We start from the raw sequence: 57,671 nt of genomic DNA on the forward strand, positions 1-57,671 counted from the left end.
AGACTTTCTCCGATCGTTAAAACGGAAAAAATTAAAGTTTTCGTAAAAGACGAAGATGAGGAAGTAAAAGAACTCCTCCAAGAAGGTTACGAAGAAATCGTAGGAGAAACTCCAAGTTTCAAAAAAGCGAAAGAAGCTTGGGAAAAAGCGGATAAAAAAGCGAAAGGACAGTCCTGGGGAGCGAAAGCAAATCTAGCTACTTACTACTTTTCTATCGGCGATTTCGAAAAATCGATTAAGCTCTACGAAGAAGCTATGAAACTCAAAGATGCCGATAAAAGTTATCTGAGAGAACTTAGAAAAAGAGTAGAGGCTACGTTCGCAGTTGATGAGAGTAACGCGAAGTAATCCGATTCCTTTGAAATTGCAGAATTGTATGGAAAGCGGGCGAAAGTCCGCTTTTCTTATTTCTATTTTCACTTTTTCGATCGTATTTCTTATCGATTGCAGAAAAACCCCGAACGAAGAGGAATGTGTGGAAAATCAGATGCACAATGTAAAGTTGATCGCACAAGCCTCCGAAGACGAAATCCCGCCCACAATGCAACAGATTATGCTCAAACAGATTCTTCAACCGGATATGTCTCGGGCAATCGTACTCCGTTGCATGTCCGAAAAAACTTTAAAACAGGTCCAATGCGAACTGGAAAAGGAAAAGTTTAAGGATTTAAAAGAATGTAAGAAATTCGGGAAAGAAGAATCGAAATAAGTCCGATTTCGTCGATATTTCAACGATACTTTTCGAAACCGCTAAATAGAAATTGAATCAACGAATAAAAAAGTATATTCTAATCTTCTAAATTTTCTGCTTTGGAACAATTTATCCAATATGCCAAGCGGAATCCGTAAACATTCTAGTTTCCTTTTACTCTGACTAAGCTTGTCCCAAAATCCGAAAAGAAAGCCGCGGGAGTTCCACATTGTACGGTTTTGGGATAACATTTATCAAAAAGGTTGAACTGCAAGAATCAAGATCCCGAATTGTTCCTTCTAAGATACGCCGGAATGTCGTAGTCGTCCACTTTCGGAGAAGAACCGTTCGAAGAACGAAGTCGTAAAGATCCAGGATTTCGATTCTGCTCTACGTTTTCATCCTGAAAGAATTCTTTTTTCTTCGTAGAAGAGTTTTCCATTCCCACCGCCTTCTTTTGAAGGCCGTAGTTTTCCTGAACTTTTGCAGCCGAATTCTGATTTTGGATGAGTTTTCCCGAAGAGGAACGCCTATCAAAACCGGTAGCGATTACGGTCACTCGAATTTTATTGGAAAGACTTTCATCTTCGTGAAGACCGACAATGATATTCGCGTTCGGATCCACTTGAGACGTGATGATTCCGGAAACCTCATTCCAATCGGAGATCGTAAGATCTTTTCCACCCGAAACGTTAATAAGAAGCGAAGAAGCCCCCGTAATCGAAGTCGAATCTAACAACGAATTATTGATCGCGTATTCAACGGCTTCTTTGACCTTTCCTTCTCCGCTTCCTTCGCCGACGCCCATAACGGCGTCGCCAGTGTCGCGCATGATCGTTTTCACGTCCGCAAAGTCTACATTGATAAGTCCCGGATTGTTGATAATATCGCTGATTCCTCTGACAGCATTGAGAAGAATATCGTCGATCACTTGAAACGCAAGATCGATCGGAGTGTTTTTATCCACGACTCTGAAAATGGAATCGTTGTTAATGAGGATTAAAGTATCAACGTGAGAACGAAGTTGTTCGATTCCTTTGCGAGCAAGCTCCATTCTTTTTTTACCCTCGAAGGAAAAAGGAAGAGTAACAACTCCTACCACGAGGCATTTCATTTCCTTGGCAATCTTTGCAATTACGGGAGCGGCTCCGGTTCCAGTCCCTCCTCCCATTCCGGCAGTGACAAAAACCATATCGGCTCCGCGGACTGAGGATTGTATTCTTTCCTTATCTTCTTCCGCCGCTCTGTAACCGAGTTCTGGATCACCGCCCGCTCCCATACCGCGAGTTACTTTTGTTCCTAAGATGATTTTATTTTCCACTGGGGAACGAAGTAAAACTTGTTCGTCGGTATTAAGAATCGTAAATTCAACCCCTTTTAAAGTAGAGTTAGACATTCTTGTCACTGCGTTCATTCCGCCGCCGCCGACTCCGAATACTTTGATCACCGCGGGGCTTGATTTTACTTCTTCCTCAAATCGGATCATATTTTGTTTTTCCTTTTGGAAGACGGATCAAAGATTGTCTTCAATCCATCTTCTGATTTTTTTAGACCAGCCTTCGGAACGGTCTACGGATTTCTGATCCATGTCCGTCATCCTATCAGCATATTTAATCATCCCGATCACCGTAGAAAATTCCGGAGAAGACGCTTTTTCAGCGAGTCCGCTGATTCCACCGGGTCTTGCTCTGGACACCGTTAGACGAAACACGTCTTCCGCAAGAGTGTCGATTCCCTCGAGCAGGCTCCCTCCTCCCGTGAGGATCACCCCACCCGCAAGTAGTCCTTTTTTTCCGGACTTTTCCAGTTCCTTATCGACCATCTCGAAGATTTCCCTCATTCTCGGTTCGATGATAGAAACAAGTTCCTCTCGAAGGACTTGCCTCGCGGGTCTTCCGCTGATCGGAGGAATTTCGATCGTTTCGGTAGGATCGATTTCGGACAGAACGGTATGTCCGTACCTTTTTTTTAGAAGTTCAGCGGTTTCTAAAGTGGTTTTAAGTCCGATGGAGATGTCGCTTGTAACGTTGATTCCTCCGAAAGGTATCACGCAAGAATAAGAAATCCCTCCATCCACATACACGATCAGATCGCAGATTCCGGCTCCTATATCCAGAACTGCGGTCCCCAAATCTTTTTCTCCCGAAGTCAAAACTGCCTCAGAGGACGCTAGGCTAGAAAGAATCATCGCCTCACAAGCGAGACCGGATGATTCAATACATTTTTCTAAATTATGAATCGCTGTTATTCCTGCCGTTACGATATGAACTTCCGCTTCTAGACGAACTCCTGTCATTCCGATCGGATCTCGAATACTTGTTTGATCATCCACGGAAAATTCTTTGGATAGTACGTGCAAGATCTGTTGATCCGCGGGGACCCGAATTGCCTGCGCCGCTTCGATTACTCTGACCACGTCCGGCTCCGTCACGGTCCTATCTCGATTTGTGATCGCAACGACCCCTTTGGAATTATCTGCTCTAACAGTCTTCCCGGTAATGTTAACCGCCATGACAGAAATTTCTTGACCGGACGTGAGTTCAGCTTCGCTGACCGCTTCTATGATGGAACGCGTAGTGGATTCTATGTTTATGATGGATCCGTTTTTGACTCCAGAGGAAGGATAAGCTCCGGTTCCGATGATTTCCACTTCATACTCAGAAATAGGTCGAGCCAATACCACCTTTGTCAAAGAAGTTCCAAGGTCCAGTGCAGCGATAATTTTATCTCTCGGTTCCGACATATCAGTGATAGACCGCGTCTTCTCCTCTGATATCCACAAGCTCGGATTGGATCCGATCTTTTTCAAAATATGCCAGTATAGCGTAGAGTTTTCTGATTTGGTCCCGATGAAGAAGAGTGCCGATTTGAATTCTCAATTGAATCGGTTCGTCCGCAAAGAAAAAAATTTCCCCGTCTTCTTGCAGTAGAACTTCGGAGATTCTCGGCTTTAAAGCGGGATATATTCGAAAAGCTTGTTCCACCGAATTGTAAAGATCGCGAAAGATAGCGTCTTGGATGGCTCCGTTTTTTACGGGAAAGTTTCCGGAAAGAATACAAAGATCCTTCTCACGAACATCGTCCTTAGAAAGAAGTCGTAATTCCGAATCGATCTCGTAAAGATGCCCGTTCGAATTTACGACGTATACGGCTTTTTTTTCCGTGAGTTCTATGAGTAATTGATCTTCCGACTTTTTAGTGATGCGGGCAGAATTGACTCTGGGAAGTCTGGAGAGTCTTTTTTCCAGAAGATCCAAGTCCAACGTATCAAAGGAGGTTCCGGGTTGAATTTCAAGCATTCTTACGATTTCTTCCGTTTTGAGCTTTTCATGCCCCGTAATAATTAACTTATTCAATTCTCGCGGTATCATCCCCTGATAACCAAACCCGAGCATGATTCCAACACTCAAAATTCCGATCAGGAGAGCCAAAAGGAGAATGTTTCTTCTTTTCTGCACAAATTCTCTTAGGAAGTCAATCAGATTATGTCTCATGGATACATTCTTCAGGGAAATTTCTTCCTTAGTTTCCATATCGGGTTTTGGAATCATTCTACATCTTGTTTTTTGATGTGGGAACTCCCCTATTTCAAACGACCAAGACAATATTACAATTTCATACTGATTCTAGCTTTAACCGCTTGAAGCGTAGGAACTTCTCCCGCAAATTACCTCTTCTTACGTTATTTTAAGGTCCCTAGAGACAAACTTTAAAATCAAAAAACGCCCTATTTTGATCTTACTAATCCCTATAAAAAATACCGTTCATTTGAACACAAATCCCGCGTTTAGACGCAGAATTTTGGACACTCTATTATGTAGGGATCAGTAAGCCAGCTTGGTAGGGAAAATAAACCCACTATGATTCTCTCTTTTTCAAAAAAAGAAATCGCGTCGGAACAACCGTCCTATAAAATCCGATCTTATTACAAATAGGCAACTCATGAATCTTTCCAAACATATAGCTATTTTGACAGGGATTATTTTCTTCTTAGGATTTTCCTTAGGGATCTATGTTTCCGTGGTTGAAAAGGCCGGAACTCAGGATGAATATCCATATACCATGAAAATTTATTATCCTCGTTTGGAAGGAATTCATCCGGGCGCACCGGTTCGAATTCTGGGAGTAGAAAAAGGAATTGTTCGCAGTTTGGACGCGGTTTCGATAGACGAGGTAGGAGACCAAAGATTCTTAAATAAGGATCAGACAAAAGCAATTGAGATCGTAATCCGACTCAAAGAGCCCGTCACGCTTTGGGACAACTATAAAATCACATTCCAAACAAATACGATCCTCTCTGGGAGAACGATCGACATCGATCCGGGTTCTTTCGAAAAAGAAGACACCACTTTTTTTCAACCCACCTACTTGGAAAAGGAACAAAGACCTCCGGATTTTTTACCTTCTGCGGATTATTTTGAAGATTTTTTCGCGGCTTCCACCGGAGTGATCCGAGAAAACCGGGAAGACATCCGTGTATCTTTTAATAATTTTTATGAAATTTCGGAAAAACTAAAATCGAACCGTGGGACGATTCCTCGGATTATCAACTCTCCGGAAACATACGACAATGTGATAGAACTTCTCTCCGATGCGAGAATTTTCGGAAACGATATGCGTCGCTACACGGAAGGATATCGCAAGCTGGAGCGTTCGGCTCCGACCCCATTTACAATCAATTTATACCGCAGAACCACATTAATCGGAAACGTAGGCAACAAATACTACTTTGGTAAATTATAATATAATAATTTAAACCGCCAGACTTCGTATTACTTTTAATCGGAAGCTATCTCAAAAATATCTGAGAGAGTTTGAAATCGGCGTTTTATTGATCTTATAAAATAGAATTCCGTTAATTTGAGCATACTACTCGGGCGCGTGAAAATGATACTCGAAAATAAGCGGCCGGTTTTGCAAAAGTCAGCGGTTCCCAAAAATTAAGTCAAATCGGGAAATCCCGACTTTTTAAAGGAATATTCCAATATTTTAATTTTCGAACTAAGTTTGTCATAGTATTCTATTCGTGCGTTCGAGTAGTAAATTCCGCGTTTAGACGCAGAATTTTGGACACTCTATTATATAAAGATGAGTAGGGTTTGTCCCAAAACCTCCAAAAATTTCTGGATCATTCTTTAGAAATTTTGTCCAATGTAAGAATTCTTACAAAAACCGTCGCATCGGGCATTTTCAAGCAATTCTAAAATCGTCTCAGTTTCTTAGGAGTTCCTATATTTAGAGGTTTTGGGACAAATTCTAAAGGTAAAATATTTTTGAAATAGGTTCACTTCTCCGATTTTATTCCATATTAAGAATTTCTAAACTCCGAAGAATCGAATGATTTTTCACAAAAAGAATCGCTCCTCATAGAAAAGCCAAAGCGATGAAATCAGAAATCGGCTTCTCGATCCTTTCCGATCAATTCCGCAAGAATCAATCCCGCAAAGACGATCGTACAACCCGCAATCCGAACGGGACCCGAAGTTTCACCTAATAATAAAAAGGCGATAATGGAAGAAAAAACAGGTTCCAAAGAAAAGATAATTCCCACACGAGTTGGTGACACATAACGTTGAAACTTTGTTTGCAAAAATGTGGTCAATACCGAGGCTAAAAGCGCATTGTACAACACCCCCGGAATCAATCTCATGCTCGGATTAATCCTCGCTTCCTCGATTCCGGTAAAATGAAGACCGATCACAGACACCAAAGCGAGAAAAGCAGCCACAAAGGACTGATAAAAAATGGAAACTCGAATCGGAATTTCGGCGCTCACACGATCCATTTGAATAATGTACAAAGAGAAAAAAAATGCGCCGCCAAGAGTAATCCAATCCCCGCTTGTGATCATCAAAGAACCTTCCATCCCGATTTCTCCCAAAAGGATCAGACAAATTCCAGTAAAAACCACGACAGCCCCCAAAAGATTTCCCTTTGCGGGCATTTTCCTTTTGAAAACCGCTTCCAGAAATGGCGTAATTACGACTAACGTTCCGATTAAAAAAGAGGATTTAGTCGCCGTCGTAGTTTTGAGTCCTAAGGTTTCACAAGCAAACCCGAGATACAAAAACATTCCGAGCCAAAACGCACTCGGGTACCAAACTTTACCGCTTCTAAATTCCTTCCAAACGAACGGAAAAAAAACGAAGCTTGCAATCCCAAAACGAAGACCCAAAAAGATGGAGGGGGAAGTGTCTCTGAGTCCGAAAACCGTCATGGTGAACGTTCCTCCCCAAATCAGCGTACAAAAGACAAGGTATATCTCGTTTCCGATGCGAAACATTAAATTCCACTTTTCTTAAGTATGATTTTTAGAGGTTTCCAACTTCGGCGAGGTCGGGACCAAATCTCCACGGCTTCGTAACCTTCTTTGGAAATTGTGATCTTCGTTTCCTTTCGATCGGGAAATAGCTGAAAGAAAAATCCGTTGATCGGATTGGAAACCCGAATTTCCTCATGAAAGTATTTTACTCTTTCAATTTCGACTTTCGCTTCGAGAGGTATTCCAAATTCGTCCGTAACTTTCAAGAAAATCTTTCTTCCTTCCAAGACTTCGTTTAACAAAATGTTCCAAGTTTCTCTCAAAGAAACATTCACCTTCTCCACTTCCCCATATGCGGGATTTAGATGCGTGGTTTCCAAAAGATACGCGAGTGTCCCATGAGTGAAGTATAAATAATCCTGATCCACCCCATCGATAGGATAAATATTTTTTTTCGCTTCGAATTCTTTTTCGGGATTGAGGCTTGCGACCGAAGCCGCGATCTTCCTCCCCAATTCCCCGGCCATGTCCGGTTCTGGATTGTTCAAGGAGTCGATTGAATAAGGAATTAACAGACAATTTGCATATGCGTGATAACTAATGGACGCAGCAAATCTTTCCCGATCGGCCAAATCCATCATCGCCTTTGTTTCTGGTTCCGATCCCGCTGAAGGCCCTCTATAAAAATAGTTGGAAGGATTCGAAGAAGAATAACCTCCTCCCGTTTTTCCCCAAAAGAAAGGATAGTTTCGGTTGATATCGACTCCCGGATTTAATTTTTCATTTACCGGACCGATTCCAGGATGACCATTCTTTCTTCCCATCAAATTGGACACATGCCAAAAGTGTCTGGCTCCGTCCGGATTAACAATCGGGACAACCCAGATCTTCATCTTATTTAGAATTTCCTCATATCTTTTAGGTTTGGATAAAACGGAATATATGATATCGTAACAGTGTTCGATCGAGATGACTTCGTTCGCGTGATGGGCGCAATTGAAAAGAACGGAGATCTTTTCCTCGTCGGACAGATTCGTGTTAGTAAGAAGCAATGCCGGAATCTCCCTGCCTCTTGCAGTTTTACCGATTACTTCCACGCGAGCTCGTTTGGGGTAACGACTTGCAACTCCGAGTAAATAATGAATATTTAATATATTATCCTTATATCCTTTTTTGAGATCCTCAAGATCGGTAAACCGTTCTTTGATAAGATCCTGATAATTTCCGGAATAGTATTTAAACGGAAAGTATTGTTTGACGACCGTAATTCCCGGAGACGGAAATCCGAATTTCTCGACGTCTTCCTTACTCATCACGGAATAATAAGAATCGGCCTCTTGATAACTGATGGCGTATTTTCCTTCGGTTTTTTCCTTAAATTCTCCTAGATACCCGGGATCGATCCGAACAAGGAGCATTTTTCTTGGATCATTTAACGGAGAATTCAGGATTTTTTTTCGAAAGAAACCTCCGCAGGAAACGATTACAAACAGACTCATACAAAAAAAAAGTATGACGCGAAATGGAAAGACGGAATACGGTTTCATTCTCTTTTAAGTATTAGAACTAATTTGTTCCGATCGTTTTAAGAATCCAGAGATTTTTTAAAATACTTGATTTGTTCGTTTCCTTTTTCAGTCTATCCTCATTCTAAAAGATTCTCCCTACTACGGAATCCTTTAGGATAGGAATCTTCATGAAATCGAAAATCCGAAATATCCTTCTGCTCGCAACGATTTCGACCGCCTGTTTGGAATGTACGTACAAATTGTTTGCGGACTCCCCTCCCTGCGGCGGAAAAGAAATCGCCGGAATGAAATGTATCGCTGCCGGAGAATTCATCCGAGGAAGCAACACGTACGACGCGGACGAGAGGCCGGAGGAGAAAGTTTATGTGAGTGACTTTTATATGGATATATACGAAGTCACGAACGAAGAATTTGACAAATGCAAAAACGCGGGCAAATGCCGAGAATGCCTAAAGACGGGTAAATGTAATTACATCGGACCACGTTATGGTAAACCCTACTTAAGTCCCAAACAACCCGCGGTAGGAATCAGTTGGTATACGGCAAAAGAATTCTGCGAATGGGCAGGCAAAAGACTTCCAACTGAAGCGGAATGGGAAAAAGCGGCCAGAGGGCCCGATGGAAATTTATATCCTTGGGGAAACGAACTCGCAACCTGCGAAAAAGCGATTATCGCAGTGGGAGATATCAAAGGATGCGTCGCTAAAAAAACGGAGAAACCACATCTTATGCCGACAGCCGACGTCGGAACAAAAGCCCCCGGGGTTTACGGTTTGTACGATATGGCCGGAAATTCATGGGAATGGACTGCGGATTGGTATTCCCCTTCTTTTAAAGCCTGCGGGGATGCGTGTAGAGGAAAGGACCCCAAAGGTCCTTGCGGTGGAAAAGAATCCTGTCCGGGTCACTCAAAGAAAGTTTTAAAAAGCGGTTCTTGGTGGTGGCCGGCAAATTATGCGAGGGGCTCCAAAAGGAGAGCCCACATTCCGGAGAACTTTCCGGAATACCATCATTTCGGCTTTCGTTGCGCTAAGGACGCAAACAATTAATATGATCAATAATTTTAAATTAGAAATTTATTTTATTCTTATGCTCTCAGCGTTTTGTTTTTCGTTTTGCTCAGGATCTAAGAAAACCGAAGAGAACCAAAATCGCCATTTAAGCGAACAAGATCTCGTTTCCAAACTCGGGATTTTTAAGGAGACTCCTCAAGAAATCCTCGTTCCTACAAAATGGGACGTGGGCGATACTACAGTTTCCAACGAAGATCGCTTGGATCTTCTCATTCCTCACGTTCAAAACATAGGAAACGCTTATGTTGGAGTCGGATCGGAACAAAATCTCACGATCGCGGCTTGGGCGAAATCGGATTTTATTTATCTTATGGACTTTACCCAGATAGTCGTTCACGCAAATACGATCACGATTTTTTTCCTTAAAAAAGGAGAAAAGAAGGAGGATTTTATCCACCTTTGGAGTAAAGAAGGCGAAAAGGAAGCTCTTGAGCTAATCCAGACCTCTTTCCCCGATCCGGAAGTCTACAAAAAAGTTTATAAACAAGCTTCTCCGTTTATTCGCAAACGTCATAGAACCAACTTGATGCTGGCCAAAAAATATAACTACAAGATGTTCCAAACCGACGAAGAACAATACTCTTACATCCGCAAATTGGCGATCGATGGAAGAATTTTCCCGGTTCGCGGAAATCTTCTCGGAAATATTACGTTAACCGGAATTGGAAACACTTTGAAAAAAGTAGGTCATAAAATCGGAGTTATTTATTTTAGCAACGCAGAAGAATATTTCTCTTATCCTCAAGAATTTAAGAATTCCATTCTCAATCTTCCGATCGAAGAAAATTCTCTTGTTGTGAGAACGATTTCCGTACGCAAAGATTTGTTCCCTTGGTCTCCCGGTTCCGAAATTTCCACGGACAGGGGATTCCACTACTGTGTTCAAAAAATTTCTAATTTTCAAAAATGGTTAACGAGTAACAAACCCGGGCTTCGCTCTTTACAAGTTATGGTAGAAGGCGGGACCGTCGACAGGAAGAACGGAATCACAGTCGTAGACAAGGAACCGGTCGTAACTCCTACACCGACCTTAACGACCACCCCATCAAACCAATTAAAAACCAATCAACTTACTCAATAAGAAGCGAATTCTGAAAACGGATTGAATAATTCGCTTTCAGAATCATCCGTATTTTTATACAAAATCTGTCCTACTCATCTCTACATGATAAAGTTCCCAAAATTCCGCCTCTAAACGGGAATTGCGCTAAAACTCACAACACTCTTTACGTAGCGGTCGCAGTATAAACACCTGCTGAACAATTGTAACTGATTTCCTTTTAGGTTTTTAGACAGCTTTACAGTCGATTTTTCAATTCCGATCCGCACTCTTCCTAATCCCAGGATGTGCCAACTTTATTCTTTGTAATAAGAAATTCGAACTTTAAGGCAACAAACAAAAAATCCCAAAAGATAAGTTTGTGAAAATGACATGCCCCCATTTTTAGTACCAGCGTAATGTGTGAAAATCCTCTTAAGCAGAGCGTCTTAAATATTCCTCCGGAGTTAATCCCCCGAGTGAGCTATGTGGCCTTTCTGAATTGTAGAAGATTCTCCACTCTTCGATGAGGCGCCGGGCTTCTTCGATATCTTTAAACCAATTTTCATTTAAACATTCGTTTCGCATTTTTCCGTTAAAGCTCTCGATGAAGGCATTTTCAGTAGGCTTGCCCGGTGTGATAAAATGAATATCGACTCTTTTTTCGAAAGCCCATCGTAAAAATGTTTTTGATGTGAATTCGGGACCATTATCCACAACAATTTGTTTTGGTAGACTACGGACTTCGGATACTTCATTCAAAATCCTTACTAATCTTTCTGAAGTAATTGAGAATTCCGCCTTCGTTACGACTGCGAATCGACCGAAGTCATCGATAATATTCAAAATTCTGAATCTTCTTCCCGAATAGAGCGAATCCGACATGAAATCCATTGACCATCTTTCCTCCGATTTCTTAGGAACAATCTTTGGAACAGTAGGCAATGACAGCCTCTTTCGTTTTCGCTTGATTCGGTATTTTAAGCCCAATTCGGAATACAGGCGATAGATTCGTTTATGATTTACATGCTCTCCTTGACGAATGAAAGAATGGATCTGCCTATATCCCGCTCTTCTATGTTTATACGCTAAAGAACGAATTCGATCCTTTAATTCCTTGTTTTTGTCTTGAAGTCCGCAACGATACCGAAAGACGGTTCTGGAAATTTGCAAGAGACGACAGGATTTTCGTTCTCCAAGTTTCGTTTTGATCAACATAACTGCCTCTCGTTTCTGCTCGCGGCTCACCACTTTTTTTCGAGTAACATCTTGATCGCTTCATTTTCTAAAGCTAATTCTGCATATAGTTTCTTTAGCTTACTGTTCTCTTCCTCTAAAGTCTTCATTCGCTTCAGATCGCTCAGTTCTAAACCTCCGTATTTCGAACGCCAACGGTAAAAAGTATTTCCGCTGATTCCATACTTACGACAAACATCAGAGGTCGATGCCCCTGATTCCGATTCCTTCAATATCTTGTGAATTTGATCTTCACTGAAACGTTTCTTCATATTTTCCTCCAAAATTATATGCTTTTCAGAGGATTTCAAACATTCTAATTGGTTCTAAATTCGGGGGCTAGGTCAAAAATTATTACAAATATTATAAAATTCTAATTATAAAATAAAACATCTTACAGCGCTTTTCCATTTGTAAAAATCCACTCGAATAAAATCCCCGTAGAAAAAAACTCACTTCCTAAGTAATTCCAAGTCTCCTTTTCTTCTCATTTAAACCGGATAAAGCCGATTTAAGAATGTATAACTTACTATTAAAATCCGGGCATAAAATACGTTTTTTGTTTTTAAATCAAAGCTTGAATCTAAAAAACAAACATCAGACGAAAGCAACGGAAGCTTTATTAAACCCTAAAGTAACAATCAGTCAGACACAAACCGCAACAAAATAAAAATTTAATAAGCGTTACCAATGCTTACGATTCATTTTACAGCAACACTATGATTTTATTATTTACAATATCTGAAAAATATATCAAACATTGAACGCCAAGACAGGAGCCGACATGACAGACTATATTGTTCGCGGAGGTGAACAGGAACTTCCCCCGCCTTACCAGATGAAACAAGTGGAATTTTACGCCTTTTGTATACAAGGAAATCAGAATGCGATTCAATTTATCGTAGATCGAGATTTAAACGATCCCGCAAGTGGTAAGACGCATTATTCCGCATTTACGGATACGTTATTTCTTGTATTTGCAAAACAGAAATATCTCGTTCCGGGCAACGATTGCGGCTGGGTGAAGGAAACAGACGTAGGTTTTTGGATTCCTCTTTTTGCAAAAGATCCGGTTCGAATTCGGTTTTATCAGCCTTATCTCTTCGTAGATATTCCTACCGCAATGGCCACGGGAAGGGAAATCTACGGTTTTCATAAAATTCAAGGTGAATTTCAAATACCTTCTCTTCAAGTTCCTCCAGAATACTTTTCCGTGGATGCGATCACTCCTCGCGGCAAAGACCGTCAGGCTATCTCTCAACGGATATTTACTCTTTCCTGTCCTCCGGAAGAAACTCACTCAAAGGAATCATTCGATGATTTGTCTAAGTTGGGAAATGAATTCGCTAAGATTCTCTTCGATGACCCTTTCAAGATCAAGATTCCGAGCGCTGGCTCGACAATCAATCTCTTGGAGCATTTATTTTTTCCCGAAGTTGGAATGGTCTTTTTAAAACAATTCAGAGATGCGGCCGATCCTAAATTAGCCTGTTATCAAGCAATCGTAGAGGCGAACAGCAACGTTACTCTCTTTCGTAAGGGCGGAATTTTAGAGGGGAATTACATTTTAGATATTTTAAGCAACGCGTATTTCCCTTTCATTTCCGACTTTGGCCTTAAAAGCACTTCCATCTCGATTCAATTTGGAATTTGGTGTGATTTTGATTTTGATTTTTCTCCCGGAAAAATCATTCATCAAAACGTATAAACCCGCTTCGGAAAGGAGAACCCACATATATAAAAACGTTGTCGAATTCGTTAATTCAAATTCAATCTTTAATATCAAAATTGAATATATTCTATAAATATAACTGACAGTAGGTGATATTTTATGAAGAACAAAAAAGAAAAAGTAATCATACTCGGAGGCGGTTTGAGTTCTCTCGTTACTGCATACGAAATCACTTCTAAACCCGATTGGCAGGAGAAATACGACATTACGATTTATCAATTAGGTTGGAGACTCGGCGGAAAAGGCGCAAGCGGTAGAAATCAGGACTTCTCCAATCGAATTGAAGAACACGGATTGCACATCTGGTTCGGATTTTACGATCACGCTTTTCAACTCATCAGAAAATGTTATCAAGAACTCGGAAGACCTCTCACCGATCCTTTGGCCACCTGGGAAGAAGCGTTTAAACCGGCGAACTTTTTCGTATTGGAGGAACAGATAAATGGAAGTTACCAGCCTTGGCCGATGCGATTTCCGATGAACAATCAAATCCCCGGAGATACAACCGAGCTTCCGGATCCTTCGGTTTATCCTTCGATGATTCTAAATTACGTGAACGAATATTATATAAGTCATCGAAAATCTATTTTTCAGGAAAACGAGCAAATTGACGATCAAAACATCTGGAAACTAATCTCGGAATGGATAGAAGACAAGGAAAGAGCCGACTTGGACACGATCGAGAAAGTCATTCTCGTTCTAAAAAATATTTCGGATAAACTAAACGATGATTTTGCTCGCGATCGATTTCTAAAAATCTTAGACCTATTCATTGATAATCTTTGGGAAAAAGTAGAGAAAAAGATCGAATCGAACACCGAGGTGAGAAGATTCTGGATCTTAACCGATTTCAGTCTCACCAATATCAAAGGAATGATCAAAGATAACCTTTTAGAAAAAGGTTTCGAAAGCATAGACGACTTCGATTATAGGGAATGGCTTAGACGTCACGGAGCAAACGAACTCACGATCAACTCCGCGATCGTACAAGCGATCTACGGTCTCGTATTCGGAGGAAAAGAGCAATACACTTTCGCCGCCGGAACGGCTCTTAAAGGAGCCTTAAGAATGGTCTTCACTTACAAAGGTGCGGTCGCTTATAGAATGCAAGCGGGAATGGGAGACGCAATTTTCGCCCCTCTGTATGAAATCCTGAAAAGGCGCGGAGTTCATATTAAATTCTTTCATCGAGTGAGGGAACTGATCCCCGGAAAATTAAACGGACAATCCTTGATTCAAACCGTAAAAATCGGCAAACAAGTGAACCTAAATAAGGATGAGTACGATCCTTTGATAAACGTAAAAGGACTTGCGTGTTGGCCGAGCGAACCTCTCTACGACCAGATCGTGGAAGGAGAAATATTAAAAAAATATCATATATGCTTGGAAGATTATTGGTCCACATGGCAGGATAAGGAAGAGATCATTCTCGAATACGGAAATGATTTCGATCGAATCGTATTCGGAATTTCCATTGGCGCAATTCCTTTCGTATGTCCGAAGATTTTAGAGGAAAGCTCAAAATGGAAACAAATGACGGAATCGATCACAACTTGTCTAACGGATGCGTTTCAACTTTGGATGTATCCCGATATCGCAGGTCTGGGATGGAAGTATTGGAAGAACGAACCTCCGGTGTTAGGATCTTACGTGGAGCCTTTCGACACTTGGTGTGACATGAGCCACCTCATCAATAGAGAGTCTTGGCCAGATTCTCTCTCGCCAAATCATATCGCCTATTTTTGCGGCCCTTCTCCCGTCGGAATAACGCCTAAGGATCCTTTGGTTGATCCGGATATACCGACTCAGATGAAAAAGTTAAAGGAAAGGATTGTGAAATTTCTAGAGCAAGACGTGCGCGTTCTTTGGCCGACTTCTACTATTCCTGGAAAAACTTCAGGGTTCAATTGGGATTTTCTATTGGATGCAAACAAAACGGAAAAAGGACCTCAAAGAATCGAATCCCAATATGTCCGTTTAAATATTCAACCCACCGAAAGATACGTTTTATCGGTAAAAGGTTCGACGAAATACAGGCTTTCGGCGGGAGATAACGGATACTCCAATCTTGTAATTACCGGAGATTGGATTCAAAATTCGGTGTTAAACGCAGGATGCGTGGAAAGTACAGTCGTAAGCGGTATCGAAGCGGCTCGGTGTTTTTCTTGAATTTTGGAAGTCGAATTTTTTCTTTTCGATTTTGATTTTAGAAAGGACATTCGATTCTTCTAGGATGGAATTCCAGCTCCACGGTTTTAAGACGTTCGGATTCTTCTCCGTAGATCATCAATTTCTAATATATAAATCTCTGGATCAAAGATCGGGGAAACGCGTTCTTCTCAAACTCCTTCGTCAAAAAAAACCGACTATTAAAAACATTCAAAAAATCTATCACGATTTTAGAATTTCCAATTTTGTCAAAGGACCGAGAGTTCAGAATTCCCTGGAATTAATACGACATGAAGACGTTCCAATTCTCGTAATCGAAGACTGTAATTCCGTTCCTCTTTCGAGATTGTTTCCTAACGGCGTGAATTCTATTGAGAAATTTTTTGAGATTGCCATGGGTATCTCTTTAGCGCTCAAAGAAATTCACGAAAAAAAAATTCTCCACCAAGCACTCCGTCCCGACAACATTTGGGTTCAAACGAAAACGGGGATCGTTAAAATCACGGATTTTTCATCCGCAACTTTTTCGGATAAAGAAACCTCAATTTCTATTACGCCGGATTTACCCGTCGAAATTCTCTCCTACATCTCCCCGGAACTAACCGGAAAACTCTCTCGTATCCTGAATCTTCGCACGGACTTTTATTCTTTGGGAGTCATTTTCTATCAGATGATTACTGGAATTCTTCCGTTTACTTCCAAAAACGGAAACGAAATTTTACACGCCCATCTCGCAAGAAAACCGATTCCCGTACACATAATTCGGAAAGAACTGCCTATTGCGATTTCACTCGTTATTTCGAAATTACTTAAAAAAGATCCGGATAAACGTTATGCATCTATTGATGGGTTGATATATGACTTAAAACTCTGTCTTCAAGATTTTCAAAAAAAAGAAATCGGTTCAACGTTCATTCCCGGCTCCAAAGACATCCCGGAACTAACATTCGATTCTTCCATTCTTCACGGAAGAGATAAGGAGAAAGCCGTTTTAGAATCCTCTTTTAATAAAGTACTTCGGGGAGATACGGAGCTTGTTTTCATCACGGGTGATTCTGGTTCCGGGAAATCGGCACTTGCAAAATTTTTTTTAAAAAGTATCTCCGAAAGAGGCGGAATTATCATTCAAGGTAAGTTCGATCAGTATGAAAGATCGATTCCGTTCGGCGGACTCATTCATTCCTTCAGGGAGCTAGTTCCGACTTTACTTTCCAAACAGGAAAAAGAAATCGGGAAATTAAAAAAACTGATCACCCAACACATAGGAGACAACGGAAAAATACTTCTGGATCAGCTTCCCGAATTGGAGTTTATTTTAGGTCCCCAACCGGAATTGTCCGAATTGCCTCCAGATGAGAATCGAAACCGTTTCTACTATACTTTCCATAACTTTATCAGAGCCCTTTCCGAAATGAGCAGACCGCTCGTTCTTTATATGGACGACCTACAATGGGCCGATCCGGCAAGCCTTAATCTCATAGAGACTTTTTTTATTCATTCGAAAATTAAGAATTTCTTATGTATTCTCTCATTTAGACCAGAGGCCGTCGAATCTCCAAATCCATTTTCCGAAATCCTAAAATCCATCGAAACGAATAAGATTCAAAAAACTCTGATCACAATCGAATCGCTCGGCAAAAAAAGTATCTACCACCTTATTCAGGATTTGGTTCCCAGCTCGGAAGAACAAACTCGGTCCGTAACCTCCATCCTTCATAAGAAAACATTGGGCAATCCTTTAGCGGTCATTCAGCTCCTTAGAACCTGTAAAAAAACGAATATTCTCTCTTACGAATTCGAATCTCAACTTTGGAACTGGGATCTCGAAAAGGTCGATAGTCTATCCGCTGCGGATAATGTTGTCGATTTTCTTTGCGATAGAATTAAGGAGCTTACTCCGGAGATTCGGGAACTGCTAGGAATCTGTTCTTGCCTGGGAGAACAATTCACTTTAGAATTCATTTCAAAATTAAGTTTTTTTGATATTCTAAAACTTAATCAAATTCTTTGGGAAGCCGTAAAAGAAGGGCTTTTAATACCCTTCCATAACCAGAATCAGTCTATTTTCGAAAAAAGCCTTTCTTCGGAACGAACCTTCGGTTTTTCGCACGACAGAGTTCGACAAGCGGCTTACAGCCTTTTGGAGGAATCGAAACGGAAAGAATTTCATAAACAAGCGGGGGTAACCCTACTCGCCATTCACGGTCCGCAACCTAAAAATAGAATCCTCTTTGAAATCACAAATCATCTTAATCAGGCTCTTGATCAGATCGAAGAAGAAACTCTTCGTAATAATCTTATAACCCTAAACTACAAAACCGGTCTTCAAGCCAAAAGCTTAGGTTCTTACGAAAGCTCCCTTCAATATCTGAACTCCGCATTGAATTCCTTAAATCAGGAAGTTTGCATCAAAGATTTGGAATTTTATTCCAATGTGGTTTTGGAAACCGCAGAAACGGAATACCTCCTGAACAATTACGAAAGGGCAGTATCGCTTTTAGGATTATTAGAAAATTTAAGCATTTCGAATTTACAGTACATCCGCGCCAATATGATACGTGTTCGGCTCTATTCTAAAATGAACAAGGTCGAAAAAGCCGTTTCAGCAGGTTTATGCGCGATGAAACGTTGCAAGATTCACATTCCTCACTCTCGATTTAAAATTAATTTGGCGCTTTTGAAGGAATTACTTCTCTCTTTGATTTTATCCAAGGGAAAATCGGATTTCGAACTCGTTCACCTAAAGGAAAATTCGGAACCGGAATACCAAGCCCTGATCGACCTTTTTGCAGATCTTGGCCCTTCCGCATTCACGTACAATCAAAATCTCTTTGCGCTCTTAGTATTAAAGATATTTAATACTTCTTTAACGAAAGGAGTTTCCAGAAGTAGCCCGATTGCGTACAGCGGATACGGAATGATCGCGAACCAAATGTTAAAAGATCTGAATCAAGGAATACGTTATTTCAAGATTGCGATGGATTTAAACAAAAAGATTCCCTTCGACCTTGTAAAATGGAAAGTACAGTACGTTTATTCAGCTTATCTTTGTCATTGGAAGAAACATATCGCTCCCGACATAAAGCTGTTAGACGAAGTTCACAAAGGAGCCTTACGAAACGGAGATATTCTTTATGCGGGATTTAGCCTTCAGGCAAAGATCCAGAAAGAAATCTTCGCTTCCTACCCGATAGAGGAACTTTTAATGCACGCAGATTTCGCGGAGAGATACTTTAAAACCGCAAAAGACAATTTCGCGTTTATGATTGCAAAAAGTTCCCATCAGTTGCTCAAAGCTCTCGCCGGAAAAACTTCGTCCCCTGATTCCTTAAACGATTCGGAATTTCAAATGGAAAATTTCGAAAGAAAGATCATACAAGATAAGAATCATACCGCACTTTTCTACTACTATCACGATCTTACCAAACTTCATTATTTTTCGGGACAATTTTCAAAAGCTCTCTTTTACGGCCAAAAAGGCGAAGATCTAATCCAGAATGCGTTCGGTTTAGTTCCTTTTGCCGAATTTTGGTTTTATTACGGACTCACCATTTTGGCAACTTTCGAAGAACTTCCTTTTTTTAAGAGGATTATATATTCAAAAAAACTAAATCTTATATTCTCTTATTTTACTAAGTGGAGTAAAAATTGTCCTGAAAATTTCATGGGACTTCTCGAACTTTTACACGCGGAAAGAGAAAGAGCGCGAAGAAAAATCTCCGAAGCGACCACAAGCTACGAAAAAGCGATCAAACTTTTTCAAGAAGCCGGTTTTGTTTCGTTTCAAGCCCTATCCAGCGAAATCGCAGCAAGATTTCATTACAAAATCGGAAACTTTTCCTTAGGAAACCATTACATACAACTTGCCATCAATTTTTATTCCGAATGGGGAGCTTCCGCCAAGGTCGCCGATCTTAAAAATCGTTTTGCAAAACGGTTCAATCTGACTTTTTCCCATGAAACGACTCAAAAAAAGCCTAACAACCAAAATACGAATTTGGATCAGGAAATTATATTAAAAACATATAATGTTCTTTCTGAAGGGATTGTCTTAGATAACCTTTTGAAAAAATTAATTCAAATCGCCATAGAGACCGCAGGTGCGACAAGAGCCATTTATTTTCATTTATACAACAAAAATCTAACGGTCTATCTTACGGGACAAAGTGGCGAAACGGAAATTATAGTGGAAAATTTTCCGAAAATCGACGAAACTCAATATCCGATTTCATACCTTAATTACGTTTTTAGAACGCATAGGATAATTTCCACTCGCGAATTGGATTCCTCTTTGATCAAAGATTTCACCGATCAGTACATCAAAGAAAAAAAACCTCAATCTATGATTTGTATTCCTCTGCTACACGCGGGAGAACTCAAAGGGATTCTCTACCTCGAAAATCAATTAGTCAAAGGGGTGTTCACTGAAAACAATATTCAAACCCTAAAGCTGATCGCCGGACAAGCGGCAATTCTAATCGAAAACGCAAACCTTTACGCGGAACTCGAAACAAAAGTTGCGAAAAGAACAGCAGAGCTCAATAATACGATCAATCTGCTTCAAAAAGACCTACTTTACGCGCAAAAGATTCAAGACAGAATTCTGCCCAAACCGGAAGCTACGTTAGGCAAGATATATATTCTCACGAAATACGTCCCCATGGCCCAAGTCGGAGGCGATATCTACGACTACGCGGAAATTTCCCCCGGTAAGGTGAGAATCTTTTTAGCGGACGCTACCGGCCATGGAGTACAAGCTGCGTTAGTCACCATGCTGATTAAATCAGAATATGAAAGTTTGAAATATCTAGACTTGCCTCCGGGTGAAATAATTTCCGAACTCAACCAGGAAATCATCGCGAAATACAAAACCCTCAAATCCTTTTTCAGTTGCCTCGTCGCCGACGTGGACGTCGAACAAGGAATACTTTCCTACTCCGCAGCGGGTCATCCGGATCAATTCTATCTTTCCGGAAACACGATCACAAAACTGTCCAGAAACGGACCGATCATAGGTATTCTTGAAAATATAAAATATAATTCTCAGTTTTTAGAGATATCAAAAGGGAATAAATTATTTTTCTTTTCAGACGGAATGACAGAGGAATTCAATCCATTCCAAGAAGAGTTCGGAGATCGCAGGCTTTCAGAATCCATACTCACACAGGCTTCCAAGCCCGTTTCAGAAATCGTACAATCCGTATTCGCAGATCTTCAATCCTTTCTTTCGGGTCAAAAAATCCAAGACGATATCACATTCTTATCCGTGGAGATATTATAGTTAGAATTGCTGAAAAATTAAGTATAATGAAATTGAAATATTCAACTAGTAATGCGAGATCCCGTATCGAATTATTTGATATTGACATTAAGAGAATCAACATATTTTGGATCGTAAATATGAGTTTTGTAAACTCCTGAGAAACTCGGATCTAAGCGCGTAATCGTATCATAAATGAGATTATAGAAACGAATAAGTTCTAAGTAATTAACTTGTTCTTGCACTATCATTACATTACTCAACTCAAGAAATCCTTGTAACATAATCTTGTCGTTATTCAAGGATAGATTACTTTCAGAATATTCTTTATTAGAGAGAGATGAAGTAAAACAATTACAGCCCTTATCAAAGGAAAGTGCTTCAGGGTTTTGAAAAGTAAAAATCTTTATTTGACCGACCCTTCTATCCTCATTCAGATCGTCTTTCACAAAGAAAGCGCCGTCCTCAGTAATATGCAATGTTACTATTGAATCATTTTGTCTAAGTTGAAGTTTAGGATAGATATAATATCCTATTCGGTTGACTATAAATCCATCCGCGTTAACGAAAAGAGACCCGTCTCTAGAAAAACAAGATTTCCTGAATTATTTATGAAAGCAAAAAAAGTATTTTCATTCAATATTGCGACGTCCAACTTTCTACCGTAGGATTAAAAATTCCCATTTCAAAGGATCTAATGATTTTAATTTCACCTATGCCTGAAATTGCGTCGATAGTTCTAAACTTTTTATAGGCGACAGTTTGTTTATTAGATATATTTTCAACGGTAGCCTTTATACACATATCTGTCTTTTGTAAAATATCCAAAAGGGCAGCAATATCATCTTTGTTTAAAACGTATGAGTTATTGCTTCTATCTTTATTTTTAATTGTCTTCAATATTGATTCGGTTCTATTTGAAAGACCAAATGAAGTATGAATTTTAACACGTTTACGTTTTTGAGCGCCTAAAGGTGACAGTATAAACAGAAGAACAATTACAATTATTTTTATTCTCATTCAATTGATTTCCTCAATGGTGTCTAACGACGTTACTCAATATCTTTTTAATTTCGAAGTTTCTAATTGCAAAATTGCTTCATCATAAGTCCACTTCTATTTGGCTCTTATGAATATAAAGAATTTCTTCGTAAAACAAATATCTAACAGAAGAAGCCGAATTCATTCAGCGAGTCGCTTAAGCGTCTTACCGTGTTTCTTATTTATTTTTCCAAGACTTGTTTCTAATTTTCTATCAATTGGCGTGATGATTAAACTTTTACCATCAGTACCAATATCCAATGAAGTATCGGAAGTAATGTGTAAAAGTTTAAGAATTGGCTTTTCTATAATTAATGCAGAGCTATTACCGTGTTGAATTAGTTTTTTAATCATGATTTAACTCGTTACAACTTAGTATATACAATAGTGTTACCTATGTCAAACTTAATTTGTCTTACAATCTAAAGCTTCCCCTCTCTTACTTGAAGTCTTGTATTCAAAATTAACTTTGGGGCTTTTGCGCATAACGAAAGAGTCTCCTTGACGTTTGCGCTCCGTAGCGCTTACGCGCGGAGGGATTGGCACGAGGTTCAAGTGAGACTTAGCGAACAACCTTCGTAGCCGCTCGTCTCGGGAACAAAGGGATCCCTTTTGTTCCGTCATATTTGCAGCGATCTACTATGGGCATCTTTTGACCGCACGACTGGTAGCCGTTGATACGCGAAGTATTTGGTCAAATCCGTCATAGTTCGGAGTATTCTTTTTCAAAAATCTGCAAAATGTCTGCCTCTAAGAACCCTGCATCGCAATCTTTGGTCTTGGTCGATAGATGGCGAATTGAATCGAGAATATTCTTCAGCAAAAGATCTATCGCTTGGTCCGCGGAAGCCAAAGCGAATCGATCAAAATCGATGTATAGACGATAGTCGGCTGAGCGCTGTTTCCGCTGGAATAATTTACGTTCCTTGTGCGTTTTTTGCATGTCTTGCTGGAGGATAATCGGGATAATCCGAGGCTTTTCACGTCAGGCCCGTAGTCCTTGTTTTTTAGTCTGGCGTTGAGGTGCTCCTCTACGTATTTGCGGATTTCACGAAATTTAGTTGGAATTTCATCTCCAAATCGCCCGTCTATTTCACAGCTTATGAAGAAACGCATGTTTTGTATGTTTCAAGTTTCGCCCGGGCCCGATCGTGGAAGATTACCGAACCGTTACGGAAAGACGTTTGGTTTTGCTGTGCAGATTTTGAGTACCTTTTAGCAAAAAAGTGGACGGGCGGCTGACTAATTTCAAGGGCAGTATTTTTTCGTGCGGAATTCTTTTCCTCTTGTCACGAAATTTCGTATAACTCTGAATGTCGCATAAACACATAATAACAACCGAATATACGAATACCATAAAGGCACGTTATTCCATCAACCCAAACTTAACCTTAAAATCCAACAGGCAACTTCTTATATGTATCTTATGCCCCTATTTAAGTACCTCTAAGTATTTACCAAGCTTGCCAATATGCTGAATACCACCTTCAATTGCACCATATTTGTTGTTAACTCTTTCAAGTTCTTCTTTGCTCGGGAAAATCTGTTCCATTGTTAGGTTCGTGCCTTCGCCAGCTTCTTCGAATATAATTTTCGATTGAAAATCAACATCCTCAGCGCCTTCGCCGTCACCAAGATGTTTATAGTAAATGTAATGAGGTTTTTTAATGTCTATAAATTGAATTTTGTTTTTATAGTCATGTCCGTCAGGACCATGCATGATGAAGTCCCAAATTCCACCGTTTGAAAAATCCATACTTTTAGTCGTCAATGTAAAGCCATCTGGACCCCACCACTGCAAAAGATGCTCCTGAGACGACCATACCTCGAAGAGAAGATCGATCGATACATCGAAGTGTCTTTTATAAATGACTTTGTTGTTTTCGATGATTGTCTCAACGTTATTTTTTATCATGGGATTTTTCCTTTTTTATTTTTAGAACATATTTATCCAAATTATCCAAGCGTTTATTCCATAGATTTTTAATATCTAGTAGCCAATTTTCCATTTCATTCATTCCCGAATCGTTAAGGCTATAGATACGTTTTTGGGCCTCTTTCTTCATGTGAAGAACTTTCGCTTCTTTTAACACTTTTAAGTGTTGTGAAATAGCGGGCGGACTCATTTTAAAATTTTGGCTTATTTCAGTCGAGGTAAGTTCCCCGTTCTTGGCCACCAATTTCACAATTTTTCTTCTCGTATCGTCTGCCAAAGCAGCAAAAGCATTCATATAACCATATTAAAGCATTAATTTAATTAAGTCAATTCTTAAATATAAACTTAAAAGCAAGTTTTACCACTCGGACACACGAAAAGAATACTGTAATAGTTTGTTTCAAAATTTAGAATGTTAGAAATTCTCTTCAAAAAAGCCAACAATTCTAAATTCGGCGCAATCTTGTGAGCGCTTCTATATCTTTGTAAAAACCGTCCGTTAATTTGAGCACAAGTCCTACGTTTAGACTCAGAATTTTGGACACTCTATTATGTAGAGATGAGCAACATTTTGAAACACAAGTGCAAGCAGAACTCTCAAACCAATGGAAGGGCTTGAAGTGGAAGCGACTTTGGGCTGACAAATGACAAACAGAGTGACTTGGAAAACCATTCGTTCAAATAGGAACTCGGTTTGCCTCTTTTAATTTTGCAAGATTACCTTCCAGAAAGAAAAGAGTATCAAGATGATAATCTTTCATGTGTTTGAGTCGGGCTTGTTTTCTCTCTTCCGGAAGTCTTCTACAGGAAAGTTCGAGCAGAACTCCCGCTAAAAGTCTGGAACAAATAAAAACGATTTCTTCTGCGTACATGTCTTTGTTTTCTTTTTTTGAAAAACTTTTGTAGAGAAATATCAACTCTTGAAATTCGCGAAACAATTTATGAGTAAGAGGGAAATTCGATTGATTTACGAGTTCGGAAATGTATTCTCCGAACGAATGAGTCAAACCGGAAGTGATTCCCCCGATACACGCGTTGATTTGAATTTGCGAGGTTCCGTCATAAATCGTGGTGATCCTTGCGTCACGATAGATTCTAGAGATATCATAGTCTTCGGTGTAACCAGAACCTCCGTGAATTTGAAGCGCGTCGTTGACCACTTTCAAACAGGTTTCGGAACAATAGAATTTGCCGATCGGAGTAAGTACATTTGCGATCTTCTCCCAATAGCGCACGACGGTGTCATTCTTCGCTTCTTTTTCGGTAGCTCCTTGTTTTTCAAGACGAAACGTTCTCCAATAATAACGATCCATCACTCGGGAACCTTCCAGAGTCAGACATCGCATCGCATACATTTCCCTTTCGATTCGATCGATGATTTTTTTTACCGCAGGAATTTCTATCAAAGGTTTTCCAAATTGAATTCTTTCCTTTGTATATTTTAGGGATTCATAATACGCCGCGGTTGCAAGTCCGGTGGATTGTTGTGCGATCCCCATTCTCGCCCCGTTCAACATTCCCATCGTATATTTTACGAGCCCGAGACCCTCTTCCCCGATTAAGAGTCCCGGAGAATTTTCGAAAACTACCTCACAAGTAGGAGAACAATGAAGCCCTAGTTTGCGCTCAATTCCCGCAATTTGAACGTCTTTGCTTTGAACGAGAAAAAGCGAGAGCCCCCTTGCGCCGGAACCCGTTTTTCCAGAACGTGCCAGGGTCAATAAAATGGCAGGGATGTCGCCGAACCCGCAACCGTGTGTAATGAACCGTTTGGTTCCATTCAACACCCAATTTCCGTCCTTATCTTTCGTGGCTTTGGTTCTAAGATTAGAAAGATCGGAACCGTGATCGGGTTCGGTGAGTCCCATTGCGCAGACGAATTTTCCAGAAGCAAATTTCGGAACCCATTCCTCTTTCATTTCCAAAGCCGCATGATGTTCCAAAATTTCGGCGAGATTTACGCATCCAATGGCAATGGCGAGTGACGTATCCACTCTGTAGAAAATTTCGGAAATAAACGACTTCACGGTCCAAGGTACGCCAAGTCCGCCGTATTTTCTCGAAAATCCGTAAGCTTGAACTCCGGCTTCTACGACTTTGGAAACCAGTTCGAGCATCTTCGGCGGAAATTCGACTTTACCATCTTTGAATTTCAGTCCTTCTCTGTCGAGTTTCGCCACATGCGGAGAAAGAATGTTTCCGGCTAAATCTCCCACGGTGTTTAAAAGAGTTTTATAATATTCTTTTGTTTCGGATGGATTTGTCGGCCCTCCGTCAGAAGGATCGGGGAATTCGTTTTCGTAATCGAGTATGATTTCAGTCCAGGGAAGTATGTGCTCAAAATGATTCTGGATATCTTGGTTATCCGAAAAGTAGTTGTTTTGAATCATAGACTCTCCTGTGACTTGGTCAGTATAAAAGATCGGAAAGGCCGAGAAAAGGAAAATTGTAATAGCTCCTACATTTTAAACCGAAACTGCCGACGTAGGAAGTCCGTGCCGCAACCCTTTGTAAAATTATTGTCCCTTGAGTTTGCCAAGCTTTGAGCCGTTTTTAACAAAACGTGAGCAGGGCCGTAAGAAATCCATGATTCATCTTTTTATAGGAAGTTGAAATTTGAACTCTCTAAATCTATTCTTAAAATGTGGGAATTACAACAGATCGCGATTTTACGAGCAAATTTTAAAAGTAGGGACTCATACTTTTAGAAAATTCTTCTTATTTTCTTACGCCGAACTCACGTTAACAAAGAATCATGCGCTTCGACGTCCTCCGAAAATTCTTCCAGAAATGAAAACGGATCTTTTCCGTTTTGAATTCTTGTTTTGATTCTTTTTCAAATTCGAATTTTTTTAAGCCTTTCCCGCTTAGGCGGGTTCAAATTTGAGAACGATTTCTTAAAGATCAATCGCCGATTTTGGAATCGACATTTCTTTTTAGCTGGATTTTTGAAGACATTCGTCGCAGAACTTAATTCTTTCTTAACTTAAAAGAAGCTCTCCCTTACCGAAAATTAGAGACAGAGATCTTGTATTTTAAGATCGATTTATTAAGATTCAATCATGATACAAAAAATAAATATTGAAGGATTGGAATATTTTAGAAACAAAAAGAGGATCCTTCCGGCTTCGTTTTTGAAATGCAGAATTTTGATCCCGATCTATTTCCTAGGAGCTGTGCTTTGCATCTCTTCGCTCCGCGCTCAGGAAAAGAATTCGCCTTCTTCGATCCAAGCCGACATTCAAAGCAATTCCGCAGCTCAAAAAAAAGAAAGAAAAGAATCCGCACCTGCGGTTCGGACGAACACCGGGTTCGATTCAAAAACGCAAACTAAGAATTTCGATTTATCCCAACAACCGGAATCCAAACCGCAGACTTCAACACCTACACAGACACAACTACAGTCGCAGACTTCGACATCTACACAAACGCAAACACAATTCCAAGTCCATCCAGAAAAACAATCCCAGGCCCAAATCCAAGTACAATCTCAAACCCAATTGCAATCTCAAACCCAAGAAGAAATTCCGAAAAAAGAAAACGAAGAACCGAAAACAAAAGAACAAGGACCCAGATTCGGTTTTTTTATAGATTCTTATTACGCACACAATCCGTATCGTCCGACTTCGAGGGACAACCGATATCTCACTCAACCGGCACGTTGGAATGAAGGTAATATCAATCTCGCTTATGTGGACGGAAAAATCGAAACGGATCGATATCGGGGAAGAGTCGCTTTCCAATTCGGAAACTCTGTAAACGCAAACTACAAAGCCGAAGTAAGTAACGAAAAAAATTCCAATCAGATTTCTGTGCGTAACATTCAAGAAGCGTACGCCGGGATCAAACTCGCAAAAAATCTCTGGCTCGACGGAGGAGTCTACTTCGGAAATATAGGACTCGAAAATTGGATTTCTCAGAATAATTGGAACTATTCGAGGGCACTCGCACTGGATTACGTGCCTTATTATTCGAGCGGTTTCAGACTTTCTTATCAATATTCGGATAAATTATCCTTTCAACTCCATTTGATGAACGGTTGGTCGAATATCACCGAAACAAATCGGGATAAAGCGATCGGAACCCAAGTCGATTATAAAGTCACGGATAAGTTCAAGATCACGCACAACACCTTTGTCGGAAACGAGGCCCCCGATAATCAATCTAGACAAACAAGATATTATAATAATTTAATACTTCAATATCATTTCACAAAATACATCATCGTGGCGGGATCGGGCGACATTGGAATCCAAAGGGCACCCGATCCGGGCGTTCAAGCTTATAGACAATGGTACCACGGAACGTTTTGGATAACTCTGAGGCCGGTCGAAATCTTCCGCACCTCAGTTCGTCTTGAAAGGATGTACGATCCCGAACAAACGATTATTCAAACCGGCACAAAAAACGGATTTTTGACTTCGGGCGCCACAGTCACCTTCGATTATATTCCGAACGAAAGCGCAATGATTCGGTTGGAAGGGCGTTATTTTCGTTCCTATGATGCGGTTTTTGATCGTGATCGATCCAAATCCAAAGAGGAAAAATTTATCGTTTTTGCGATTTCCCTGAAAATCTAAATTTTGGTTTCGAATTTAGGTTGCACGAAAGTAAAATAGAAAAGGAAAATCTCGCGAAGATTTCCACATCGAACGGAATTTGTGGGTAAGGTTGTAAGTATGGAACAGGCAACATTAGGCGGCGGTTGTTTTTGGTGTCTCGAAGCCGTATATCAAATGGTGGAAGGAATAGAATCGATCGTGTCTGGATACGCGGCGGGACAAACGAAAAATCCGGATTACCGTTCCGTATGCTCGGGAACGACGGGACACGCAGAAGTGGTTCAAATCACTTTCGATTCGAAGATCATTCGTTATTTCGAAATTCTCGAAATTTTTTGGATCTCTCACGATCCTACAACGTTAAACCGACAAGGAAACGACATAGGAACTCAATATCGATCCATTATTCTTTACCATTCTCCCGAACAGAAAAAACAAGCGGAACAATCCATACAAAAAGCCGAAGAACATTTTTCGAATCCGATCGTAACGCAGGTGGAAGCGCTGGAAAAATTTTATCCTGCGGAAAATTACCATCAAAATTACTTCAGAACGAATCCGAAACAGGCTTATTGTCATTATGTGATCAAACCGAAAATCGATAAATATCTCAAGACGGGTTTCAAAGTTAGGAAAGAAGGCTCCTAGATCGTCTAAGAATTCTACTTGCCCCTCTTCGAATCGGAGGATAGTTTGATTTTCTAATGAACGCTACTATACGAAGAATTTTTCTGATTCTCCTCTTGGGAACGTTCCTTTCCCAATGCAAAGCAAGTATACAACTTCAAGGTGAAATTCATCATCCTAAAACCGAAGACGGTTGGGATCTGACGATGGAACATTTTCCACCGGCACCCGGCTCCCCTTCCAAAAAATATCCGGTTATACTATGCCACGGATCGATAACCAATAGAACCTACATGAAGATCAATGAGAAAAGCTCCATCGTCGGAAGACTTCAAAAAGAAGGTTACGACGTTTGGCTGTTGGATCTGAGAGGGAGAAGGGATGCGGGTTATCCTTCTTTGTTTTTCGGAGATAAAACTTTCTCCTACGGCATGGACGACTATATTCAGTATGACGCGGACACGGCCATTAAACACGTGTTAAATTATACCGGAAAGGATAAGGTCAATTGGATTGGTCATAGTATGGGCGGTACGATCATCTATTCGAGAATTGGAAGCTTAGGCGAAAAAAGAATCGTAAATTTTGTCGCGATCGGTTCTTCCGCAATTCTCGATTCTCCGAGTTCCGCCCTTAAAAGTTGGGGTTCTCTTACTTGGCTGATGAGCCTTTTGCCCGTCGTTCCCGCCGAAACTTGGATTGGAATCGAAGGAGCAACGGGAATTCCGTTTCTACCCCAAGAATTCCTCAAAGAGCTTTTTTGGCACGAACCCAATATCGACTCTTCGATTCTTTCGGGAATAAAAACGACTTCGATCAATCCGGGAACGAAGAAAGAAGTCCTTCAATTTCAGGATCTTGTGGAAAGCGGAGAACTTCGAAGTTTAGATCGTAAAATTTCCTACTCAAACGGACTTAAGAATATTAAAATTCCCACCTTGTTGATTGCGGGAAGAAGAGACAAGATCGGAACGGCCTATTCTCTTCGTTACGCTTATGATACGATATCCTCCGAAGATAAAACCCTTTTTATCGTATCCAGAGCCAACAACCATTCCGAAGATTACGGTCATATGGATTTGATCGTCGGAAAGAATGCCGATAAGGATGTTTTCGTTCCTCTCGTAGTTTGGTTGAATAAGAGAAACTAATTTTTATTTTGGATTTAAAAATGAAACCTACGAACATGAAATTGGCGGTGATCTTATTTTTTGCGGCGGCATTTGTAAGCTGCACACGTTATGTGGTCATTACGGAACAGAAATTCACGTCGCAAACCGCTAACATAGGGCCAAATGTATTTCTAACCACTTTTTCCTACGAAAATTCTCACTATCCTCCCGTCCTCCTCGTGGACCCGATTTTTATCAACAAAAAGGTTTTGTATCTAGGGGACAAATCAGGATTAATCGGAGTTTTAAACGGAAACGGCTTTTCGGTTTGGCTGTTGCACTTTGAAGATTACAAATCCGTAAATCTCAAGGAAGTGGGGGAAAATCTAATTCCGGATGTTATCGCAAGAATCCAGAAAGTCACCGGTCAAAAGGAATATATTCTCGGCGGTGTATCTTTGGGAGGACAAGCGATACTACATTCTTTCAAAGCCAAAAAAATACCGGATATTTCCAAAGCTTTTTTTCTCGGAACCGGAATGGACTATAAATACAACGATAGTTTTATCGAACAAATGAAGACCGAAAAAAGGTTCGAAACCGACTTAAGTGTTTCGTGCAAAAACAAGGATAGTTTTTGCAAACGTTTTATCTCTTTCGACGAAGACGATCCTACGATTCTATTTGTATATCAGAATCTTTTTAACTATTTGCCCACTTTGGAGGAAAACCCGAAAACTTGGGAGCCGTTTGAGTCTACGAATTTCCCTTCCCTTTTTATCGGAGGAAGAATCGACAACGTATCTCCGACGGAAAGTATCCATCCGACTTATAAGAGAAAAAAAGGGAAAAAAGAGTATTGGGAAGCGGGAAGGGATAATGGAACGTCGATCGACTATGATCATTTAGGACTTTTTGCCTACAAAGACGCCCCTTCCGACATTTATCAAAGAATCGCCAATTGGTTGAAGGAAATAGAAATCACTAAGACCACTTCCAACCCAGCAGATCCATAACCTTCTTGATGTCCTCCCAGACATCGCGCTTGAGAGGACTGTTCTCTCCGCCATTGCGAATCACAAAACTAGGGTGATAGGTAGGCATCACAGGAATTCCGAAAAAAGTTCCCCAGGTCCCTCTGAGTTTCGTAATTCCCTCTTTTGTATTTAAGATAAATCTTGTGGAGGGATTTCCGAGTGTTACGATCACTTTCGGTTGAATGATTTCAAGCTGTCTCAGAAGATACGGAGCGCAGGCTCTGGTTTCCTCGTCTTCGGGAGGTCTGTCCTTTTCGAATTTCATGTCCACGGTCGGTCTGCACTTCACGATGTTCGCGATATAAACAGACTCTCTCGGAACTTTCATTCCCTTTTCAATGATCTTCGTCAGAAGTTCACCGGCCTTGCCCACGAACGGCCGGCCGGTGAGATCCTCTTGCTTGCCGGGCCCCTCACCGATAAAAACCACTTCCGAATCCGGATTTCCCTCTCCGAAAACCGTCCGAGTGCGGGTAGTATGGAGTTTGCAGAGTTTACACGCGAATACCTCGGATTGAATGAGATCGAGTCTTCTTAATTTTTCTTCATTGCTCATAAAAATACGTTCCATCCAATTTGAAAAAGAATTTCCATGGAGTCAATGGAAATGATCATTCTTATAGAAGTAGAATTTTATATTCCGTAATAGAGTTATTGAAAAATTCAACGATGAAGTTTAACAAAACTGCTTCAATCATCCATTTCAATAAAACGGAAACAAATGGAAAATTAATTTTTCAACAACTCTAATATGTATACATGCAACCAACCAACGACAAAATTCGCCTTTAATTTTTTTTACAAAAAGGGATTTTTAGGTGCATTCATTCTGAGCATATTAGAAAAGAGACTTGTTATTATCTTTGCGCCGAACCCGGACGTTCTCTCATCCGAGAACATTTGGGAAAAATTTAAATATAAAAACCTGCGGAGGTTACAAAACCACTTTCGATCCGATCTGCAAACCGATTGAAATCCCGGAATGGGATACGCTTTTTCCTCGAAGCGACTTCCCCAAAATCGCATTTCGTTTTACAAAACAAGAATTCGTATTTCAAAATATTCTAAACTAACGTGAGCAGGGTCGTAAGAAATCCATGATTCATTTTTCTGAAAAGAATTAGAACCCGAACTTTGTAAATTGATTCTTAAAATGCGGGAATCACCAAAATCACGATTTTACGAACAAATTCTGAAATTGTAAGGATTTCTACTTTTAGAAAATTCTTTCTTACGCCGAACTAACGTTAAACTATCGTTTAGCAAATCGAAAACAGGTAGAAATTACGGTCTTCATCGGGATCTTATATCATACTTGAAGAGTTTTCCCAAAATCTTAAAAAAATCAGTATAATCTTCGGCTTGGTAATCCGGACTCGAATTTTCAATCAACGAACATATTCGATCTTTCCCACCGGAAGTGTTGAATGATATATTAGAAAAACGGATTTTTTTCACCGTGGCACAAATTTCAATACATACTTCGAGTCCTTTTCGATTTGAGACTGTGTAAATCGAATCGGGCGGTGTTCTCCGTTCAAAAACATTTGAATTTGATCACCGTAAAAAGGAGAACCCAAATTTCCGGAATTTCCCGTTGGTAATACCGACCAAGAATTTTCAGGATGTATAAGATCAATGATTCTTCGTTTGGAAGGACCCACGCGAGGGGTCATTTTCGGATTGATTTCCTTCTGATTCATTAGATTGACCGCGGCTTCTCCCGAAACAACGGGAAACGGTCCTTGGTTAAAAATCAAACCGAGAAGGGGAACTTTTCCCATCGGATGTTCAAACGTGATTTCGTGAGCCTTTTCCCATTTCCAAGAAGAGGGAGAACCGCCGAATTCTTTGGACAAATAACGAACCGTTTGTGCAAAAGAGCGGATGAGAATATCCCTTCTTGTTTCTTGAAGATCCGGAGTGGAAAGGTCGTCCCAAAAATCGGACTTCGGATTAGCAAGAATCGATTTATAAGAATTCCAACGCTCCGCACTCTGACCGAAGACTTGAAGATTCGACTCTCCGAATTCGTCCATCCATAAATTCAACATTACAAATTGGTTAAGCGTATGGAAGATCGTGGCTCCGGCCGAATCCAATGTGTTTTCCCCGTCGAACTTTCGATAGACGTCCAGAGCTTCTCGAAATACTCCGGACCAATTTTTATCCAACTCGAGTTCCAAAGAGATCAAAGGAACGATGGACCTTGCGGAAAAAGAATGAATATCGGTCTGGATTTTTTTCATATCGTCCACGGACCAATTTTTTTTTCGGGAAAGAAGTTCGTAGATTCTTCTTCCCCGATCCGATTCTTGCCAATACCCTTCTGGTTTTCCATAACCCTTGAGTTCGTAAGTAGGCAGATGATTTGCCGTGAGAATAATTCCTTCGGGAGGATTGATCAACTTTGGATTTTGTTCAAACGGAAGATAACCGATTACGTCGTCTTCTCCGGAAGCTCCATTCAAAATTTTGCGAGTATTGGTTTTATTTTTACGAATCGGAAATCTTCCAACACTCCACCAAGCTATGTTGCCGTTCGCATCCGCATAAGAGATGTTCAAACCCGGAGCAGGCAGTTTCGAAACAACTTCAGAACACTCCTGCAAAGAAGAACAACGTCCCAATGAATAAACAGTTTCCAAAACAGGAGCCGGAATATGATGAAAAATCCAATAGAGAGAAACAACCGGGCCCGAATATCCAGCTATCGGTTTGGAGAGGATCGGACCGTGAGAGGTTACTTGGATCGTAATTTCACGCGCTTCCTCCCCTTTGACGGGAATCAATTCCTTGAAAACTTGAACCGGAACCCAATTTCCTTTTTCTTTTACGAAATTCGGCTTTGTCGGATGTAGGACCTCCTCATAAAAATCCATATCGTCGTTTTCCAACATAGTCAATGCCCAAGCTTTTTTTGCGTTATGCGCGATTATTGGAAAAGGAAAGATAGGAAGATGATATCCGTACGTTTCGTAACTTCCCGCCATCAAATGAACTTCATACCAAGTTCCGGGATTACCGTAACCGATATGCGGATCGTTCGCTAAAATCGCACCACCGGTCGTCGATCTAGAAGGACTAATCACCCAGGAATTGCTTCCCAGAAACAAAGGAAGTTCCTCTAGGATTTGATTCGTTCTGCGGATTACGGAAGCGAAGTCGGAAAGTTCGTTCGATTTTGCGAATTCGGATTTTTCTGCTAAGAGGAAAGAATTTTTTCGAGCTTCGGTCAGTCTTTTAGGGGAATAGGAAGGTTGATTCTCTCGAATCGAAAACGGATCTTCGGCATCGTGCCTTGGAAATAGTTCGGCGATGTTTCGATTCGGAAGTTTTCTTTCCAAAATTGTGTAAAGAGAATCGTTCCGCAAAGCCTCCGCAAAAGAAAAAGATAATAAAGAAAGAGCGCTCAGCACGTCGAGCCGGTCGAATGGTTTGGGTTGATAACCCAGAATCGTAAACTCGATCGGAAGTGATTCCGTTTTTAAAAAGTAATTGATTCCCTCCAAAAACGAATCCAATTCTTTCAAAATTTGAGGATTGCCTTTTACGGATTCCTGTAACATCTTTTCCGCAGTTCTCCTCAGCAACACCTGTCTTAAAAAAATGTCGGTGGGAACCAATTCAGCCCCTAAAACTTCGGATAATTCCCCCCTAGCCGCTCTTCTTAGAATTTCCATCTGAAACAAACGATCGCTCGCGCTTACGTAACCTAACGCGAAATAGGCGGACGAGGAATCTTCGGATCGAATATGCGGAACTCCGTAGGAATCTCGGACGACGGAAACGGGTTTCGTAAGTCCGGGCACCGTCAGCTCTCCCGACAAACGAGGGGCTTTCCAGAAAATCAAAAATACAAAACCGAGTTTTACAAAAAAAATCAAAACGAAAATAATTTCCAAAGACCTGCGAGTCCAGAGGGGAAGTTTTTTCCAAAAAGAAAATAGCCTATTCGATAAATGTTTCATATTCTAATCGCTTCCTCATTCTATGAAATTTTTCCCATTCGAATTCTGTAATACTCTCTCTCAAAGCGATTTCGGACAAGTCTCAAACGTTTTTTGGGGCAAGCTCTTCAATACGTCTTCGAATTTTGAAAACCGATAGGATGAATTTTTGATATCACAAAAAGGTTTGCCCGATTCCTTGAATACGTATCTACAGTTTCAAAACAAACCTTCGCAGACGGAATCTTATAAAAACGAATCGATAGATCAAGAAAAGTTTTAGAGAAAATTCTTTTTTTAAATGTGTCTAAGCCAAAAAATAAACTTAGAGTTTGTCCCAAAACGCCTCAAATTCTTTCGGCATCGCGTTCATTTCCGCAATTTTCGTAGGTTTTGGAACGAGTTCTTATTGAAAAATTTTATAATTCTTAACGGCTGATTCCAAAAAAATCTTTTTTAACGTGAGTCGGCGGTTGAAAATAAGAAAGAATTTTCTAAAAGTAGAAATTCCTACAATTTCAAAATTTGTTCGTAAATCGTGATTTGTGGTGATTCCCGTATTTTAAGAATCAATTTACAAAGTTCAACTTCCGATTCTTTTCAGAAAGATGAGTCATGGATTTCAACCGCCGAACTCACGTTTTTTATGAAAAACCAAAACGTTCGTTTCTCTAAACACTCGAAAAATCTACTCAATTTCCCTATAAATCGCGGACGGAAAAAATACAAAGAAGAATCAGATTTCTTTTTTGTGTCCGGAAATGCCCGTAACAATACCGCCATACCAGCTGAAGCTTTTAACTTTAGAAAATGTAAAACGAAATCTCTGTTCGTCCGATGCGATACTTCCGAAATGATCGATTGAATTTGATAAATACTTTTTTTCAACGAACGGACAAGAAAATAATCGGCCTACAATAGGAAGAAAATATACGAAGTATAGACTCCAAAGAAAATAATATATTTCATTCTTCGGTTTTGATAGTTCGGCAAAAACAAATGTACCTGAAGGTTTTAAAATCCGATCCACTTCGGAGATAAGAATGCTCATTTGCTCGCGAGGTAAGGTTTTTAATCCGAAAGTGCAGCTGACCGCATCGCAAGAATCGGATGGAACGGAGGAGGAAAGAACATTTTCGATCAAATAGATCGTATCCGATTCCCCGAAACGATTCCGCGCGCATTGAGATCGGATATGTCGATCCCTATGATTTTTCCACACCGGTAATACTTTCGTAAAATTCCTATATTGCCGCCGTCTCCGCACATCAAATCACAAACGACTCCCCCTTCTCGAATTTGTAACGCGGCAAGCGAACGTCTTCTCGTTCGGTTCGCCAAACCGAATGAAAGAATGTTTAGAAACCAATAGCTCGTCGAAAATCGATTAAAGAACCTTCTCTGATACGCGATTCTATCGAAATAAATCCTACCCGACTTTTCGACAAACGTTGTCATTTCGGATAATTCTTCTCTTCGACTTTTAGTTTGATTTTACGCAATACGTGTTGATGCAGTTCGTCCATGAGGTAGTCCGCCCAGAGCTTCCAATAAAATTTAGGGCCGAGGCTATTGACATAACGAGTTGTAGCCACGATTTTCACTTCCGTTTTAGAAATTGGAACGAGTCGAAATTCTCCAAATACCGCCCAAATCTTACCTCGTATATGTTTCGGCTCCACTTCTCTATAAAGAGAAGTTTCCACCATCGTAATCTGTGGCTCCGGAAACGAGAAGCCCATACGATCGTTTTCATCAAGTGTAGTTACGGCTGCGACCGTTGCTCCGTTGCTGTAATCAACGGCCAAAAGAGAACGCCCGTTTTCTCGAACAAGTTTCATGGAAACAGGATATGAAATTCCGTTGCGAAAGAAAAAATGATCCGCCTCGCCGAATGTGAATGGAGAAGTGATTTGTTTCCATACCTCTTTTACGGGAGCACGCACAACGAGCGATGTCTGTACTTCGTTCGTTTCAAACTTCGAGTCGTATCGATCGTAGACATACGCGGATATATTAAACGTAAAAACGATCAAGAGCAATAGATACTTGGACCAAATTCGAAATTGGATGAGATAGCCGAAGGCAGCCCCGACTAAAAAAAGTATATAAAAAATAGGAAGAGCCATCAATATGCAGAAACTTCTCTATGTTTGAAAAGGTTTGTCATTGTTGCGAAAACACCTCGAATTATAGAAAAATTTTCTAAGTCCCATCCGCTAACGTAGGAATTCCTCAATTTTCCGAATCAGTATAGAATACTTTCACAAAGGTTAGAATTCCGGAATAAATGCTTAAATCCAAAATCTTCCCGAAAAAAGTAGGAACTCCTACGATTATACTCTAACGCTCAACAGGCACTACCGATCTCCACATATAAAGGAGTACCGTTAATTTGAGCACAAATCTCACGTTTAAACGCAGAATTTTGGACACTCTATGTAGAGATGAGTAATTCCCTATTACTAAAACGAACGCCTAAAAATCGAATTCTAAAGTGAAGAAAAAGTTTCTATTTGGAGTTCTTGACAGAGACTCTCTTTCCAGTTTTTTGGTCGATATGAATCAAAAAACTGCAAAACTTCTTAACAAATACTCGGAACTTAAGGGCGTGAGTTTGAAACAAATCAAAAGAGAATGGTTGGTTTTGAACGAACATCAGAAAGATCAAAAAAGGCAGGAGATTTTGAAAGAGCTGGTGAAATAAATCGGCTTTTTTTCAGTCTTTTTAACCTGATCCCGGTCAACTTTTAGATCTTCCGAATTTATAAAACCGGGCGGGACCTCATGGAAGAAATCGAACTCACTAAAGAATTCCACTTCGACGCCGCTCATCTCCTTCCGAGCGTATCCGACGGCCATAAATGCAAACGACTTCACGGTCATAGTTTTCGATTTAAACTTCATTTAAAAGGAAAGATCGATTCCGACACCGGCTGGCTGATCGATTACGCGGAAGTCAGTAGAATCGTGAAACCTTTGATTGAAGATCATCTGGATCATTATTATCTGAACGAAGTTCCCGGTCTTGAAAATCCGACTTCCGAAAACATAGCCATCTGGCTTTGGAAGCATCTTAAACCTTTATTACCTTTGCTTTCTAAAATCACTCTGAATGAAACTTGCACGAGCGCCTGCATCTATGAAGGTCCGAAAAATTCATTATGCGACATCGATTCGTATAAATATTAATAGATGTATATGATATTTTTATAACGGGCTTAGTCTTTATGGATGATAACTTTAATGAGAAAATGAAATTTATTAATATTGTACTTAAACAGGCAGGCGTGATCTTTGAAAGTGGGTTGACTCAAAATGAGATATTACAAATTGAAAATAAATATAATTTTAAATTTCCACCAGATTTAATTGAGTATTTATCATATGAATTGCCAATCTCAAATGATTTTGTTAATTGGCGCGATAATTCAAAAATGATACAGGAAAAGATAGATTGGCCATTCGAAGGAATGTGTTTTGATATTAAAAATAATTCATTCTGGATTGATGAATGGGGTGAAAAACCATCAGAGGATAGCAAACTAATCCAAATTGCAAAATATTATTATGATTTAGCACCAAAAATGATTCCAATCTGTAGTCATCGATATATTCCTGATCAACCTAATGAAACTGGAAATCCAATATTTTCTATATATCAAACTGATATTATTTATTATGGAAATACTCTATTGAATTATTTAATGAATGAATTCGAATATTATTTTGGGCAATACCATTCCGAAATGAAATATGATACACCTATTAAAGAAATTAAATTTTGGAGTAAATTAGTTAATTAATACTACTATAACGTGAGTTCGGCGGTTGAAAGATTGGGCGAATAAGAAACTCAATGTTGCTCTCTATGGGTCGCAACATATAATCGCTTTCGCATTTGTTATATCGAACTCACGTTAAATAAATCAGATGAGATTTCCTTTAAATTAAAAGAAATATTTGCAACTTGAACTATAAACGCAACCAGTGCATAACTTCGTCCGAAAGGCGTAGTAATTTTTATAAGAACCTGTCCCGAAACCGGGCCAGAGCCCGTCGAGCGCCAATAGAAGCGAGATGTTGAGTTACTAACTTACCCTTTTTGATAAAGAGTGTGTCCCAAAACTCAAAACAATTGCAGCGATCCGCAAAGGTTCTGATAGGATCGAATGGTTTTGGGACACGCTGTAAAATCCAGAGGGAATTAAATGGCAAAAAAATTAAATATTATTAGGATCATCCGCATTGATTGTAGGCGTTTTTGGAATGTTAAGCGGGAATAAAAATCTATCACCGCTCGCAATTATCTTAGTAACAATAACAACGATTGTGTATATTCTAATTCTTTATTTAAAAAAGAAAATTAATAAAAATGAATGATAAAAACAAAGAATACGACACCCTTCACCTAATGCGATATGTGACTTTGCTCGGAACGCCCTTCGGGGATATTTTCCTTACACAAATATATTCCGGTAAGACATTTCATATCGGTGAATCGTTTGAAGAAGGTATGCATTGAATCCTCAAAAGAATGAGAGTTTAAGCCGCAAGAACTTAAAAGAGGAATCCTCGCATAACAAAGCAGTCGTTCTCTTATCGGGCGGTCTCGACTCCACTACTTGTTTGTATCAGGCGCTCTTGGACGGAAAAAAAGTCCAAGCTTTATCTTTCGATTATGGACAAAGACATAGAATCGAATTGTCTTATGCAAAAAAAATCACTCGTAAATTAGGAATTCCTCACACGATTCAAAAACTAAAACCCGAATTGTTCTTGGGTTCATCCCTCACACAAAAGTCTATCCAGGTTCCGAAAAACTCTTTGGGAAAAGAGGAGATTCCGAACACTTACGTTCCGGGAAGAAATATTCTTTTTCTTTCCTTTGCGGTTTCACTCGCGGAAGGAACGGGTTCCAATTCCATCTACATCGGAGTCAACGCGATGGATTATTCGGGTTATCCGGATTGTAGACCCGAGTTCATTAAAATGTTCGAGATGGCGATCCAACTCGGAACCAAAAAAGGAAGCCAAGGTTCTCCGATCAAAATCGTAACTCCTTTACAAAATCTTTCTAAGAAAGAAATCGTTCTTCTCGGGAATCGTTTGAAGGTCCCCTTTCATCTTACGTTCTCCTGCTACGATCCGAAGGGCGGCAAAGCCTGCGGAAAATGCGACGCGTGTCTCTTGAGAAAAAAAGGTTTTCAGGAGACTGGAGTTTCTGAAAAGTGATTTCATCTGTTGACATTTTTGTCAACACTACCTTCCTCAACTCTCCAAAGGAAGGAATTTCTTTTTAGGAAAAGTTTAAATGGAACAGTTCGTAGGTTACCTGACGATCTTCTTATTAGCCGTATTTGTTGGTTTTGAGGTCATCACAAGAATTCCTCCTCTTTTACATACCCCTCTTATGTCAGGTTCCAATGCGATTTCCGGAATCACGATCATCGGTGCGATTCTATCTCTTCATTCCGTAAACGGACCGCTGATCAATATCATCGGATTTATCGCGATGGTCGCCGCTACGATCAACGTTGTCGGTGGATTCTTAGTAACCCATAGAATGTTGGGAATGTTCAAGAAGAAAGAAAAGTAAGAATATGGAAAAATCGATTATCAATTTAGTTTATCTTCTCTCCTCCGTCCTTTTTATCGTAGGATTGAAACTTCTTTCTCACCCTAAGACTGCGGTGCGGGGAAACTTCGTAGGCGCGGTCGGTATGTTCTTTGCCGTTGCCGCCGCTCTTGTGGAAAAGGGGCTTGCTTACGAATACATCTTGGCGGGATTCATCGTCGGAACCGCGATCGGAGTGTATCTCTCCGTTAAAGTCGAAATGACTTCCATGCCTCAGCTCGTTGCGGCGTTGAACGGTTTCGGCGGCCTTGCTTCCTTCCTTGTCGCAGGCGCCGCGGTGATGGAAGTTCTTCACCAAGGAACCAACCTCGAAGTTTTAAAATCGTATCAGTTTACCGTCTCGACCGCTGCATCCGGAATCATCGGAGCCGTAACTCTTACGGGAAGCTTTGTGGCTTACGGAAAACTTCAAGGTTTGCTTTCTGAAAAAGCGGTTCGTTATCCGGGCGATCAAATCGTTAAAGTTCTCTTCTTTGTAGGTTCCATCGTTCTGAGTTACTTCGTCGTCATCGAACCGGAAAAGATCGAATGGTATTGGTATGTCGTAGTAGTCGGCTCCGTTTTAGGAATCCTTCTTGTAATGCCGATCGGCGGCGCGGATATGCCGGTCGTAATCGCGCTTTTGAACTCTTATTCCGGAATCGCAGCGTCCGCGACCGGATTCGTATTGGGAAACAACGTTCTGATTATCGCAGGATCTCTCGTGGGAGCTTCGGGAATCATTTTAACACAGATCATGTGTAAAGCGATGAACCGATCTCTTGCAAACGTTCTCTTCGGAGGACTCGGAGCCGCTGTGGATACTTCCAAAGGCGGAGAAGATATCTACGCCGGAAAAACCAAAAGCACTTCCGCGGAAGAAGTCGCAATGCTCCTCGATATGGCTCAAAGAGTCGTGATCGTTCCCGGTTACGGAATGGCGGTTGCGCAAGCGCAGCATGCCGTAAGAGATCTTTATAATATTCTTACGGACAGAGGAATCGACGTTGAGTTCGCGATTCATCCCGTTGCTGGAAGAATGCCGGGACACATGAACGTTCTTCTTGCGGAAGCGGATATTCCTTACGACAAGATGAAAGAAATGGACGAAATCAATCCTTCCTTCGAGCAAGTCGACGTGGTCATTGTCAACGGTGCGAACGACGTGGTAAATCCGCTCGCAAAAACCGATCCGAGCAGCCCGATCGCGGGAATGCCGATTTTGGACGTGGACAAAGCGAAAACAGTCATCGTTATTAAGCGAAGTCTAAGTCCCGGGTTTGCGGGAGTCCCCAACCCGTTGTTCATCCAAGACAACGCTCTCATGTATTTCCAAGACGGTAAAAAAGCGACTCAAGAAATCGTTACGGCGCTCAAAGAAACTTGAGCGTTTGATTCTTTTTAGGAACGCCTCACAAAGCCGGGCCTTAAAAAGTCCGGCTTTTTTGTTTTGGGAGAATGGATTTAAACGGAGTTCCTATGCTCGTTTCAATGATCATCCGTTTACCAATCGTTTTATCGAATCCACTTTACAAGTTTTGCAAGTATTTTAGATACGAGATAAAAACAAATGCCAAGGTTATATCCTGAGAAATCCCTACTGGTTTTGTTTTCAATGGGATTCTTTCTTCATTTAAACAACTTTACGCAGTATTTACGAGACCAAGCCGCTCACACACGGTTTTTGGTTTTTGCCCATAATAATCACATCATACTTCCAATTGTGGATTTATTCCTCTTTATAGTTATATTGTACAGCGTTTTCGCGCTCATCTGGGAACATAAAGCTTTCTTTAATAATTACAGTATCAAATACAGATATAAAATTATTTACGGGTTCGTGACCTTCTGCCTAACGCAGAGTATTGGTGGTTATTTATTTTATATTATATTCAAAGATTTTAATTTTTTCTTCAAAGATACTTTCATAGGTGAGTGCAGACGCTGTTTAGGTCTGCCTTCTCCTTCTTTTCCCATTCCCATTTCCCCTTTTTCCCCTGTCAATATATATCTGTTGTACACGGGAGACGACTCTTATCTAGAACACTTCGATTGGTGGATTAGTCCGATTATGATGACAATATACGTTGGGATGATCTGGTTTTGTTTTTCGTTAAAACCAAAGACAGAGTAATCAAACGGAAACAATTCTCAAAAGAAATATACTTCGTATTAAATTTCTCATCGGATAAGATCTGAACAATTCAAAAACCTCCTCGAATTCTAAGATCTTATCCCACTCGTATAGTTTTATCTTTAAACCTTTCTGAAACGCCCATAGTGCTCATACAAAAGCAATCAATTACGCATTAAATTTATCAAAATTAAGAAGATAAAAAGACATTTATTCGTCATAATCGACGGAAATTTTTACGGTCAACGGTTTTGCGAATATCATATTGCTTTCTTATGCTATCTTAAAAATTTGGATTGAAGCGGAATTCAACGATCTTTCTTTTCATTTCAAAAATCGATTCGTTTATTTAACCGAAGAAAAAACAAAATAGAACGACTTTTCAGATAAAATCCCGTCGAGTTTTACACGTTTCAATTTAAACAATGAAAGCAAATCCATTTTATAACGTGGTGAGAACTCCAACCCTATTTCCGATAGAATGATTTAAAGACACTGAAAAGAAGGAAATCGTTTCGAGAAAGGAAACCGATTTGCCTTTTTAATTCAAAACTTCAAACCAAGAAAGGATAACACAATGAAGAAGATTTTAATAAATTCCCACACTAGAAAATTTGTATATTCGATTTCCTTAATTCTATTCTTCTCGATCGGAATGTTCGGTATATATTCTAACGAAGAGGACAAAAAAACCCATTCCACTAAAAACATCGACATTACCGTAAAGGACAAAGACGGATACAATCATTTTCTAGTATTCACGAAAACGACGACCCCTGACAAATCCTACATCGCTTACAACGTCGAATTTTGGATGAACAACTACGTTTACGCAAACACGGATGAATTCTCCCAAATCGTTTTCAAAGCGGGTAAAAAGAATTTCAACGGAAGCTTTTATAAATACGATACTTCCTCGAACGCGTTTGTTCTTTATTTTTATCTGGACGAAGCGACCGTCAAAGGTCTTCTTTCCGGAGCCGGCTCCGTGGATAAAATCAACGTGATTCAAAAGAACAAAACGATTTTAGAATATTCCGTTGCGACAAAAGACAACTTCAAAAAAGCACTGAGCGAAATCACGAGCGCGGAATAAGAACAAAGCCTAGGAGAAAATTCATGAAAACCAATCCCGATTATCTTGAAGTGTGGAAACAAATCATAGACTCCGATGAAAAGCTTCCCGACTCGCTGACTCGACATTTTTCCTATCTCGTTGACAATCCGGCATACGATCCATTGTTGCAAGCGGTGATGCAAAAAGCTTCCAGTTGTAAGATCGAGGAGGATTCTCTCCAAATCTTTTTTTCAAACGATTTGCTGCTGAGCGCAAGCGCTCCTTCTTCGGCCAATGATTCGACAACGTGGCCTGAAAGTTTTAAGCGATTAATCGACGTGCACGAGTTTATAGAAGTCGGAGATTCTAAAAATCATAATATAGCCCGCGATCTTGTTTTAGGGGACCATGGTTCTTTTTTAGACGAATACATAGACAACGAAGAATTTGCGGAAGCGGAAAGTCCGTTGATAGACGATCAGTCGGATTGGTGGATCTATCATCCGGAAGAAAAAAACGAACACGATCAACCGATGCTCTATTACGTTTCTCACGAAAGCGGAAACGTGAAAGAAAGTTTTCCGCATAACGTTGGGATTCTTTTTTTAAAGAGACTTGCGGATCAATTGAAGATAGACAAATCCTTCTATCCTAAGTCGGAAGAGGAAGGCGCGAGTTCGCTCGAACTACAAAAGGAAATCGCGCTCCCCTTCGCTATTTTACGAACAGAACGTATCGGAGAATTTAGAATCGCGGCCGTTCTGCGACAAGACGCTCAAATATTCTTTGGAATTTTAGATACTTCCAATCCGGATGATATTAAAATAATCGGCAGAACCGATTTTCCAAGTTCCAAGGATAGTTTTAATATGAAGGTCTCCGAATCGAAAGTGATTCTTTTCAATCGTATGACGAGTCTCTTCAACCCGCTTGTATGGATCGACATCAGCGATCTCACTTCTCCGAAAGTCGGAGGTGTCATCGACGAAAAAGGAACCGAGGCGGCCGCGATCCATCAAGATCAAGTGATCTATAAAGCGAATCAATTGATCGAACAGAATCTTTTAACCGGAGAAAAGAAAACGTTCCGATCTCTCATCCGCGCAAAAGAATTGATGATGGATGAAAACGTCATCGTTGTACAAAATCAAGACGAGGTTCAAGTTTTGGACCGTCAGTACAATTTGATCAGTCAAGGTAAGGTGAAGACTTCGTTTCCTAAAAACTTTCTTTTTTCCAAACTGAAACTAATCGTATGTTTGCCCGATTCTTTAGAGGTTCTCGGCTTTGCGACCAAAAAGATTCAAAAGCAAAAATTCCCTTCCCTCAAAGATCATTCTTGCAGATTACCTCATTTTGTTTCGGGAAATTCGATTTGGTTTCTTACAACCACGCGAAATCGCGACGACGAAATCCGATACCATCTGGTTCGTTTGGATATGGATTCAAAGGAAAGCAAAGCTACGATCCACGTTTTGAAAGAAGATTTGGATTACGACGAGTTCGCGATCGAAATCGTTTCGAATGAAATCAGAATTTATCTTAGAAGGAAAATTCTTATCTATCGTTTAGAAGCTATCTCAAAAACGTCTTAGAATGATTGAAATCGGCATTTTAAGCAAAGATACAGTATTTTTTGAGACAACCTTACTACTCATCACTATAAAATTGAGTACCGTTAATTTTTATCGGAAAACACTGTTTCAATGTAAAATATTAGACACTCTATTATGTAGAGATGAGTAAAACAGCCCGTTTAAACGTAAAACGACAAAACACATTAGGAACATTGAAAGTATGAATCCAAACATAGACCTTTCCAAAAAAATAGAAGAAGCTACCTTGGCCGCGATCGAAGACGGAACGATCGATCGCGACTCCCTTCGTCAAATCGTAATCGGAGTCTCTAAACTAGGAGACGTGATTCTACTCTGGAGTTTTGACGATTGGAGCAATTATCCTTATGCGGAAGAGGACAAAGCGTATGCGAAGATTTCCAACGCGGATTGGTTGGATCGCTGGGATGCGCTTTCCGATCCGACAAGCGAGAAAGCGGATCCATTGCGACCGCAACTGCGCGCTCAAATTCACGAAGCGATTCGTAACGTCATCCTCGATCAATCCTTGGGAGAATTTTCAAATCTCGTAGGTTTCGCCGAATATCGTCTCAATCCTCACGTCGATATCGAACACGGAACTCCCGCAAGTTTTGAATACGATGAATGTGAGGGAGAAGTATTCGCTTTTTATCATCCGCATGGCGCCGGTCCAATCGTTGGGATCATGGAAAAAATTCCTCCCGGTCATTTGATCTATCCGTTTGGATCTTTTTTTGAAGATGGAATCGCGTTATTCTATCCGGAAGGGAAACAAGATTCTCTTTCCGGATCGGATCAATCTCCCGGTGTAAAGATTCTCTCGTTTCAAGACGTAGAAGCCTGGTGGAACTATGACGACTACGTGATGTATCGCTCGAAAAACGAACCTCTCAGCATCGGCCTTACCAGCGGACACACTCACGAAGAATGGGGACAACCGGATCGAAAGGAAATAGAAAGAATGATAGAGAGGCATTTTTTAAAAAGCGCTCCTCATCTTCAGTTTATTTCCGAAACGTTACCCGACATCGAAAACCTGGACGCCGTCGCGGATTGGAGGAATCGATTGGAACGGTATGATATTTATCCTTACGAGTTGATCCGAAAATTCTATCCTAGATTCGGTTTCAAAACGACTCTTCGTTTTGCGGCTTCCTTTCAAAATCAACAAACAAGAACGAGATCGATTTCCACCCTTGCTTGGTCTTCGATTCATTCGAAACGACATCAGGAAGCGTTAGACGCTCTTTCCGAATTATCCGCCGATCAGCGTTTGGAAGAATGGAGAATCGAAATTCACGCATTGATCGCTCTCCATCGTTTTGAAGAAACGATCCAACTCGTCGCGAAACTCAGAGAAGCGATGAAAATTCCTCGAAAAGGACATCGGCTTGCGGACGAAGAAGATATTCTTCCCTGGGAATTGATTGCGCTACTCGGAGTCGGCCGTAAGGAAGAAGTTTCCGCAAAACTCGCATCGATCAAAAAGGAAGATGAAAAAATAAACTTTGTCCGAGCGGTGATTCTCCAGGATTCCAACTTGAAAGAAGCTCAGTCTTATCTTTTAAAAGCGATTCGATCCGATATTTTGAATCTGAATCTGGAACAATTCATCGTTGAACCGCAACTCAAGAAGCTGATTTCCTTGACAATCAAAGTCGAACAAAGAAAAGAAAAAGCAAAACTACGTGATTTGGAAATCGGACGTTTCGAAAAAGAAGCGGAGATCAAACCGTTACAAATCGAATCCTCCGAAATCAGACGAAAGACTTCGAAACAATGGAAGACTTCTTTCGAATTCAATCTCAAAGACAAGCTCGATTCGGATCGTACAAAAACGATTTGCAAACAGGGTTCGAACGTTTGGATCATTGGACCCAACGGACTTTTGTGTGTGGAAACAAAAGAACCAAACAAAATCTCCGTAAACACGGCGGTGGAAGGAAAGTTCCGTAACTTGGCGATCGCCGGAAATTATTTGTACGCGACTTGTTCGGAAGGATTAAAAATTTTTAATATTTCCAACGCCGCTTCGCCGGTCTCTCATGGAACCGTTCCGCGTTTTGATAAACAGGAAGAACAAGAAATCGCAATCGGCGAAGGAGTCGTCGCGACGCTTTCTCGAGATGTTTGCACGTTGTATTCCATTACAAATCCTGCAAGACCGACTCCGCTTTCCTATATTCAGTTAAATCAAAGCCTGCAAGATTATATGGAAGGACTTGCAATCAAAGGAAATATTTTATTTCTTTCCACAGACGAACGGAGAATCGTATGTTTCGATATCTCCGATCTCGCAAATCCGCGTTGTGTCTCTTCTCTTCAATTGGCTTGGAACGGCGAAAGAGGTTATGGCGATCTCCGGCTTTTGGACGATCTAATCGTGATGAAGATCAGCGGCGGAGTTTGGTTGATAGACGTTTCGAATCCTCAAAACCCCCGTTCTCTGGCCGCATTTTCTATCGATCAATCTCTGTTCCCCGTTCGAAAGGGAAATAAACTCTATCTGATCGACAAATGCGGAATCATTTTGATTCTGAATCTGGATACCTTGGAGTTTGAAGAAAAAGCCAACACAATTCTCATGGATGGCAAGAAAGATGAAGACTATGATCCGAGACGGGGCATATTTTTGGACGAAAAACTTCTCTTATTATCCCCTAAAAAAATTTCTCTCTTAACCCAGGCCGAAATCCCATCCTATCCCGATCCGACTCCGCACGTCTTTGAATTGGAAGAAACGCTCAAAGAAAAGATCGAAGAGGAACTCGCGGAAGTTCCGGAAGAATTTACGGCGGGATTGATCATACTACGACGCTATCGCGGTTCTTTTAGACTGATACTCGACACACCGAGAAGTTTTGTCGGGATCAATTCATACAGGGAAGAATTGATTGAAATCGAATTAGAACTCGGAGATCTAAGCGATAGTCCGTATATTAAAGATTATGCGGAAAACAAAAATCCGGCAGAGATCGCCGATCCCGATTCGTTGAATCTTTTTCAACTTCGATTGGAAGACGCTTACAACGAACTCGCTCAAAAAATTCTGAACTGGTTACCCTCCTCCGAAGAATTTCTTCGAATCGCGTCCGGCAAAGTCTATATTTGCAACCGCACCAACGACAAAATCGAATTGGTAAACACGCTCATCGACGAAGAGAAAGAATGGAAACCGTATCGTTCCGAAGAAACCGAAGGCAGCGGAGGACGTTCGATCGACGATCTTCTTTCGGATTTTAACGTGCGGGAACGAATGACCGCAAGAGCAAAAGAAGAACCGGAAGTTCGAGAACGCGCGCATGCCCTCGCGGCTTCCGGAGTTCTTTGCGCTCTAAGAATCGTAGAGGCGATTCAAGAAGTCGATCCGACAGCGGCGATCGAAACGTTTCAAAAAACCGCGCTGACAAAGTCGGACTGCGCCGAGGAAGCCGTAGAAGAATTAGCGGCTTATAAGGACAGACCCGAAGTCAAAATCTTTTTGGAAGATCTGATTCAAACCGGCCGACCGATCATTCAAATCGAGGCTGCATTGGCGCTTGGCAGAGCGGATTCCGATCACGTAGTCGAACTTGTAAAACTTCTTTTGAAACACGATCCGTCGTTAGAAAGCGGCGGTTTGTATAACGCCTACGAATACGACGACCTCGCAATCAAAGCCACAAAAGCGATGCAAAGCAGACTAGGGGAACTACAAACACATCTTTTGGAATGGGTGCGAAACAATCCGAACGAAAATCGAATGGGCGGAATCGCGACTTCGCTTTTCAGATCCGGTTATCGAATCCTTCCTCCCGAACTGGTGGAACAGGCCAAATACGGGAAAAGCGATGAAGAATATCATACTATGCTAACGGGAATTCCCGCGCTTGATAATCAAGACTGGAATCAATCCAAAGAATGCGAGGCGGAACGGCTCTTCACCGGTTTTCGACTTGCGGAGTACACGATGGAGCTTCGTACAAAAAACGATCAAGATTCTTCCCTATGGCCCCCGGAGTTGCCGCACGAACCTTGGAACGCAAGTTGGTCGTATGTTTTGGATTCCGCTTGGTCTCATCTTGTGAATTTAGGAATCGTCGACTGGTTTGAGAATGCTCTTGGAAATCGCGCGCGAAAGTCTTCCGAAATCTATTTACCCGATCGGAAACTGCTCTCGAGTTTGTTAAAACGATATTCGGGCGCAAACGACTTGGAAGCGACGCTGAGAATTACGGATTACTTCATCACCGCACCGGAAGGGGTTTTCAAAAAAAAAGAAATCGATCACGCGACCAAACTTTGTTCTTGGGCGAGAGTTCAACTTGGATTCGCCTTTGCGAAAGAAGGAAATCTAAAACGTGCCAAGGAACTTGCAACCGCCGCTTTGACTGCGGATCCCTCGGATGGAACCGCGCTGTTTCTGGATGCAAGACTGATTTGGTTGGAAAGTAATTCTCCGGATCAGTGTATCGAACGAGCCAAACAGAATCTGGAAAAATTAGCTCCCGATGACGAGATAGGACATGGTCGTCTTTTAAATCTTGTAGGCTGCGCTCTTGACGAACTGAAAGACTGGGATCAAGCTGCGATCTGGTTTGAAAAGGCGTGGAAGGCGCATTCATCCGATCCGATGTATCTTTCCAATCTCGCGGAAGCCCACCACAAACGGGGAGCCAAAGAAGAAGCGTCTAACGCAGCCCGATTGGCAAAACGCAGCGGAGCTACGGAAAAAATCCTGGACGAGATTTTGGGAAAGAAAGCTTGAGTCTTTTTTTGAAACCGCTTTTTCCGAGTAGCTCCACAAAGTAAGCCGACACGAAGAATTCGAAAGCGTCAAACTTTTCGTAAAAGCGCTCTTGGAAATGGATCATAATAAAAACTTTATATAATATAAAGTGAGTTCGGTATAAGAAAATTTAGGCGAATAAGAAACTCAATGTTACGACTCCCTGAACTCAGCGCAGAGCTTTCCTAAGGGTCGCTCTGCGGGTCGAAACATATAATCGCTTTCGCATTTGTTATACCGAATTCACGTTAATATAAATTCAATGAAAATACGATTTATATATATAGGACTTTCACTGTTTTTCTTAGGAATCTGTTTTTTAATCCTTCACTCGTTTCGTTCAAACGTTTTTATTCGCGGTTTCATGGGAGACATGACGATCGTAATGCTTATCTATACTTGTCTACAGTCCGTCAAAGATTTCTCCCCGATAAAATTATCCGCGTCGATTCTCCTGTTTTCTTTTGGAATCGAAACGCTTCAGTATTTTAAAATCCTACATTTCCTGGGAGTTCAAGAGAATGATACGACAAAAATCATCTTCGGTTCCATATTCGATCCGTTGGACTTGGTCGCGTATTTTAGCGGAACCATTTTGATTTTGTGGATGGATGTGTCGATGATTCGGAAACACCGATGACTACGGTTTTTATCCGGGAGCTTTGATGTGGTTTCCTCGATTGCAGGTCTACGGAGCATGGGATTCCAGTCACGAAGAATTGTATGTTTTCCCGGAGAAACTCGGGCACGATGAAAACCAAATTTGAAAGTTGAGACCGGTTAAAAATTCATTTGTAGCTATTCAGGAATAAAAAATAGGTTGTGCTCAAAAACAAATTTAAAAAGTCTGACCGTGTGTATAAGAAATACAAAGATCGATTTTTTCTCTTTTTGTAACATCATCCCATCTTTCTTCTCCCCAAAAATAAACTCTCATTAGGAAATTCTCATGAATCACGAAAGACAAAAAATCGAAACAATCTTAAAAGAAATTTTTGATAACTTTATAACAGAATCGGAAATAAAATTTATAGACTGGGACGACTCGATCAAGGATGACGAAAGAGAAAGACCTTTTGATAGCGAAAGAATATTTTATAACGAAGCCGTTCAGTATTCCGAATTTCATCCGTTGATTTTGAAATATGTAAACAAAATCATCGATCATAATCTTCAATATTCGATTCTTTGGTCGTGTGAGGAAGAACACGCAGGGACACATGCGATCATGGCATTGGCTCTTTCCGAAAAAAAATATATCGGAGACTATATAAATTTTTTGCGTTCGAATGATCTGAACCATGAAGTGTACCAAAGCGACGATATTAACGCCCTAGTTCAAAAATGGGGGTGGTGTGAAGAGACGTTATCCTTAATGTCCGCGCGTTGTTTTCGAGGTCAGTTTGGAAGCGATCAATTTGACGAAATGATGGAAACAGGACTTTCCGAATTTTTGGATTTCCCCGACAAAAAGGATTATTTTTTACTTAGATTGTGCGAAGAAATAAAAAACGAAATGTGGTATGGCAGGTATGACCAAGAGGATGTTCCCGCGCTCGTATCGCAAATCTCCGATATATTTGAAAATTTGGATTTGCGCTATCCTGCAAAAAAAATTCGAGCGCTGGCGAAAGAAATCGCTTCGGCAAAAGAAACGGATAAAATTCGTTCTCAAAACGTACGCGATCGAATAAGTCAAGGTTGGGAACACATTCGAAAAAAAGAATATACTCAAGCGGAAGAATTGGTTCGATCCGCACTCTCGGAATATCCGGAGGATGCGGAAGCTTTGTATTTGGATGCGAGACTCCACTGGTTGAGTTCCAGATCAGTAGAAGCAGGGCTCCGACGAGCCCAAGAGAATTTAAAAAGAGCCTCAAAGTTTAATTCCCTCGCAATCAGTAGTATTTATAATCTTATCGGATATGCGTTAGACGAGCTTTCTCGATACCGAGAAGCGATCCAACCCTTTGAAAAAGCGGCCAAAATGAACCCAAAGGACCCGGTTTTTGCGTCCAATATCGCTGAAATGTATTGGAAAATCGGAGATAAACAAATTGCAGTTCAATACGCACAAAAAGCGAAGGACCTCGGAAAAAAGTCGGAACTGATTGATACGATACTCAAAGAAACTTCCGAAGAGCCGCATTCGTGACCTCGGGAGTTATCTTTCCGATCAAAGAAAATTAGAACGAAAACGTATTCTGATAAAAACAACATTTGTATATTCGCCAATCGTTTCCATTGTAACTTGGTTCATCTCAATCGGATCCGTTTTTCTTTTCTAAAAATTCTTATATCCTTCGCAAAACAACTTGCCAAATAAAAGTAATGCCTTTTATAAGTTGGAACAATTCGTTCTTTCATCTTTGTTAGAATCAATCCGTTCTATCTTTGCAAAAAATCAGCGATAGAAACGAAGCCGAATTCGAAATCACACGAGAAGAATCAACCATGAAACACAACTTAACGTATCAAGACGACAAATCCGATAAATTCTGGAATATAGAAGTTTCCGGAACCTCGTTCACGATAACTTACGGTAAAACCGGAACGAGCGGACAAACACAAACGAAGGGCTTTGACAGCGAAGAGAAATGTCTGAAAGAAGCGCAGAAATTGTTAAGCGAAAAGTTGAAAAAGGGATATGTGGAAATCAACTTCTCGCAAAAAAAAGGAAAAAGTGCGTCTCCAAATGCTGAGATGTATTCCATCGGCGATTTTCTTAATACGAGCGAGTTTCATGAAATAGTGGAAGTCGGTGAAAAATTGTTGGATAAAATCTCGAAAGAGGACAAAATAACTGTTTTAACCAAGTTATGCACCGCTTGCGAATCGATTTTGATTGGCTTAACCGGAAGCGAAGAAGAAGATTATGCCCAACGACTTCAAGCAGCAACAGGATTATCAAAACCAAAAGCCGCTTTTCAAAGAAAATTAGCAACTTACAAAAATCAACTGGAAAAGTTAAAGGTTACGAAGCCCCAAAACAGGGAACTGCTTGAAGAGATCAGTTCAGAATTAGACAATTCGTACATAATCAACGAGAAGAGTCTAGATGAAGTTTGCACATCCATTAGAAAAATGAAAGCGCTGACTGGCGACGACGACGCACAAGAACTCATCATTGATCATGTTTTGGGTCGTATGGAGATATTTCTTGAAAAGGAACAAAAAAGAAATTTCCTACAGATATTGCAAGCTTATGAGGAGATCTTGCCAGAATTTGGATTTCCCCAAAAGCTTGTCTACGGCCGATATCGAGTAGGCGAAGGTATCGCTTCTCTCGTTATCGACGCGGGTTTACTCTTTAACGACAAATATATGCTTGATGCCGGGCTTGCCATGATACCCGCTTCCGTAACTTACAAGAAACTCGCTTTTTCTCTAGCCCTTTACTATGCCTCGGTAAAAAATAGAGAAATATTTCTCCAATATGCTGCGCTATCGGTTAAACTAGACAGTCCCAAAAGTTGGTTTTCTTCAGAAATCTTTAACCAGTATCGAAAAGAAGAAGAGTTTGCTAAGATATTGAAACGCGCTGAATGAACCTCAAGTTGAAGCCAAACAATAACTTTTAGAGTGAAAATTTAAAATGACGACTTCTGAGACATCCGGTGCAAAAAAGAAAAATCATGAACAAGCCAATTACCTCAAAGAATGGCAAACTATTGTAGACGCCAAAGATTTGCACAAGGCTCTGATCCAACATTTTAGCTATTTGGCGGACAATCCGCGTTTTAAAAATCTATTGGAAGCCATCCTGAAAAAGGTCGTGAAAGCGAGTTGTAACAAGGAAGCTTTAGAGGTGACGTTTTCGGAATATAGAATGTTATGCACGCCTCCATTGAAACAAATCCCCGCCGAATAATCCTCGGTCCTATCAAGATCTTCTGAAAAAGCATAAAACTATCGAACTTTTCGATACTCAATGCGCACTTGGTGAACACGGCGATTCTGACCAAGAAGTTCAAGATATTTGGTTTGATGATCTTGTCGAAGAAGACATGGGAGATTCCTATATTTTTGAATTCATAAAGGCGAAAAAACTTCTTCACGCTCCGATTGATAACGGCGTAAGCGGTAATTTCTGGATTTACCATCCCAATAAAAAAAACTCCTTGGGCGAACCTATGATTTACTATCTCGAGTCTGATGGTGAAATGATCTGTAATCCTCAACCTTGCAATGCGGGTAGTGTATTTTTGAAAATACTTGCCCAAGGATATTTGGATATGCAAATGGCAGTGAAAGAAATATTGTCCGGGCAAAAGTCACAGACATTCAAGCATGGTGGAATAGTCTCGATAGCGACTGGAAAAAATTTCTCACTGATAGTTGTTATGGGAGCAAAAGACCGGCTACGGCATTGGAAAGTCTTGGTCGTAATACGGATATCGATATCAAAACGCTTGAACCCTTGCGTTCCATGAAACTGCTCAAGAATTTGGGTCTTTTTGTACCGAATATAAATAACATTTCTCCCTTAATAGACTTGAAACAACTAAAAGATCTTCGAATACAAAGTACAAGTATTTTGGATTTCTCACCTATCGGTAAACTCGTTCAATTGGAAAAACTTACGATTATTTTCACGGGAAGTATTGAATTGGATCTTTCCTGGTTGGAAAGCCTAACCAAATTGAATGAACTGACGATCTATGTAAAGGGTCATGAAGAACAAATTCGAATACAGTCGCTTCACGCGTTCCATGCACTCAAATCGTTAGTAAGATTAGAACTTATGGATATCCGCTCAACGACCCGTGAAAAAATATCGATCGAGCCATTGTCAGAATTAACAAAATTGGAGGAACTCCAGCTTCTTGATTTTTCTTTTCAAAGCCTTGAGCCGCTTTATAAATTAGAATCATTGAAAGAAATTGATCTGGATAGCTCGGCTAATAAGACTGAAATTAAAAATGCTATGCCGTGGTGCAAGGTGTATTAAAACAAATAAGAATGGATCTTAAAAAACGTGAGTTCGGTATAATAAAATGAGAAAGAATTTTCTAAAAGTGAGAATTCCTACGATTTCAGAATTTGTTTGTAAAATCGCGATTTGCGGTAGTTCCCGCATTTTAAGAATCAATTTACAAAGTTCAAATTCCTACAGAAAAATGAATCATGGAATCCTTACACCGAACTCACGTTAATTAATTCTTAATCGCTTGAGACAGTCGATCCGGATAATCGCTGATAATTCCGTCGACTCCCGCATCTATCAGTCTTCTCATTTCTTCCCGATCATTGACTGTCCAAGGAATCACTGATATTTTATGAGAATGAACTTCCTGCACGAATTCTTTCGTTACGTATAAAAAATAAGGGGAAATGATATCCGCCTTTACTTCAAGGGTCTTTTTGAGAACGTCTTCGCGCGTCCCATTTCCGAATCCCAATTTCATCATCGCCCCTTGAAAATAAGTAAGAGAAAAAAGAGCGCTCGTCCTAATCTTCGGATTTTTTTCTTTTACGACGGGGAGCGCTTGTATGTAAAAAGATTGAATCGTAGTTCGGTCTGCAACTTTCGCTTTTTCTACGGCTTGGACCAATAAGTCTACGTGATCCTTTACTTTTTCAATGGAAAACGTCTCTTGATCTTCGTCCGGAAATTTTACTTCAATGTTGAATTTTAATTTCGGCCGATTCGGATTGTTCTTCTCGATGTTTGCAACAAGAACGAAAAATTCTTCGATCGTAATCAATTCGGTTCCGGGAACGGGAATCTGTTCGGGGTATTTCGGATTTTTTTTCGCTCCGCAATCCAGCTCTTTCAGCTCGGCAAACGTTAAGTCGTACAAAGAAACGGGAACGATCGGCGTTCCGTCCTTCTTTTGGCAAATCGTAGGATTCGTTTCCGAATCGTGATGAATTACAATTTTCTTATCTTTGGTTAAAACCGTATCCAATTCCAAGGTGGTCATTCCATATCGAATCGCTTCTTCAAAAGCGGGCCAAGTATTTTCAGGCCTTAAACCTCTCGCACCCCGGTGACCCTGTAGGTCCAAACTTTTATCCAAGGGTTTGTTGATAATTTGTGTGTTCGAACAGGAATTTGCTCCAAAGTAAAGGATTAGAACGAATAGTATTTTTAAAGAATATCTAGCTTTGGTTTTTGTATCCATCTTAAACGGAATTTTTTCCATTTTCGAATTGTGGAAAAGCATTTTTTAAGTCCGCTTACATTACCAGAGCTATCTCAAAAAACAACCTAAGACGTATATACGATCAGAGGTGACGTATTTCAGCAGGTTGTTTCCGCCAGTTGTTATGAAGTCCGTCCGCATACCAAAGAGGTGCCGCAACCAATTCTTCGAGGTCTATATTATCTAATGTAGCTAAACTTACGCTGATAAACGCTCCTCCTAACTCTTCAAGATAACCTTCGGTAAACATTCTCACTCCGCAGTTTTTACAAAATTTATGGATCGCACTTTTTGTTCCAAATTGATAGGTTTGAAGTTCGTTTTCTCCGGAGAGCAGACGTAATGCTTCCGGTTTTACCATAGAACTCCAATTTCTTACTTTGGAACAATAAGAACAATTGCATTTGCTAGTTCCCTTGGAAAGATCGAGAGCCAACTCGTAACGAACCTTACCACAATGACAGCTTCCGTTGTAATTTTTCAAACTCATATCCTATTTCCCGAATGATTCATACTTCGTCGTCGTTATTCAAAATGCCTTGGGTTCAAACAGTTTCAAGAGAAAAAGTTTTTCAAACAAATGAGATTTCAGTCATAAATCGGTGGAGTTCCCACATAAAATGACAGCACCCGCATTCCGTTTTACAATCCGTAAGGCGAAAAGAGTTTTATTCCTATTACTGATTTGCGTTTTGTTATTATCTTGCGTTTATAGGCTCCGAAGACCAGCCTTATCCGGAATATCGTCGATTATGATAACAACCCCATCGAAGGATGCAGAGTGGGAGAAACATCAACCGATAAAAATGGAAAATTCATTTTCTCTGAGATTCGCTACAATCAGTTTCTTTTGACTGAAATATTTCAGATGGGGCGCCGGATTTACATGTATCAGAAAAAATTGAAAAAAGGATTTTATAAAAAGGAAATTATAGTTTTAATATTTTTAGGGGAAGCGGAGGAGAAGTTTCTAAATGGGATTTATAGGTATACTTATCTCTACATAATAGAGTGTCCAAAATTCTGCGTCCGAAACACGGGATTTTGTGCTCAAATTAACGGTACTCTATTTTATAGAGATGAGTAGTAAAT

At 40.5% G+C, this 57,671-nt stretch carries 46 protein-coding genes and 4 pseudogenes (2 of these 50 only partly in view); 30 read left to right on the plus strand and 20 right to left on the minus strand.

The genetic code is table 11. The features are described from left to right. Together FHG67_RS17645 and lep are read left to right on the plus strand one after the other, a co-directional pair. On the plus strand, window positions 1-348 hold the end of the coding sequence (locus FHG67_RS17645) for a lipoprotein LipL41 (protein WP_004498623.1). It extends 720 nt beyond the left edge of the window; 348 of the gene's 1,068 nt are visible here — the last part of the coding sequence; its start codon lies off the left edge, out of view; the stop codon is at window positions 346-348. After that, window positions 329-709 carry a LipL41-expression chaperone Lep gene (gene lep / locus FHG67_RS17650; protein ID WP_061218888.1) on the plus strand — a complete coding sequence of 127 codons (381 nt, stop codon included), beginning with the start codon at window positions 329-331 and terminating at the stop codon, window positions 707-709. The genes FHG67_RS17645 and lep overlap by 20 nt, the downstream gene beginning before the upstream one ends. A gap of 259 nt (window positions 710-968) precedes the next feature. On the opposite strand, the gene ftsZ is transcribed toward lep, so the two are convergent. From ftsZ to FHG67_RS17665, 3 genes are read right to left on the minus strand one after another with little or no spacing between them, the layout of a single operon-like run. Beyond that, window positions 969-2,177, minus strand: a complete 1,209-nt coding sequence (gene ftsZ, locus FHG67_RS17655; protein ID WP_002626749.1) for a cell division protein FtsZ — start codon at window positions 2,175-2,177, stop codon at window positions 969-971. A gap of 27 nt (window positions 2,178-2,204) precedes the next feature. Beyond that, window positions 2,205-3,434 carry a cell division protein FtsA gene (ftsA, locus tag FHG67_RS17660; RefSeq protein ID WP_004498633.1) on the minus strand — a complete coding sequence of 410 codons (1,230 nt, stop codon included), beginning with the start codon at window positions 3,432-3,434 and terminating at the stop codon, window positions 2,205-2,207. Between the two features lies 1 nt (window position 3,435). Next, window positions 3,436-4,185 (minus strand): cell division protein FtsQ/DivIB, encoded by a 750-nt coding sequence (locus FHG67_RS17665; RefSeq protein ID WP_026054174.1) that lies wholly within the window; start codon window positions 4,183-4,185, stop codon window positions 3,436-3,438. A 448-nt stretch (window positions 4,186-4,633) separates the two neighbouring features. Here FHG67_RS17665 and FHG67_RS17670 point away from each other — a divergent pair, with 448 nt between their 5' ends. After that, complete coding sequence (locus FHG67_RS17670) at window positions 4,634-5,434, plus strand: MlaD family protein (protein WP_004501098.1); 801 nt, start codon at window positions 4,634-4,636, stop codon at window positions 5,432-5,434. A 646-nt stretch (window positions 5,435-6,080) separates the two neighbouring features. Here FHG67_RS17670 and FHG67_RS17680 read toward each other — a convergent pair. Both FHG67_RS17680 and FHG67_RS17685 read right to left on the minus strand, forming a co-directional pair. Next, window positions 6,081-6,974, minus strand: coding sequence for a DMT family transporter (locus FHG67_RS17680; protein ID WP_016758298.1), 894 nt, complete (start codon window positions 6,972-6,974; stop codon window positions 6,081-6,083). Then, on the minus strand, window positions 6,974-8,500 hold the full coding sequence (locus FHG67_RS17685; RefSeq protein WP_004498625.1) for a M14 family zinc carboxypeptidase: 1,527 nt from the start codon (window positions 8,498-8,500) through the stop codon (window positions 6,974-6,976). The genes FHG67_RS17680 and FHG67_RS17685 overlap by 1 nt, the downstream gene beginning before the upstream one ends. A gap of 149 nt (window positions 8,501-8,649) precedes the next feature. Here FHG67_RS17685 and FHG67_RS17690 point away from each other — a divergent pair, with 149 nt between their 5' ends. Together FHG67_RS17690 and FHG67_RS17695 are read left to right on the plus strand one after the other, a co-directional pair. Then, the gene (locus FHG67_RS17690; RefSeq protein WP_004502372.1) at window positions 8,650-9,531 is read left to right on the plus strand and encodes a formylglycine-generating enzyme family protein; all 882 of its coding nucleotides are present in this window, start codon (window positions 8,650-8,652) and stop codon (window positions 9,529-9,531) included. A 1-nt stretch (window position 9,532) separates the two neighbouring features. Beyond that, window positions 9,533-10,636 carry an LIC_10091 family lipoprotein gene (locus FHG67_RS17695; protein ID WP_004502359.1) on the plus strand — a complete coding sequence of 368 codons (1,104 nt, stop codon included), beginning with the start codon at window positions 9,533-9,535 and terminating at the stop codon, window positions 10,634-10,636. A gap of 393 nt (window positions 10,637-11,029) precedes the next feature. Here FHG67_RS17695 and FHG67_RS17700 read toward each other — a convergent pair. After that, window positions 11,030-12,102, minus strand: a protein-coding gene (locus FHG67_RS17700) for an IS3 family transposase (protein ID WP_250185454.1) whose coding sequence is annotated in 2 segments (ribosomal slippage) — window positions 11,030-11,865 and window positions 11,865-12,102 — 1,074 coding nt in all. Because the reading frame shifts where the segments join, the coding sequence is not laid out codon by codon here. Window positions 12,103-12,614: 512 nt separating this feature from the next. Between FHG67_RS17700 and FHG67_RS17710 the strand changes: the two genes are divergently transcribed. The 3 genes from FHG67_RS17710 (at window position 12,615) to FHG67_RS17720 (ending at window position 21,012) form a co-directional block, all read left to right on the plus strand. Further along, entirely contained in the window at window positions 12,615-13,538 is a 924-nt protein-coding gene (locus FHG67_RS17710; RefSeq protein WP_004498618.1) for a hypothetical protein, read from the plus strand. A 123-nt stretch (window positions 13,539-13,661) separates the two neighbouring features. Next, window positions 13,662-15,731: an NAD(P)-binding protein gene (locus FHG67_RS17715; RefSeq protein WP_142499868.1), complete on the plus strand. Its 2,070-nt coding sequence runs from the start codon at window positions 13,662-13,664 to the stop codon at window positions 15,729-15,731. Between the two features lie 64 nt (window positions 15,732-15,795). Continuing rightward, window positions 15,796-21,012: a trifunctional serine/threonine-protein kinase/ATP-binding protein/SpoIIE family protein phosphatase gene (locus FHG67_RS17720; RefSeq protein WP_036085998.1), complete on the plus strand. Its 5,217-nt coding sequence runs from the start codon at window positions 15,796-15,798 to the stop codon at window positions 21,010-21,012. Window positions 21,013-21,083: 71 nt separating this feature from the next. Here FHG67_RS17720 and FHG67_RS21870 read toward each other — a convergent pair whose 3' ends face one another. From FHG67_RS21870 to FHG67_RS17755, 7 genes and pseudogenes are all read right to left on the minus strand, one after another. After that, window positions 21,084-21,440: a flagellar basal body rod protein gene (locus FHG67_RS21870; protein ID WP_232423604.1), complete on the minus strand. Its 357-nt coding sequence runs from the start codon at window positions 21,438-21,440 to the stop codon at window positions 21,084-21,086. 187 nt (window positions 21,441-21,627) lie between these two features. Continuing rightward, the gene (locus tag FHG67_RS21875; protein ID WP_036074894.1) at window positions 21,628-22,011 is read right to left on the minus strand and encodes a hypothetical protein; all 384 of its coding nucleotides are present in this window, start codon (window positions 22,009-22,011) and stop codon (window positions 21,628-21,630) included. A 162-nt stretch (window positions 22,012-22,173) separates the two neighbouring features. Next, on the minus strand, window positions 22,174-22,386 hold the full coding sequence (locus tag FHG67_RS17730; RefSeq protein WP_016758293.1) for an AbrB/MazE/SpoVT family DNA-binding domain-containing protein: 213 nt from the start codon (window positions 22,384-22,386) through the stop codon (window positions 22,174-22,176). A 349-nt stretch (window positions 22,387-22,735) separates the two neighbouring features. Beyond that, a pseudogene (locus tag FHG67_RS17735) lies at window positions 22,736-23,148 on the minus strand (Imm44 family immunity protein). A 316-nt stretch (window positions 23,149-23,464) separates the two neighbouring features. After that, entirely contained in the window at window positions 23,465-23,947 is a 483-nt protein-coding gene (locus tag FHG67_RS17745; RefSeq protein WP_004498610.1) for an SRPBCC family protein, read from the minus strand. Continuing rightward, window positions 23,934-24,263, minus strand: coding sequence for an ArsR/SmtB family transcription factor (locus tag FHG67_RS17750; protein ID WP_004501043.1), 330 nt, complete (start codon window positions 24,261-24,263; stop codon window positions 23,934-23,936). The genes FHG67_RS17745 and FHG67_RS17750 overlap by 14 nt, the downstream gene beginning before the upstream one ends. A gap of 382 nt (window positions 24,264-24,645) precedes the next feature. After that, entirely contained in the window at window positions 24,646-26,358 is a 1,713-nt protein-coding gene (locus FHG67_RS17755; protein WP_004498629.1) for an acyl-CoA dehydrogenase family protein, read from the minus strand. A gap of 672 nt (window positions 26,359-27,030) precedes the next feature. On the opposite strand from FHG67_RS17755, the gene FHG67_RS17760 reads away from it, so the two are divergent. The 4 genes from FHG67_RS17760 (at window position 27,031) to FHG67_RS17775 (ending at window position 31,285) form a co-directional block, all read left to right on the plus strand. After that, on the plus strand, window positions 27,031-28,548 hold the full coding sequence (locus tag FHG67_RS17760; RefSeq protein ID WP_004501101.1) for a porin: 1,518 nt from the start codon (window positions 27,031-27,033) through the stop codon (window positions 28,546-28,548). A gap of 99 nt (window positions 28,549-28,647) precedes the next feature. Beyond that, the gene (gene msrA / locus FHG67_RS17765; protein ID WP_004499435.1) at window positions 28,648-29,178 is read left to right on the plus strand and encodes a peptide-methionine (S)-S-oxide reductase MsrA; all 531 of its coding nucleotides are present in this window, start codon (window positions 28,648-28,650) and stop codon (window positions 29,176-29,178) included. 56 nt (window positions 29,179-29,234) lie between these two features. Beyond that, complete coding sequence (locus FHG67_RS17770) at window positions 29,235-30,308, plus strand: alpha/beta fold hydrolase (RefSeq protein WP_004499427.1); 1,074 nt, start codon at window positions 29,235-29,237, stop codon at window positions 30,306-30,308. A 20-nt stretch (window positions 30,309-30,328) separates the two neighbouring features. Continuing rightward, on the plus strand, window positions 30,329-31,285 hold the full coding sequence (locus FHG67_RS17775; protein ID WP_004499420.1) for an alpha/beta hydrolase: 957 nt from the start codon (window positions 30,329-30,331) through the stop codon (window positions 31,283-31,285). Here the strand turns inward: FHG67_RS17775 and FHG67_RS17780 are convergent. Continuing rightward, window positions 31,254-31,862 (minus strand): uracil-DNA glycosylase, encoded by a 609-nt coding sequence (locus FHG67_RS17780; protein ID WP_002631264.1) that lies wholly within the window; start codon window positions 31,860-31,862, stop codon window positions 31,254-31,256. The genes FHG67_RS17775 and FHG67_RS17780 overlap by 32 nt on opposite strands. Before the next feature lie 307 nt (window positions 31,863-32,169). Here FHG67_RS17780 and FHG67_RS21880 point away from each other — a divergent pair, with 307 nt between their 5' ends. Next, window positions 32,170-32,379 (plus strand): hypothetical protein, encoded by a 210-nt coding sequence (locus tag FHG67_RS21880; RefSeq protein ID WP_155722637.1) that lies wholly within the window; start codon window positions 32,170-32,172, stop codon window positions 32,377-32,379. A 381-nt stretch (window positions 32,380-32,760) separates the two neighbouring features. Here the strand turns inward: FHG67_RS21880 and FHG67_RS17790 are convergent, their stop codons facing one another. From FHG67_RS17790 to FHG67_RS17800, 3 genes and pseudogenes are all read right to left on the minus strand, one after another. Continuing rightward, complete coding sequence (locus tag FHG67_RS17790; protein ID WP_004501044.1) at window positions 32,761-35,277, minus strand: penicillin acylase family protein; 2,517 nt, start codon at window positions 35,275-35,277, stop codon at window positions 32,761-32,763. A 715-nt stretch (window positions 35,278-35,992) separates the two neighbouring features. Then, window positions 35,993-36,714: pseudogene (locus tag FHG67_RS17795) on the minus strand (class I SAM-dependent methyltransferase). After that, window positions 36,711-37,394: pseudogene (locus FHG67_RS17800) on the minus strand (hypothetical protein); the annotation flags it as partial. The pseudogenes FHG67_RS17800 and FHG67_RS17795, both read right to left, overlap by 4 nt. A 359-nt stretch (window positions 37,395-37,753) precedes the next feature. On the opposite strand from FHG67_RS17800, the gene FHG67_RS17805 reads away from it, so the two are divergent. The 17 genes and pseudogenes from FHG67_RS17805 (at window position 37,754) to FHG67_RS17880 (ending at window position 55,381) form a co-directional block, all read left to right on the plus strand. After that, window positions 37,754-37,963 carry a hypothetical protein gene (locus tag FHG67_RS17805; RefSeq protein WP_004499410.1) on the plus strand — a complete coding sequence of 70 codons (210 nt, stop codon included), beginning with the start codon at window positions 37,754-37,756 and terminating at the stop codon, window positions 37,961-37,963. A gap of 80 nt (window positions 37,964-38,043) precedes the next feature. Beyond that, entirely contained in the window at window positions 38,044-38,448 is a 405-nt protein-coding gene (gene queD, locus FHG67_RS17810) for a 6-carboxytetrahydropterin synthase QueD (protein ID WP_004499431.1), read from the plus strand. A 38-nt stretch (window positions 38,449-38,486) separates the two neighbouring features. Further along, window positions 38,487-39,062, plus strand: coding sequence for a hypothetical protein (locus tag FHG67_RS17815; protein WP_004501037.1), 576 nt, complete (start codon window positions 38,487-38,489; stop codon window positions 39,060-39,062). A 569-nt stretch (window positions 39,063-39,631) separates the two neighbouring features. After that, window positions 39,632-39,781 (plus strand): hypothetical protein, encoded by a 150-nt coding sequence (locus FHG67_RS21885; protein WP_172616504.1) that lies wholly within the window; start codon window positions 39,632-39,634, stop codon window positions 39,779-39,781. After that, window positions 39,778-40,491: a 7-cyano-7-deazaguanine synthase QueC gene (gene queC, locus FHG67_RS17820; protein ID WP_004499424.1), complete on the plus strand. Its 714-nt coding sequence runs from the start codon at window positions 39,778-39,780 to the stop codon at window positions 40,489-40,491. The genes FHG67_RS21885 and queC overlap by 4 nt, the downstream gene beginning before the upstream one ends. A 79-nt stretch (window positions 40,492-40,570) precedes the next feature. Beyond that, a complete protein-coding gene (locus FHG67_RS17825; RefSeq protein WP_000434762.1) occupies window positions 40,571-40,855 on the plus strand; it encodes an NAD(P) transhydrogenase subunit alpha part 2 in 285 nt (94 codons plus the stop codon). 4 nt (window positions 40,856-40,859) lie between these two features. Then, a complete protein-coding gene (locus FHG67_RS17830) occupies window positions 40,860-42,260 on the plus strand; it encodes an NAD(P)(+) transhydrogenase (Re/Si-specific) subunit beta (RefSeq protein WP_004499413.1) in 1,401 nt (466 codons plus the stop codon). A gap of 183 nt (window positions 42,261-42,443) precedes the next feature. Continuing rightward, the gene (locus FHG67_RS22915; protein ID WP_036074888.1) at window positions 42,444-43,007 is read left to right on the plus strand and encodes a hypothetical protein; all 564 of its coding nucleotides are present in this window, start codon (window positions 42,444-42,446) and stop codon (window positions 43,005-43,007) included. A gap of 577 nt (window positions 43,008-43,584) precedes the next feature. Then, a complete protein-coding gene (locus FHG67_RS17840; protein WP_004499411.1) occupies window positions 43,585-44,103 on the plus strand; it encodes a hypothetical protein in 519 nt (172 codons plus the stop codon). Between the two features lie 23 nt (window positions 44,104-44,126). Then, on the plus strand, window positions 44,127-45,659 hold the full coding sequence (locus tag FHG67_RS17845) for a hypothetical protein (protein WP_004501108.1): 1,533 nt from the start codon (window positions 44,127-44,129) through the stop codon (window positions 45,657-45,659). Between the two features lie 202 nt (window positions 45,660-45,861). Next, window positions 45,862-50,409, plus strand: coding sequence for a hypothetical protein (locus tag FHG67_RS17850; RefSeq protein ID WP_004499421.1), 4,548 nt, complete (start codon window positions 45,862-45,864; stop codon window positions 50,407-50,409). 283 nt (window positions 50,410-50,692) lie between these two features. After that, a complete protein-coding gene (locus FHG67_RS17855) occupies window positions 50,693-51,070 on the plus strand; it encodes a ribosomal maturation YjgA family protein (RefSeq protein ID WP_004501042.1) in 378 nt (125 codons plus the stop codon). A gap of 309 nt (window positions 51,071-51,379) precedes the next feature. Beyond that, complete coding sequence (locus FHG67_RS17860) at window positions 51,380-52,585, plus strand: tetratricopeptide repeat protein (RefSeq protein WP_004499433.1); 1,206 nt, start codon at window positions 51,380-51,382, stop codon at window positions 52,583-52,585. A 299-nt stretch (window positions 52,586-52,884) separates the two neighbouring features. After that, window positions 52,885-53,089 (plus strand): annotated as a pseudogene (locus FHG67_RS22760) (WGR domain-containing protein); the annotation flags it as partial. Window positions 53,090-54,025: 936 nt separating this feature from the next. Further along, complete coding sequence (locus tag FHG67_RS17870) at window positions 54,026-54,301, plus strand: hypothetical protein (protein WP_004499437.1); 276 nt, start codon at window positions 54,026-54,028, stop codon at window positions 54,299-54,301. Between the two features lie 136 nt (window positions 54,302-54,437). Continuing rightward, window positions 54,438-54,863: a hypothetical protein gene (locus FHG67_RS17875; protein ID WP_004499418.1), complete on the plus strand. Its 426-nt coding sequence runs from the start codon at window positions 54,438-54,440 to the stop codon at window positions 54,861-54,863. Between the two features lie 137 nt (window positions 54,864-55,000). Next, complete coding sequence (locus tag FHG67_RS17880) at window positions 55,001-55,381, plus strand: hypothetical protein (RefSeq protein ID WP_232423602.1); 381 nt, start codon at window positions 55,001-55,003, stop codon at window positions 55,379-55,381. A 205-nt stretch (window positions 55,382-55,586) separates the two neighbouring features. Here the strand turns inward: FHG67_RS17880 and FHG67_RS17885 are convergent, their stop codons facing one another. The 3 genes from FHG67_RS17885 to FHG67_RS17900 form a co-directional block, all read right to left on the minus strand. Continuing rightward, entirely contained in the window at window positions 55,587-56,579 is a 993-nt protein-coding gene (locus tag FHG67_RS17885; protein WP_376767526.1) for a glycerophosphodiester phosphodiesterase, read from the minus strand. Between the two features lie 82 nt (window positions 56,580-56,661). After that, window positions 56,662-57,069, minus strand: a complete 408-nt coding sequence (locus tag FHG67_RS17890; RefSeq protein WP_002616073.1) for a GFA family protein — start codon at window positions 57,067-57,069, stop codon at window positions 56,662-56,664. Window positions 57,070-57,650: 581 nt separating this feature from the next. Beyond that, window positions 57,651-57,671 carry the end of an LA_0364 family Cys-rich lipoprotein gene (locus FHG67_RS17900; protein WP_016759759.1) on the minus strand. 255 nt of this gene lie beyond the right edge of the window, so only the last 21 of its 276 coding nucleotides appear in the window; the start codon falls outside the window, past its right edge — the gene reads right to left on this strand; it ends in the stop codon at window positions 57,651-57,653.

It is taken from the genome of Leptospira weilii, assembly GCF_006874765.1.
GTDB classification, from domain to species: domain Bacteria; phylum Spirochaetota; class Leptospiria; order Leptospirales; family Leptospiraceae; genus Leptospira; species Leptospira weilii.

Bases quoted from the DNA above. Each gene is read 5' to 3' on its own strand.
- FHG67_RS17855 (WP_004501042.1), top strand. From the start codon at position 50,693: ATGAAAATACGATTTATATATATAGGACTTTCACTGTTTTTCTTAGGA.
- FHG67_RS17770 (WP_004499427.1), top strand. From the start codon at position 29,235: ATGAACGCTACTATACGAAGAATTTTTCTGATTCTCCTCTTGGGAACG.
- FHG67_RS21885 (WP_172616504.1), top strand. From the start codon at position 39,632: ATGAATGATAAAAACAAAGAATACGACACCCTTCACCTAATGCGATAT.
- FHG67_RS21875 (WP_036074894.1), bottom strand. From the start codon at position 22,011: ATGAGAATAAAAATAATTGTAATTGTTCTTCTGTTTATACTGTCACCT.
- FHG67_RS17665 (WP_026054174.1), bottom strand. From the start codon at position 4,185: ATGAGACATAATCTGATTGACTTCCTAAGAGAATTTGTGCAGAAAAGA.
- FHG67_RS22915 (WP_036074888.1), top strand. From the start codon at position 42,444: ATGCCAAGGTTATATCCTGAGAAATCCCTACTGGTTTTGTTTTCAATG.
- FHG67_RS17750 (WP_004501043.1), bottom strand. From the start codon at position 24,263: ATGAATGCTTTTGCTGCTTTGGCAGACGATACGAGAAGAAAAATTGTG.
- FHG67_RS17780 (WP_002631264.1), bottom strand. From the start codon at position 31,862: ATGAGCAATGAAGAAAAATTAAGAAGACTCGATCTCATTCAATCCGAG.
- FHG67_RS17745 (WP_004498610.1), bottom strand. From the start codon at position 23,947: ATGATAAAAAATAACGTTGAGACAATCATCGAAAACAACAAAGTCATT.
- FHG67_RS17730 (WP_016758293.1), bottom strand. From the start codon at position 22,386: ATGATTAAAAAACTAATTCAACACGGTAATAGCTCTGCATTAATTATA.
- FHG67_RS17775 (WP_004499420.1), top strand. From the start codon at position 30,329: ATGAAACCTACGAACATGAAATTGGCGGTGATCTTATTTTTTGCGGCG.
- FHG67_RS17860 (WP_004499433.1), top strand. From the start codon at position 51,380: ATGAATCACGAAAGACAAAAAATCGAAACAATCTTAAAAGAAATTTTT.
- FHG67_RS17720 (WP_036085998.1), top strand. From the start codon at position 15,796: ATGGAATTCCAGCTCCACGGTTTTAAGACGTTCGGATTCTTCTCCGTA.
- FHG67_RS17885 (WP_376767526.1), bottom strand. From the start codon at position 56,579: ATGGAAAAAATTCCGTTTAAGATGGATACAAAAACCAAAGCTAGATAT.
- FHG67_RS17715 (WP_142499868.1), top strand. From the start codon at position 13,662: ATGAAGAACAAAAAAGAAAAAGTAATCATACTCGGAGGCGGTTTGAGT.
- FHG67_RS17815 (WP_004501037.1), top strand. From the start codon at position 38,487: ATGGATGATAACTTTAATGAGAAAATGAAATTTATTAATATTGTACTT.
- FHG67_RS17790 (WP_004501044.1), bottom strand. From the start codon at position 35,277: ATGAAACATTTATCGAATAGGCTATTTTCTTTTTGGAAAAAACTTCCC.
- FHG67_RS17875 (WP_004499418.1), top strand. From the start codon at position 54,438: ATGGGAGATTCCTATATTTTTGAATTCATAAAGGCGAAAAAACTTCTT.
- FHG67_RS17870 (WP_004499437.1), top strand. From the start codon at position 54,026: ATGACGACTTCTGAGACATCCGGTGCAAAAAAGAAAAATCATGAACAA.
- ftsZ (WP_002626749.1), bottom strand. From the start codon at position 2,177: ATGATCCGATTTGAGGAAGAAGTAAAATCAAGCCCCGCGGTGATCAAA.
- FHG67_RS17680 (WP_016758298.1), bottom strand. From the start codon at position 6,974: ATGTTTCGCATCGGAAACGAGATATACCTTGTCTTTTGTACGCTGATT.
- FHG67_RS17760 (WP_004501101.1), top strand. From the start codon at position 27,031: ATGATACAAAAAATAAATATTGAAGGATTGGAATATTTTAGAAACAAA.
- FHG67_RS17845 (WP_004501108.1), top strand. From the start codon at position 44,127: ATGAAAACCAATCCCGATTATCTTGAAGTGTGGAAACAAATCATAGAC.
- FHG67_RS17690 (WP_004502372.1), top strand. From the start codon at position 8,650: ATGAAATCGAAAATCCGAAATATCCTTCTGCTCGCAACGATTTCGACC.
- FHG67_RS17695 (WP_004502359.1), top strand. From the start codon at position 9,533: ATGATCAATAATTTTAAATTAGAAATTTATTTTATTCTTATGCTCTCA.
- FHG67_RS17755 (WP_004498629.1), bottom strand. From the start codon at position 26,358: ATGATTCAAAACAACTACTTTTCGGATAACCAAGATATCCAGAATCAT.
- FHG67_RS17670 (WP_004501098.1), top strand. From the start codon at position 4,634: ATGAATCTTTCCAAACATATAGCTATTTTGACAGGGATTATTTTCTTC.
- FHG67_RS17840 (WP_004499411.1), top strand. From the start codon at position 43,585: ATGAAGAAGATTTTAATAAATTCCCACACTAGAAAATTTGTATATTCG.
- ftsA (WP_004498633.1), bottom strand. From the start codon at position 3,434: ATGTCGGAACCGAGAGATAAAATTATCGCTGCACTGGACCTTGGAACT.
- msrA (WP_004499435.1), top strand. From the start codon at position 28,648: ATGGAACAGGCAACATTAGGCGGCGGTTGTTTTTGGTGTCTCGAAGCC.
- FHG67_RS17830 (WP_004499413.1), top strand. From the start codon at position 40,860: ATGGAAAAATCGATTATCAATTTAGTTTATCTTCTCTCCTCCGTCCTT.
- FHG67_RS17825 (WP_000434762.1), top strand. From the start codon at position 40,571: ATGGAACAGTTCGTAGGTTACCTGACGATCTTCTTATTAGCCGTATTT.
- queD (WP_004499431.1), top strand. From the start codon at position 38,044: ATGGAAGAAATCGAACTCACTAAAGAATTCCACTTCGACGCCGCTCAT.
- FHG67_RS17850 (WP_004499421.1), top strand. From the start codon at position 45,862: ATGAATCCAAACATAGACCTTTCCAAAAAAATAGAAGAAGCTACCTTG.
- lep (WP_061218888.1), top strand. From the start codon at position 329: ATGAGAGTAACGCGAAGTAATCCGATTCCTTTGAAATTGCAGAATTGT.
- FHG67_RS17685 (WP_004498625.1), bottom strand. From the start codon at position 8,500: ATGAAACCGTATTCCGTCTTTCCATTTCGCGTCATACTTTTTTTTTGT.
- FHG67_RS17710 (WP_004498618.1), top strand. From the start codon at position 12,615: ATGACAGACTATATTGTTCGCGGAGGTGAACAGGAACTTCCCCCGCCT.
- FHG67_RS17890 (WP_002616073.1), bottom strand. From the start codon at position 57,069: ATGAGTTTGAAAAATTACAACGGAAGCTGTCATTGTGGTAAGGTTCGT.